We start from the raw sequence: 56,977 nt of genomic DNA, 5'->3' as shown, positions 1-56,977 counted from the left end.
TGTTCGGCGGGGTACTCGGCGTCGAGCGCGAAATGGGCAAGCACGCCGCCGGCCTGCGCACCCACATGTTGATTGCCGGTGCGGCCGCACTGATCGTCGGCCTCGGTGATTCGGTGGCCGAGCACTTCCAGCAGGAGCGCTACCGTGACCTGCTGCAGGTCGACCCGGTGCGCCTGATTGAAGCAGTGGTTGCCTGTGTGGGCTTCGTCGCCGCCGGCACCATCCTGCGCGGCTCACGCGAGGACCAGGTAAGCGGCCTGACCACTGCCAGCTCGCTGATCATGGCCGCGGCCATCGGGATTGCGGTGGGTATCGGCAAGTATGTGATTGCCATTGGAGTGAGCGTGCTGTGCGTGCTGGTGCTGGCGGTGATGCGGCGGCTGGAGAAGAAGATCTGACTGGCGAGGTGGTCTGGGGATGGACCAGAGCCCCTTCGGGGATCCGATCCCGGGTGCCTGGCAGGGTCGGATCCCCGAAGGGGCTCTGACCCTGATGTTGTGCGAATGGTAAGACCAATATGGCATCTAGCTCTATGGTCTAATAGGCGCTTCGCCGGAGTGGCGGTTAAATCCGCTCCACGTGGTTCGCTGATATGACTTATTGGTACGACCAATAAGTATCGGCCACGGCGACCCACCGCCTGCGGTGGAGCACATCCCGCCCCAGTCGAGAGCCTTCATGCAGCCCTGGCAACACCTGTACGACCCCGCCGGCAACCTGTGGTTGTCCAGCCTGATCGCGCTGCTGCCGATCGCGTTCTTCTTCATCGCCCTGGCGGTGCTGCGCATGAAGGGCTGGCTCGCCGGCACGATTACCGTGGCCATCGCGCTGGGTGTGGCCCTGCTGTTCTATCGCATGCCGGTGGCGCAGGCGCTGGGCGCGGCCGGCTTCGGCTTCGTCTACGGCCTGTGGCCGATCGCCTGGATCATCATCGGCGCGGTGTTCCTGTACAAGGTTTCGGTCAAGACCGGCCAGTTCGACATCATCCGTGCCTCGATCCTGTCGGTCACCGAGGACCAGCGATTGCAGATGCTGATGGTCGGCTTTGCCTTCGGCGCCTTCCTGGAAGGTGCAGCCGGGTTTGGTGCGCCGGTGGCAATCACCGCCGCGCTGCTGGTCGGGCTGGGCTTCAAGCCGCTGTATGCGGCCGGCCTGTGCCTGATCGTCAACACCGCGCCAGTGGCGTTCGGCGCAATGGGCATCCCGATCATCGTGGCAGGGCAGGTGACCGGCCTGGATGCCTTCGAGATCGGCCAGATGGCCGGCCGCCAGCTGCCGTTCCTGACTGTCATCGTGCTGTTCTGGATCATGGCGATCATGGACGGCTGGCGCGGCATCAAGGAAACCTGGCCGGCGGTGCTGGTGGCCGGCGGTTCGTTCGCCATCGCCCAGTACCTGACCTCCAACTTCATCGGCCCGGAGCTGCCGGACATCACCGCCTCGCTGGCGTCGCTGGTCTGCCTGACCCTGTTCCTGCGCCGCTGGAAGCCGGTACGGATCTTCCGCTTCGATACCGAAACCAGCGCTGAGGCGGCCGCACAGGCAATGGAGGCGCCGCGGCACAGCGTCGGCCAGATCGCCAAGGCATGGTCGCCGTTCCTGATCCTCACCGCGATGGTCACGCTGTGGAGCATCAAACCGTTCAAGTCGCTGTTCGCGGCGGGCGGCCCGCTGGAAAGCTGGGTGCTGAAGATCCCGGTGCCGGGCCTGGACCAGATGGTGCAGAAGATGCCGCCGATCGTGGATGCACCGCTCAGCTACGAGGCGGTGTACAAGTTTGATTGGTTCTCGGCCACCGGTACCTCGATCATCCTGGCCGCGGTGATCGCGATCATCGCGCTGCGCATGCCAGCCCGTTCGGCGCTGCAGACCTTCGGCGAAACCGTGCGTGAGCTGCGCATGCCGATCTACTCGATCGGCATGGTGCTGGCCTTTGCCTTCATCGCCAACTATTCGGGCCTGTCGGCAACGCTGGCGCTGGCATTGGCGCACACCGGCGACGCATTCCCGTTCTTCTCGCCGTTCCTGGGTTGGCTGGGCGTGTTCCTGACCGGTTCGGATACCTCGTCCAATGCGCTGTTCTCTGCACTGCAGGCCACCACCGCGCAGCAGATCGGCGTATCCGACGTGCTGCTGGTGGCCGCCAATACCACCGGCGGTGTCACCGGCAAGATGATCTCGCCGCAGTCGATCGCCATTGCCTGCGCGGCGGTCGGCCTGGCCGGCAAGGAATCGGACTTGTTCCGTTTCACGGTCAAGCACAGCCTGATCTTCACTACGATGGTTGGCCTGATCACCCTGGCCCAGGCCTACTGGCTGACCTGGATGATTCCCTGAGCCATGCCGCGTGGTCTGACCCTCTGTTACGCGCTTCGGGCCACAATGGCGCCATGAGCACGCAACGTATTTCGGACAAGGTGGCCGCGCAGCTGCGCGGCCTGGTGCAGGAACAACGGCTGCAACCGGGTGACCGGCTTCCGGCCGAGCGTACCCTGGCGGTGCAGCTGGGGGTCTCGCGCACGGCGTTGCGCGAGGCCATCGCGCAGCTGGCCAGCCAGGGCCTGCTGACCGCACGGGTTGGTGGCGGCACCTACGTGGCCGAACCCGCGGCACGCGCACGGCAGGCGCTGGATGAACCGCTGGCGCCCTATCTGCCGCTGTTCCAGGGCGACCCGGAATACCGTTTCGACGTGCTGGAGATCCGCCACGCGCTGGAAGGTGCCACCGCCTGGCATGCAGCGCTGCGTGCCACCGACGAGGACCGCACGCGTATCGCGCAGGCCTTCCAGACCATGATGGACGCGCACGGCAAGGACGACCCCACCGGTGAAGCGGAGGCTGACGCGGCCTTCCACCTGTCCATCGCTGAGGCCTCGCACAACCTGGTGCTGCTGCAGGTGATGCGCGGCCTGTTCGAGCTGCTGCAGACCAACATCTCGCAGAGCCGCGAAAAGCTCTACACCTCGGCGAGGACCTTCTCGCCGCTGTCCGACCAGCACCGCGAGATGATGGATGCGGTGCTGGCAGGTGATCCCGAACGCGCGCGCGCCGCGGCGCATGCCCACCTCGAGTTCGTGCACACCACGCTGCGCGCCCTCGATGACAACGAAGCCCGGCGTGCGCGGGCCTCGCGTCTACCTTCCCCACACGGTTGACCCCATGATCATCTCCGCCTCCACCGATTACCGTGCCGCAGCGCAACGCCGGCTGCCGCCGTTCCTGTTCCACTACATCGATGGCGGCGCGTATGCCGAGCACACGCTGAAGCGCAATGTTTCCGACCTGTCCGACATCGCGCTGCGCCAGCGCATCCTGCGCAACATGTCCGACCTGAGCCTGGAAACCGAGTTGTTCGGCGAAAAGCTGGCGATGCCGGTGGCGCTGGCGCCTGTCGGCCTGACCGGCATGTATGCCCGACGCGGTGAAGTACAGGCGGCGCGCGCGGCCGACAGCCGCGGCATCCCGTTCACCCTGTCCACCGTGTCGGTGTGCCCGATCGAGGAAGTGGCACCGGCGATCCAGCGACCGATGTGGTTCCAGCTGTATGTGCTGCGCGACCGTGGCTTCATGCGTAACGCGCTGGAGCGCGCGCAGGCCGCCGGCGTGACTACCCTGGTGTTCACTGTGGACATGCCGGTGCCGGGCGCGCGCTATCGTGACGCGCACTCGGGCATGAGCGGCCCGAACGCCTCGCTGCGCCGTATCGGCCAGGCCATCACCCACCCGCACTGGGCGTGGGACGTGGGCCTGTTCGGCCGCCCGCACGACCTGGGAAACATCTCCACCTACCGTGGCAACCCGACCGGGCTGGAGGACTATATCGGCTGGCTGGGCAGCAACTTCGATCCCTCGATTTCGTGGAAGGACCTGGAGTGGATCCGCGAGTTCTGGAAGGGCCCGATGGTGATCAAGGGCATCCTTGACCCGGATGACGCGCGTGATGCGGTCAAGTTCGGGGCCGATGGCATCGTGGTTTCCAACCACGGTGGCCGCCAGCTCGATGGCGTGCTGTCCACCGCACGCGCACTGCCGGCCATCGCCGATGCGGTGCAGGGCGACCTGAAGATCCTCGCCGATTCCGGCATCCGTACCGGCTTGGACGTGGTGCGCATGCTGGCGCTCGGTGCCGACACCGTGCTGCTGGGCCGTGCCTTCGTCTACGCTCTTGCCGCGCAGGGCGAGGCCGGCGTGGCCAACCTGCTGGACCTGATCGCCAAGGAAATGCGCGTGGCGATGACCCTGACGGGCGCGCGCCGCATCGCCGATATCGGCCGCGATTCGCTGGTCAGCCTGCCATGAGTGGTCACGATGCCATGCTGGCGCAGTTGCGCGACGCAGTCGGCAGCGGCCACGTACTGACCGGCGACAAGGCCACGCGCCGTTTCCGCCGTGGCTATCGTTTCGGTGATGGCCCGGTGCTGGCGGTGGTGCGCCCGGGCACGCTGCTGGAACTGTGGCGTGTGCTGCAGGCGGCGGTGCAGGGCGGAGCGGCGATCATCCTGCAGGCAGCCAACACCGGCCTGACGGGTGGCTCAACCCCGGATGGCAACGACTACGGGCGGCCGATCGTGCTGGTCAGCACGCTGCGCCTGACCGGCATCCAGCTGTTGAACGAAGGCCGGCAGGTGCTGTGCCTGCCCGGCGCCACGCTGGACCGGCTGGAGCAGACGCTGGCGCCACTGGGCCGCGAACCGCATTCGGTGATCGGTTCGTCCTGCATCGGCGCCTCGGTGCTGGGCGGCATCTGCAACAACTCCGGTGGCGCGCTGGTGCGCCGTGGCCCGGCCTACACCGAGCTGGCGCTGTATGCGCAGGTCGATGCGCAGGGCCAGTTGCAGCTGGTCAATCATCTGGGTATCGCGCTGGGTGATACACCCGAGCAGATCCTGCAGCGCCTGCAGGCCGGCGACTATGCTGCTGCCGACGTGGGTGACGGCGACGGCCGCGCCGCCTCCGATCCACGCTACGCCGACGAAGTGCGGCGGGTCGATGCCGATACCCCGGCGCGCTTCAACGCCGATCCCAGCCGCCACTTCGAAGCTGCCGGTTCGGCCGGCAAGCTTGCGGTGTTCGCGGTGCGCCTGGATACCTTCGAGAAGGAGTCCGCCGAGGTCTTCTATATCGGAAGTAACCGCACCGACAGCCTCACCGCGATCCGGCGCCAGCTGCTGACCGGGTTCGAACGCCTGCCGATTGCCGGCGAATACATCCACCGCGATGCCTATGACATCGGCGAGCGCTACGGCAAGGACAGTTTCCTGCTGATCGACAAGCTCGGTACCGCGCGCGTTCCGGCCGCATTCGCACTGAAGAGCCGGGTTGATGGCTGGTTCGAACGGCTGGGCCTGCGCGGTATCACCGACCGCATGATGCAATTGCTGACCGGTCTGTTGCCCTCGCACCTGCCCAAGCGCATGGGCGAGTTCCGCCAGCGTTACGAGCATCATCTGTTGCTGAAGGTTTCCGCGCAGGACGCAGCGGAAACCGAGGCCTGGCTGCGCGGCTTCTTCGCCGACCATGAGGGCGGTTACTTCCACTGCACGGCCGAAGAGGGACGCAAGGCGTTCCTGCATCGCTTCGCCGTGGCCGGTGCCGCGGTGCGCTACCGCGAAGTGCATCGCGATCAGGTGCAGGACATCGTGGCGCTGGATATTGCCCTGCGCCGGGATGATGCCGACTGGTTCGAGCAGTTGCCGGCCGATATAGACGGCCGCCTGCTGCACAAGCTGTATTACGGGCACTTCCTGTGCCACGTGTTCCACCAGGACTACATCGCGCGCAAGGGTGAAGATCCGATGGCCATCGAGCATGCGATGTGGGCGCTGCTGGACCAGCGCGGTGCGGAGTACCCGGCCGAGCACAACGTCGGCCACCTGTACCCGGCCAAGCCGGCGCTGGCGGGGTTCTACAAGCAGCTGGACCCGAGCAACACCTTCAATCCCGGCATCGGACAGACCTCGAAAGCGAAGGGCTGGGGTGGCTGCGACTGTAGTGGGCATTGACGGATACAACGTGGCTTTACTGTAGAGCCGAGCCTATGCTCGGCTGCTCTTCCCGACAGACAGCAGTCGAGCAAGCTCGACTCTACCGGAGCAGCGGTTACCATCTGGATTCCACGAGCAGGAATATCCTCCATGCCCACCATCGTTGCCCGCGCGACCCTGTGCGCCACACTGCTGGCTACTCCCGCGCTGGCGTTGGCGCAGGGCTCGATCCTGCCGCATCAGCGCGATGCCGTCGGCAATGTGATGGAGCCGCTGGGGCAGGTGCTGATCGCCAATGAGAAGGGACCGGCGGGGCTCTATGACTGCACGCGGGACGGCAGCTGGTGCGTGCGTGTGCAGCCGGTTGCCGAGGATGGTGATCGGCCGGCTGCGCTGGAAGTGCTTGAGAAGGTGCCGGGCCAGGGCACGCCGCACACCTACCACGTCAGCATCGACGTGCCGCAGGAAAGTGATCTGAAGCTGTGGCCTTGGATCGTGCGACTGGCTCCGGGTGTTGGCAGCGACGCGTCGGTGACCGATCCGCAGCAGCGCGACCGCCAGAACGTGCTGGTGGGCGGCATCGTCTCGTTCAGCAGCATGTATTCCGGCGGTGGTGCCGATGCATCTACGTTGCAGTTGGCACGCGTGCGCCACCTGCAGGACGACATCCAGGTGGACGACGACGTGCTGACCGTGCCATGGCTGGGCAACGCGATGATCCGCGCCTGTTTCAGCGAGCAGGACATCAAGCAGCGCGCAGGTGCCTGCCACGACGAATACGGCTTCTCGGCGAAGCTGGCGCTGGACACGGCTGCCGAGGGCATGCCGGTGCTGCGCTACCAGACCGTGGCGACACGGTTTCCTGCCGGTGTCTCACGCTTCGAGGATTCGCTGGCGAAGGGGCCGCTGAAGAAGAAGGATCTGCGCACCGAGCAGGATCCGGCGTGCAGCTACACGCGGCTGTTCCGCTTCGCGGAGGGGATGTTCCATCCTGACCAGGCGCTGCCGGACTGTGCCGGCTATACCGAACCCTGAACCCTGGACCCTGTAGAACCCAGCCTACGCTCGGCTGGCTTTCCGTGCGGCCTGACCGGAGAGCAGCCGAGCGTGGGCTCGGCTCTACAGAAACCTGCTGAGGCGCTTACTCGCAGCGCGTGGACGTGATGATGTTGTCCTTGTCCACGAACACGCGCAGGCGGTCCGGACGGATGTCCTTGGTGGTGATGGTGCTGGGGCCGATCGGGTTGACCAGACCGGCACCGCTCTCGCTGGACAGGCGGCGGATGTTGGGCTCATTGGCCGGTTGGCCGATCGCCCAGCCGAGCTGGCTGGCGTCGCAGCGGCCGCTGCCCTTGACTTCCGGGCCAGGCGTGCTGACACAGGCCGACAGCAGCAGGGCGGAGGCCGGCAGCAACAGGGACAGACGGAATGCAGACATGCGAGCGCTCCTGCGCAGGGGATGATGGCGGGAACGATAGCACCCGGCGTGCGAAAGACGTCAGCGTCCCGGTCATTGCCGGCACAGCGCGGCCATTGCATAGTGGGAGGGATGGCTGGCAGAACGCCGGCGGGCAGGCCGGGCCGTTCCGGTGCAGGTGCTGGACACGGTATGACGGCAGGCAGTTTCCGCGACAAGGGCAGAACGATGACGGCACTGGCGCTGTCCGTGCTGGGCGCAGCGTTTGCCGCCTCCGCCGCCGAACCGGTGCCAGAGGCGGCGGCCGAAGCACCGATGTTTGGTGCCTGGCGCAATCTGCAGACCGAATCCGGCTACGCGCCGGCCCAGCGCAACCTGGCCTTCGCCATGCTGCCGCAGGCCGCGACCCGCGGCGACCGTTTCGCCATCCTCGACCGCGAAGGCAGGCGCACAGTGTGCTGCCTGCAGGTGGCCAGTCCGTCGCTGGGCGTGGCCGCGCTGCGTGAGCAGTACCACCTGCCGCAGGCCTGGGTGACCGACCTGAGCAATGGTCGCAGCCCTGCACGGCCCTATGTGCCGCACGTCTATGCAATGCAGCGGGTGGACGAACTGGTCGACTACAGCTTTGCCGATGTGCCCGGTGCCTACAGCGACCTGGGCGGATTGTTGACCCCCGAAGGCGCCGCGCTGGAAGCCGATGGCAGCGCCGTGCGCCTGGGTGACAGCCGCTACCCGCTGCAGTTCCAGCGCCAGCCGCACGCCGATGACGATGGCGCGCTGGACCACTACACCCTGCAGGCGGGCGAGGGCGCGGCCCCATTCGTGGTTGAAGTGCCGTTCGGCACCTACTGATTACAGCATTGCACTGGCTAGAATGCAGCGCGGCGCCATCTGCCGCGCCTGTTTCGTGAGCCGTTGCCGTGTCCCTGCGCCCCTTGCTGCTGCCGTTCCTGCTGCTGTTGTCCGCCTGTGCCAGTGCGCCTCCGCCGCCACCGGCCCACTCCGATGCGCTGTGGCGGTTGATCGAGCGTGACTGCCGTGGCACCGAAGGGCCGCGTGGCGACTGCCTGCGGGTGGAAACGGCGGCGGACCGCCGCGATGTGCTGGTCAAGGACGCGCACGGCGACTATCAGTTCCTGCTGATGCCGCTGGACAAGGTCAGCGGTATCGAAAGCCGCAGCCTGTACCAGCGCGGCGCACCCAATTACTTCGGCGCGGCCTGGCTGGCCCGCACCCACACCGAACGGGCGCTGGGCCAACCGCTGCCACGCAACGTTGCCAGCCTGGCACTGAATTCACCGCATGGCCGCTCGCAGCATCAGCTGCATATCCATGTGGACTGCCTGCGTGCCGATGTACTGCAGGCACTGGATGCCCACGCCGGCGCGATGGGCAGCCGGTGGGCACCGCTGCCGGTGCCGCTGCGTGGCCATCAATACCAGGCACGCCTGCTGCCGGGTGCGGAACTGACCGCCAATCCGCTCAATCTGCTGGCCTACGACCTCGCAGGCGTGGACGACGTGGGCCAGTGGAGCCTGGTCGTGGTGGGCCGGGACGCAGTGCAGGGCGGCCCGGGCTTCATCCTGCTGGCCACCCGCGTGGACGCCGGCACCGGCAACGAGGCCAGCGGCGAAGAGTTGCAGGACCATGCCTGCTCGGTGCTGACCGGTGCCGGCAACGCGCTGGAGCGGGTGCGCTAGTCCAGCACCCTGTGCTGGCTCCGCCACATTGGCGCGGTCAGTGCCAGCAGCTGACGGTCCTGCCAGCCTTCCATATCCAGATGATGGTCGCGCAGCAGGCCTTCCTGCTCGAAGCCGAAGGCCCGCAGCGCGGTGGCGAACGGATCACTGCAGTCCGGTGGCAGCATCACGAACAGGCGATGCAGGCCGACGTCCTCGAACAGGAAAGGACACAGCGCCTGCAGTGCCGCGTCGGTATGCGGGTGCCAATGCTGCAGCGACAGCAGCTCGGCGCTGCGCGCGTGTAGTGATTGCAGGCGCACGTGAAGCTGGTCCAGCACGTTGCCGTGGTCGTCATCGAATACCCCCAGCAGCAGCTGGTCGTTGTCCTGTTCCAGGCGTGAGCGATGCATGTGGGCGAGGAAGCGCGCTTCCTCATCGATGACGGACGGATCGCGGCGGCCGCGCCGCCGGCGGTCATCGAACAGGCGCCAGCGTGGCAGATCGGTGCGTTGGAACGGGCGCAGGGTGACCGGGGCCACCTGCAGTTGCAGCAGATGGCGGCGCAGCACCGGGCGCAGCGGGGGGAGGGGGAAGGTCGGGTACGGGGTCATCATCCCAGCAACGATGGCCGTGCCTGCAGCCCTGCACCATTCAAAACATTGCAAAAGTGTGGTGGATGGCACTGCGGGTCTGATTCGGTTCAGGCATAAGGCCATCAGGCCTGGTCATTTCCGTTGAAACCGCCCATTCAGGACACTTTCGTTACGGGATCGTTATGCGTCGTACAGGCCGCTGCCCCCGTACCACCACCCGCCCAACTCCCCAGGAAGCCCATGTCCGCCTCCCACAAGGCGCTGCGCCCGCGTCCGCTGGTGCTCGCACTGTCGTCCCTGATGCTGGTCTCGCTGCCGGCCTTCGCGCAGGAAAGCGCACCCACCACACTGCAGGAAGTGAAGGTCACCGGCTCGCGCATTCCGCGCGCCAGCGTCGAGGGCCCGTCGCCGGTGACGGTGATCAGCCGCGAGCAGATCGATGCGCAGGGCTACCGCAATGCCTTCGATGCGTTGAGCGCGCTGACCGAAAACACCGGTAACGTGCAGGGCGAGGACTTCGGCAATACGTTCACGCCGGCCGCCAACACCATCAACCTGCGCGGGCTGGGTCCGAACCGCACGCTGGTGCTGGTCAACGGCCGCCGCCAGGCCGACTACCCGCTGGCCTACGAAGGGTCGGTGAACGTGGTCAACCTGGCCAACATTCCCAGCGCGCTGATCGAGCGTATCGAGGTGCTGGCCGCTGGCGCATCGGCGGTATACGGCTCCGACGCCATCGCCGGCGTGGTCAACATCATCCTCAAGGACCGCTTCCAGGGCGTGGACGTGAACGTGCGCGCCGGTGGCACCGAGCAGGGCGGTGGCGACAACCAGCGTGCGCAGGTGGTCGGCGGCAGTTCCGGCGAGCGTTGGGATGCGCTGTTCGGCTTCGAGTTCGATGTGCGCAAGGCGATCCACGCGCGCCAGCGCGACTTCATGGATTCGCTGGACGATGATCCGGCTGGCAAGGCACCGCAGGCGACCGCGATCGCCTATCGCCGCAATGCCGCCACCGGCCGCAACATCGACCCCGGCGTCAATGGCTGCGATGGGACGTCGGAGATCTACGGTGGCAGCGTGTTCCGTGCCAACAACCCGAGGCAGGGTTGGTACTGCGGCAGCAACGAGGCCGCCGCCAGCTACTGGACCGTGCAGACCCAGAAGCGCAACCTCAACGGTTATGGCCTGCTGACCTTCCACGTCAACGAGACCACCGATCTGTTTGCCGATCTGGCCGTAGGCAGTGCACGGATCTACAACAACACCCGCGCGCCCACCTGGACCTCGGCGCGTAATTACTTCTACAACCAGTCCACCGGCAACCTGGAGAGCTGGTACCGCCGGTTCGCGCCGGAAGAAATCGGTGGCCTGCCGCGCAACGCGAACCGCTTCCTGGAAAACTCATGGTCGTTCAACGTCGGCGCGCGTGGCCAGATCGGCGACAGTGGCTGGGACTATGAGGCGGTCTACAGCCGCTCGCGTTACGAGAACCGCACCCGCCGCCCGGTACTGCTGGCTGGCATCAACGAGTACCTGCTCGGCCCGAAGCTGGGCGTGCGCAATGGCGTGGAGGTCTATGCGCCGGATCCGGCGCGCCTGTTCCAGCCGTTGACCCCGAACGAATACGAGGGTCTGTCGGGCTACCAGGAAAGCCGCAATGCTGCGTGGCTGCAGACCTTCAGTGCCAGTGTCAACGGGCGCCTGTTCGCGCTGCCCGGTGGCGACGCTGCATTGGCGGCGGTGGTTGAAGCCGGCAGCCAGGGCTACCGCAATCGCCCGGACCCGCGGCTGGGCACCGGTGAATTCTGGAACACCAGCGCCGGCATCGGTGCCGGTGGAGAGCGTGACCGCTATGCGGCCGGCGTGGAACTGCAGCTGCCGTTGCTGCAGTCGCTGACCACCACCCTGGCCGGTCGCTATGACCAGTACCGTGCCGGTGGCGAGCACATCGGCAAGGCCACCTGGAGTTTCGGCGTCGAGTTCCGGCCGATCGAGAGCCTGCTGATCCGTGGTACGGCGGCGACCAGCTTCCGTGCGCCGGACATGAACTACGTGTTCGCCACCGAGACCCGCGGCTACAATCCGGGCATGACCGACTACTGGCGCTGCCGCACGGCGGGCCAGTCGTACGACAATTGCGACTACAACGGCCTGTCGATCGACTACAGCAACCGTGCCAACGCACAGTTGCAGCCGGAGTCTGCGAAGTCGTATGGCTTCGGCGTGGTCTGGTCGCCGCTGGCCGGGCTGGATTTCAGCGCGGACTACTACGACATCCGCATCGACAACGAAGTGACCAGCCTCGATACCAGCCGCATCCTGCGTGATGAGGCCGATTGCCGGCTGGGAAAGACGCTGGGCGGCGAGGCGCGTGATATCGGTTCACCGCTGTGCCAGGACGCGCTGTCGCGTGTGATCCGCAACCCGTCCAACGCCACCGTGCAACCGGACCAGGTGACACGTGTGCTGATCAATCCGATCAACGCGGCCTCTGAATCGGTGCGTGGCCTGGACCTGAAGGGCAACTGGCGCTTCGATGCCGGCCGCTACGGCCGCTTCACCACGCGCCTGGCCTACACCGTGGTGCTGGAGCACACGTACCGGCAGTTCTCCGACGATCCGGAGCGTGACATCCGCAATTCGCTGGATGACTACCAGTGGCGCAGCAAGGCCAACGGCAGCATCACCTGGAACCAGGGTGACTGGACCACCACGCTGTATGGCAACCGCTTCGGTTCGCTGCCGAAGACCGATGGCAGTGGCCGCATCGCGCCGTACATGACCTACAACGCCAGCGTGTTCCGCCAGTTCGGCGAGAACCTGTCGGTGGGCGTGATCGTCAACAACCTGCGTGACAGCCGCCCGCCGGCGGACAAGAACGGAGGCGGCTGGCCGTTCTACCCGGTCGGCAACTACGACCCGTACGGCCGCCAGTACTGGGTGCAGCTGGACTACCGGTTCCGCTGATCCGACGGATGAACGAAAGGCCCGGCACTGCCGGGCTTTTCTTTGTGCAGTGCACCCGTGTTGCCGCTGCGCGCGTGGCATGCTGTGGCGCTACATGGAGGGCGATGCGCATGGATGTCAGGGTGTGGAGCGTGATTGCAGTGGTGGCTATTGCGGGTTGCAGTGGCAGGCAGGCGTCCAGCGTGGAGGAAGCCGCGGAGGTGGCCAATGCCGCGCCTGCGCAGTCTCACGCGCAACCAGCGGAGCATGCTGGGCCATCGCGCGCGGCAACGGCATCGAGTGCCACGACGGCTGCCCCTGGGCTCGCGCAACCGGAGGGGCACTTCCTCGAGGGCGAGCGCATGCTGCTGAGCGAGGGGGCCGTGTCCGTGCAGAAGAGCGAGGCGCTGCTGGGTTCCGACAAGGCTTTCGCGCAGGCGATCAGCCAGTTCGAGCGGGATGCCGCCGGCCACCCGGAAGTGCAGGACCTGACCCGGCTCTACAGGACGGCCGCGACCCGGCTCATCGGCAGCGACGGTTCGCTGGTGTCGTTCGCCTGTGGCTACAGCCTGTGTGTCGGCGAGATCCGAAGCCGTACCGATGAGGATTTCAGTGCCTGGTCCGAGGCGATCGGCATGGACAAGGCGGCCCCGGTCTACAGTCTGACCACGGCGCCGATGACACGGGGCAGGGAGCAGCGTGGTGGGCGCTTCGTGTTCTCGGTGGATCCGGCCGCCAACGGCATCACGGGCCCGTAGCGCCGGCGGATGCCCGGCGCCCGGCGCGTTACGGAAGCGCCTGCTGCAGGTACGACTCGATGACGTAGCTGAAAGGCTGCTGCTGGCGGTCGCGCAGCAGGGCACGCACTTCCAGGATCACGCCGTGATCGCCTTCGCCCCGCGGCGGCCAGAAAGTCTGGTCAGCCAGGGTCTGGCGCTGGAAGCCGAGCGGGCCGACCACGCGACCGAACGGTTCGTCGGTGCTGTCCAGCACCTGGTTCATGGCCGGGCTGAGATGCTCCGGTAGATACCAGTTGTCGGCCTCGGACAGCACGCGGCTGCCGCAGACCAGCTGCACGCGGCGATAGCGCAGGTCGGTACCCGGCTTCACGCCCAGCGCCTGCAGCACGTCTGCGGGGGCAGGCTTGTCCTGGCCGTGCACGCGCGCCGCGCGGACCCGGGCTTGTTCGGCCAGCCCATGTTCGGCGCACCAGTGTTCCAGCGTGGCGGTGGCGCTCTGCCCGGACAGCACGCGCTGGTGCAGGCGCTCGACCAGTGCAGCCGGGGCGATCCGCTGCTGGCCCGGCGGCGAATGCAACGGCGCGGCGGCCGCAGCATCGGTGGCGGACAGGCTGGCGATCGGGGCGGCGGCAAGCAGGGACGCGGCCTGCCAGCGGCGGAGACGATCGTGGCGGTCGGACGGGCCCATGCGGCATCACAGCGGAAACAGGCGCCCATGTTACCCGTTCAGGGGTGTGCACGGCGTGGCTGCGACCCGTTGTCGCAGGGGGAATCATCGTTCTGGTGAATGCGTGCCATCCAGATATTTCGTTGGCCGATGGCTGTGTCGAGGCGCACGATGGCGCCAGTCTTGCCTTTCCGGGAGTTCCCGATGACCCTGCAGTTCATCCACGGCGGCGTCGACCGCAACGGTGCATCGCTGCACTTCCATATCCGTGATGGCCGTATCAGCGGGCTCAATGGCGATGCCAGGCCCGACGATGGGGCGGAATGCGTCGATCTGAAGGGCTTCGCGGTGCTGCCCGGGCTGGTCGACGGCCACATCCACCTGGACAAAAGCTTCGTCGGCGACCGTTGGCACCCGCATCAGCCGGTGAACAGCCTGCGTGAGCGGCTGGCGGTGGAAAAGGCGGCAGTGGCAGGTGCGGCGCCGATGGTCGATCGCGCGGAGGCGCTGATCCGCCAGTGCAGCGGCTTCGGCACAGTGGCGATGCGCTGTCATGTCGATATCGATGGCAGCACCGGCCTGGGCCACCTGGAAGCGGTGCGAGAGGCCGCGCTGCGCTGCGCCGACATCATGTGCATCCAGCTGGTGGCGTTCCCACAGGCGGGCGTGATGTCCTGCGCTGGTACCGCAGCGGTGCTTGAGCAGGCCCTTGCAGCGGGTGTGGACGTGCTGGGCGGCATCGATCCGACCACACTCGATGGCGATGCCGAAGGCCAGCTGGCGCTGCTGTTCGGCCTGGCCGAGCGCTACGGCGTGCAACTGGACATCCATCTGCATGAGCCCGGCGAAACCGGCCTGGCTCAGCTGCTGCGCATCGCTGCGCGGACCCGGGCCGCTGGCCTGCAGGGGCGTGTTGCGGTCAGCCATGCCTATTCGCTGGGTGAAGTGCCGCTGGCGCGCGCGCTGCAGGTGGGCGAAGCATTGGCCACGGCCGGCGTAGCGATCATGAGCAACGCGCCGGGTGATCATCCGTTCCCGCCGCTGCGCGCGCTGCATGACGCCGGCGTGCGCGTGTTCGCCGGCAACGACAACATTCGTGACTGCTGGTGGCCGTATGGCAATGGCGACCTGCTGCAACGCGCGATGCTGCTGGGCTATCGCTCCGGCTTCCATACCGATGCCGACCTGATGCTGGCGCTGGACATGGTCACCAGCCAGGCCGCGCAGGTGATCGGGCTGCCGCAGTACGGTCTTGCGGAAGGGCATCCGGCCACTTTCGTGGCGGTGCGTGCCGACCACGGCCCGGCCGCCGTGGCCGGGGTGCCGGTGGAGCGCCGCGTGGTGGTCGACGGCCGCTGGCTGTAGATCCACGCCGCGCGAACCCTTGTAGCGCCGAGCCATGCTCGGCAGTTTTTCAGACGTAATCGTCGGCGCGGGTGGCGACGAATTCCTCAAGCCACACCAGCAGATGGGCGATGTCGATGATCTCGCCCTGCTCGACGCGCTTGAGCAGCAGCGTGCTGGCGCCGATCTGCAGGCTGCTGTCGGCATAGCGCAGCACCGCGTCGATGCCCCACGCATCGGTGACCTGCATCCAGGCCAGGCCCGGCACGCGCTGTGCCAGGGTGTCACCGAACGCCACGCCCAGCGCTTCCCAGCCATCGCAGTCATCACGGTCGATCAGCTCGGCATCGACCACGCGCTGCAGCGTGGCGGCCGGCAGCGGCCATTGCACCGGCAGGGTGGGAAAGCCGGCGGCCACGCGCGCGGCGATCAGCGAGCGCTGGTGCTGCAGATGCGTCTGCAGTGCAGCGGGCAGGGGATCGAAGCGGGTGGGGATTTCGTCGGACATGGCAGAGCGCCGTGGGGCACGGAAACAGCGGTACTGTAACGGGAGGCCAATTGCCTTTGAGCGCTGGAATTGATCAGATTTCGATGATCAATGCGCGAGATCCACGCCGGACAATGTGGCTGTCGAGGTTGCCGGCCAGCGGCCGGCACTACCTCAGGTGCGGTGATCAATCCGGTTCGCGTTGCACCTGCCGCCACAGTTCGCTGGCCAGCGCGCGCACAGCATCATCTGCGTCGGCACGATGCAGCAGGCCGATCTCGTAATTGTCGATTACCGGCAGCTCGCGTTCGCCATCGATGATGCGGTGATCGCGGGTGACCGCGCGGCGTGGCAGCAGGCTGATGCCGATGCCGTCGGCCACCGCACCCTGGATGCCGCTGAGCGAGGAACTGGTGAAGGCGATGCGCCAGCGCAGGCCCAGCGCCTCCACGGCGTGGATCATCTCGTCGCGGTACAGCCCGCGCGGCGGGAAGGTCACCAGCGGCAGTGGGTCCTGCAGCAGGCAGCTGCTGCGCAGGCTGTCGATCCAGTGCATCGGCTCGCGTCGGCAGTGCACTGCCTGGCGGGTGTTGCGGCGTTGCTTGACCAGCACCAGGTCCAGTTCGCCGTGGTCGAAGCCGTGGGCCAGGTCGCGGCTGAGGCCGCTGCTGATCTCCAGTTTCACCTGTGGGTGGCGGCGGCTGAAGGCGGCCAGCATGCGCGTGGTCTGTGCGTTGACGAAGTCCTCGGGGACACCGATGCGCACCGCGGTTTCCACGGTAGCGCCGGCCAGCGCCTGTGCCATTTCTTCGTTCAGGTCGAGCATGCGCCGCGCGTAGCCAAGCAGGGTGTGACCGGCGCCGGTGGGGTGCACGTCGCGGTGGCCACGTTCGAGCAGGCGATGCCCGGCCAGTTCCTCCAGCCGGCGCACCTTCTGGCTGACCGTGGACTGCGTCGAATGCAGGCGTGTGGCCGCCGTGGTAAAGCTGCCGCAGTCGGCCACCATCACCAGCGCCCGCAGCAGGTCCAGTTCGAACAGCGTTCTATTCGATTTGGCACTGTCTTGCATTTGAACATTTCACTTCTGGATGCACGTGGCGACTTCTACCATGCAGGGGAGGGGGCAGCAAGCACCGCGCCCCGGTTGTACCGGCATCGCCCGCTGGGCTCGCCGCACAGGAGAACCGAAGATGCGAATCCATCGTTGCCATCGCTGGCCTGCTCCGGTGGGTCGCCTGTTGCTGCTGTGCCTGCTGGCGATGGTCATTCCAGCCTGTTCTGCCACCGTGGGCTCGGCCGATGCCCGCCTGCGCGATGCCGCCGCCCGCGGTGATGCCGAGGCAGTGCGTGGGGCGCTGGAAGACGGCGCCGATCTGGAGGCGCGTGATGACCAGGGCCGTACCCCGCTGCTGCTTGCCACGCATGGCAACAATGTAGACGCCGCGCGTGAACTGATCGAAGCCGGCGCCGACGTCAATGCCAAGGACGCCATGCAGGACAGCGCCTACCTGTACGCCGGCGCGCGTGGACTGGATGAGATCCTGGCGATGACCCTGGCGCATGGCGCCGATCTGGGCAGCACCAACCGCTATGGCGGCACCGCACTGATTCCTGCCGCCGAGCGCGGCCACGTGGCAACGGTGCGCACGCTGCTGCGCGCCGGTGTTGCGGTGGATCATGTCAACCGCCTGCACTGGACCGCGCTGCTGGAAGCGATCCTGCTAGGCGACGGTGGCGCGCGCCACGTGCAGATCGTGCAGCTGTTGCTGGATGCCGGCGCCGACCCCGAGCTGGCTGACGGCGACGGTGTGACGCCGCTGGCGCACGCGCGCAAGCGCGGCTACACCGAAATCGAGACCCAGCTGCGCCAGCATGGCGCGGCACGCTGAAGACCGTTCCCTTCCACTCCGCACGCTGCGCGTGCCCACCAGGATGCTGTCCATGTTCCGTTCCCGTCCGTTATCGCTTGCCATCCTCCTTGCGGCAGCACCTCTGTCGGCGTCTGCTGCCGAGCGCGCCGACCTGCTGATCCGCAATGCCACCGTGGTCGATGTCGAGAACGCCAGCACCCTGGCCGGGCAGAGCGTAGTGATCCGTGGCGATGACATCGTCGCAGTCGGCCCGGACGCCACGATGCGCAGCCAGTGGAGCGCGGCCCGCCAGATCGATGCCAAGGGCAAGTACCTTATCCCGGGCCTGTGGGACATGCATGTGCATTTCGGTGGTGGCCCGGCGCTGATCGAAGAGAACAAGGCGCTGCTGCCGCTGTATATCGCGCACGGCATCACCACCGTGCGCGACTGTTCCGGCGATCTGCCCGAGCAGGTGCTGCAGTGGCGCGGCGAGATCGCCAAGGGCACGCTGTTCGGTCCGCGTCTGCTCAGTTCGGGCGCGAAGATTGAAGGCATCAAGCCGGTCTGGAAGGGCACGATCGAAGTGGGCAGCGAGGCCGACGCCGACAAGGCGATCAGCCGCCTGCAGCACGACAAGGTTGATTTCGTGAAGATCACCGACAGCACGCTGAAGCCGGAACTGTTCCTGTACTCGGCCAGTGCTGCGCGCAAGGCCGGCTTCAAGGCCTCGGGCCACATTCCGATGGCGCTGACCGTGGAACAGGCGGTCGATGCCGGCCTCGCCTCGATCGAGCATCTGGACTATGCATTCAAGGCCGGCAGCAAGGACGAGGCGCAGATTGCCGCCGACTTCGGTGCCGGCCGCATCGACCGTGCCGAAGCCAATCGTCGCCTCGATGCGAGCTTCGACCGTGATACCGCGATGCACGCCTACCGCGATTTCGCCAGGCGTGGCGTGTTCGTGACCCCGACCCTCAATGGTGGCCGCATCCTCGATTTCCTTGACCAGGATGACCACGCCAACGATCCGTACCTGGCCTACATCGGCCCGGGCCTGCGTGCGACCTACCAGTGGCGCGTGGACCGCGCGGCGAAGGCCACGCCGGCGCAGATCGAAGCGCGCCACGCGCAGTACCACCAGGTGGCCGCAGTGCTGCCGATGCTGCAGGAGGCCGGCGTGACGATCATCGCCGGCACGGACGCAGGCTTCCTCAATTCGTTCAACTTCCCGGGCATCGCCCTGCACCAGGAGCTGCAGCTGTTCGTGAAGGAAGGCCTGAGTGCTCCGCAGGCGCTGTCTGCCGCGACCCGTTCCGGCCCGGCCTGGTTCGGCCAGATGGACCGCTACGGTGGTGTTGCGCAGGGCAAGGCTGCCGATCTGGTGCTGCTGACCGCCAATCCGCTGCAGGACATTGCGGCGACCGAGAAAATCGACAGCGTGATCCTGCGTGGCACCGTGTATGACCGTGCAGCGTTGGACAGGATGCTGGCCGATACCAAGGCCAAGGTCGCAGCGTGGAATGCCGAGGCCGCAAAGGCGCAATGATCGGCGGGGTCAGAACCCTTCCGACCGGGAAGGGCTCTGACCCCAGCGTCGAACGGAATCCAGGCACGACGCGGATCCATGGCGGCGGACAGCCCCTTGCTTCCGGCACGGGAATGATTCGGTGCGGGGACCTAGCATGGTGTCCGTTTCCCGTTCGAATCCGTGCATGCTTGTTTCGCCTGCCTTGCTGCTGCCAGCCCATGAGGCGCCGCTTCCGCTGCCACCCCCACACTGGGTGATGCTGGCCCTGTGGGGGTTGTTGATCGCCACCGCTGTGCCGGCCGTGCACCTGAGCCAAGAACCGGGTGGTCTGCTGCCGGCAGCGTTGTTCATCCTTGGCGCAGAGCTGCCCTGGATGCTGGCGACGCCATTGTTGTGGGCTGCGTGCCGGCGCTGGCCACTGTCTGGACGCCGGCATCTGGGCGGATGGTTGGCGCTGTGCCTGCTGCTGACTCCGCTGTTGACGGCATTGGGATGGACCCTGGGCCATATGCTGCTGCAGCTCTGGCAGGGGCAACCCTGGCCAGCACTGCCGCAGGTGCTGCGTGCGATTGGTATCACCGCGCTGTTTGCGTTGCCGACCTTCATTGCGGTGGCGGGCGTGGGCCATGGCCTGGCCGGACTGCAGCGGTTGAGGGCGCAGTCGGAGGTGCTGCAGCAGGCTCGTGAAACAGCCCTGCGCCAGCATCTGCAGCACCACTTCCTGTTCAATGCGCTCAACGCCATCGGCGGCTTGGCGCTGCAACGTCCACGTGCAGCGGACGCGGCACTGGCGCAGCTGTCCTCGCTGCTGCGCGATACCCTGCAATGCCCATCGCAGCGCTGCTTTGCCGATGAACTGGGCGCAGCACAGGACTATGTCGCGTTGCAGTCGCTGCTGCACGATCAGGAGGTGCATCTGCATCTGCAGGCCAGCGCGGATGCATTGGCCTGTACGGTCCCTGGCCTGTTGCTGCAGCCGTTGATCGAGAACGCGGTGTTGCACAGTGGCTGGCAGCCGGATGATGGGCCATTGCGGATCGAACTGCGCGCCGGTGTGGAAGACGGCATGCTTGACGTCGTGCTGTTCAACCCCTGCCTGCGTCCACGCACGAGCGATGGCCTCGGCACCGGCCACGCTGCGACTCAGCGGCGGTTGGCGATGAAGGGCGGCAGGTTGCAGGCCGGAAGCGAGGGTGATGGCTATCGTGCGCGGCTGATCCTGCCGGAGGTCGCGTGACGCGTCCTTTGAGCGTGCTGCTGGTGGACGATGTAGCACTGGCACGTGCCCGCCTGCGCCATCTGCTGGCGGACATTCCGCAGGTCAGGGTAGACGCGGAAGCCGCCACTCTCTCGCAGGCGCGCGATCTGATGCGAGGACGCCGTTTCGATCTGTTGCTGCTGGATCTGGTCCTGCCCGACGGCCGCGGTTGGGAGCTTCCCGAGAAGCAGTGGTCGCTGGCCGCGCACACCATCTTCGTGACCGCGCTGCCGCAGCACGCTCTGCGTGCCTTTGAGCTGGGCGTGGCCGACTATCTGCTCAAACCAGTGGCGGCGCCGCGCCTGCTGGAAGCGATCGAGCGCGTGCGCCGCTTGGCAGGCCTGGCACCGCGTACGGAGGACCGTGCGCAGACACTGGCAGTGCCTGGTAGCGGTGGTGTCCAGTATGTACCGCTGGCGGAGATCGACTACATCGACATGGCGGGCCACTACGCCTGCATACATGTGGGACGCCAGCTGCATCTGCTGCGTGAGCCGCTGGGGCTTCTGGCCGAACGGCTGGCAGATGGAGGACTGTTGCGCGTGCACCGTTCGGCGCTGGTCAACCCGCTGCGGGTGCGATCACTGATCGAGCGGCACAACGGCGATGCGCTGCTTGAACTGGCCGACAGCGTGCAGCTGCCAGTCAGCCGCAGCCACAGGCCGGCGCTGGAGGCGGCGCTGGCTGCACGTACCTGACACACAGCTGGTGCCAGTAGCGGCACGGGTGGTGCCATCTTCGCCCAAGCACGCAATCCACGCGTAGCGACCCATGCACCCTACCGCTTTCCAGATCGAGACGGAGCATACGGATGCGTTGGGGCTTGGGGATGTTGCTGGGCGTGCTGGCGCTGCCTGCGTTGGCCGGTGTGAGGGTCAATGTCGATGACCATCGGGGGCGCGCTGATCGCGTTCCAGCCATTACGGTCGAGGGACTGGCGGCGGCCGAAGTAGTCCAGCTGAGGTTGTCGATGCAGGATGGCCGGGGCCAGCGCTGGCAGTCACAGGCTGCACTGCGCGCGGACCTTCAGGGAACGGTCGACACCGCACGCAGCGGCTCGGAACAGGGCAGCTATCGGGGAATCGACGCCAGCGGTCTGATCTGGTCGATGCAACCACAGGAGGGGAGAGCCAGCGCACTTCCCGTGCAGTGGCAGCGCGCCGATGACGGCTTGGGGTTCCAGTCACAGGCCTTCGAGCTGGAGGTGGAGCGTGCAGGATCGGTGGTCGCACGGCGGACCTTGAAGCGCCATCTGATGCTGCCTGGGGTACGGGTGCAGCGGGTTGAGATCGACGGACGCGAAGCGCACCTGTACTTGCCAGCGGATCTGAAAAGCGACGCACTGGCACCTGCGTTGGTAGCACTGGGGGGAGCTGAAGGCGGGTTCGATGGTGGCGACCTCTATGCCGCGTGGCTGGCGAGCAACGGCTACATCGCGTTGTCGGTGGCGTGGTATCGCGGGCCGGGCGTGCCCAAGGACCTGATCGAGGTTCCGTTGGAAACCGTGCGCGACGCAGTGCACTGGCTGCAGCGCCATCCCCGGGTGGATCCACAGCGGGTAGGGCTGATGGGGGGATCCTGGGGTGGCATCGTGACCATGGCCACGGCGGTGCATCTGCCTGAGCTCCGCGTCGCCGTGTCCTGGGTAGGCAGTCCAGCCCCGTTTCGTGGCATCGCCCGTGACGTGGCCCCGGCCGACTTCCGCGCGGTGGACCGCTCGCCGTTGAGCTGGCAGGGCGAACCCCTGCCGTGGCTGCCGTATCGCGAGGAGGTTGACTGGGGCAGGCCGGGACCGTACTGGGAACCGGCATTGCGTGCCGCGATGCTGCCCATCGAGAACATTGCCGCACGAACGTTGTGGATCGGAGGTGGTGGAGATCGGCTGGGTGACTCAGGCGTGATGCTGGCCGTTGCGCAGCGTCGGCTTGCAGCGGCAGGGCGTGGTGACCGCGACCGGTTCCTGTACTACTCAGATGCAGGGCATCTGATCACAGCGCTCCTGCAGCCGACCACCCATCGGCATGATGTAGGCCCGTTCATTGAAGTGGGGGGCACGTCCGTAGGTCATGCCCGCGCGGACCGTGAGGTTGGACCGGCAGTGCTGGCGTTCCTCGCCGAGGCTCTATAGCTGAAAGCGCGGACGCCTGTTCATCAGTTGAACTTCCCGATGTTGGATTCCGATCTGATTGAGCTTCATCCATGCATGGCGTGGATCTACCGTGTCGACCAAGGTCGACACCTACCAACAGCCACCGGAATCTGTCAGAGGTGGGGCGGTGTCGGAGTGCGGGGTGTCAGCCGCATGGGCCCGAGGCATGCCTCGGGCGGGTTGGGCAGGACGCCCAACCCCGGTCTTGCCGAGTGCGCAGGACAGCGCACACGAGCATGCGGCTGCTAAGCCTTAAAGGACGTACTTGTGGCGTCCCCGCAGTCCGACACCGCCCCGCCATCTCACGGAAAGCCCGTTTTTGCATTTGCTGTTGAGGTTGCCGGCCAGCGGCCGGCACTACCGCAGGAGCGGCGGCGCCGTGGGGTGCCGCCGCGGGACATCATTAGCGGCCAGCCGTGGGCGAACACGAGCGGTTGGCCGCTGCCCCAGTCCTTGTAGAAGATACGGGTGCCATCGGCGACGGTGACGTAGTTGCTCATTGCAGGTTCCTTGGCGGAAGGGAGGGAAGGCAGCGGCAGTTGTGCCTGTGCCTTCGGCAGAACAGCGCAGCGCACGCTGGGCGGCTTGCACGGCTGTGCTGGATTGCCCGGCTCTGACGCATATCGCTCTGGCGCAACGTGGTCGGCATGTCGACGATGGCCGCAGCCTGGTCGAGGAGCCCGCGATGCCGAGAGTGCGATGCAGCCCCCTGTTGTGCCTGCTGTTGGCCGCAGTGGTGCATGCGCAGACCAATGTCTACAAGTGCGTGGATGGACCGCATCCGGTCTACCAGCAGACGCCGTGCCAGGGGCGTGCGGAATGGCGATGGGAGGTGCCGGCAGAGGCGTCGCTGTCGCGTGGTCCGTTGCCGAAGGCAGCCAAGGCGGCCAGTGCAGTCCCGGCCCGACCACGCAGCGTGCGGTCGGGCCGGGCGCACGCCGCGCTGATACCCATCAGCACCGATCCCACAGCCTGTGAGCGCGCGCGGCAACAACGCGGAAAGGCGCTGGCCAAGGCCGATCGCCTGGACTTCGTACAGCGGCGGCAGCTGGATGACGCGGTGCATGACGCGTGTCGTTGAATCCAGGAGTGCCAGAAACGACAACGGCGCCCGAAGGCGCCGTTGTCAGCAAATGCCAGGTGTCTGACCTCAGCGTCCGTCGCTGGCCGCCGGTGCCGGCGAGGACACGCTGTCCGGCTTGGGCAGGCTCAGTTCCGGGTTGCCCTGTTCGGCCTGCAGGATCTGGATGCGGCGTTGCAGTGCATCCAGCTGGCTGTTGGTGCTCTGCACGTCGGTACTCAGGCTGACCGCCTGCTGCTGGGCCTGCTGCAGGGCCGCGCTGACCTGGGCCGACTGGGCCTGCTGCTGCTCCATTTCCTGCTGCAGGGTGCGCAGGCGTTCCTCGTTGTAGGCCACCAGGCGCTCGGTATAGCGCTTGCCGGCTTCCAGGCGGGTAGTGTCGATATAGACCTGTGCCAGCTGCTCGGATTGCTGCGCGAAGGTTCGGTAAACACGCTCGGCGTTGTCGACGGCGTCGGTCTTGATCACCCGCCAGAAATTCTTTTCCTGGAACAGGGCGACGTAGTAGGTCAGGGTGTTGGCGTTGAACAGCAGGCTGGCGCCATAGTTGCCGTTGTAGGTGGTGCGCAGCTCGGTCAGCTGGCGCGCATCCATCAGCTGCTTGAGTTCGTCAACGGTGTTGCGTACCACCGGTGCAGTGCGCGCGGCCGGCTCTGCGGCAGCTTCGCGGTCGCCTCGTGCAGCCATCGCTGCCGGTGCCACCAGCATCATGGCCACGGCCAGCATTGCCGCGCTGCGCGCGTGCCGGGCGAAGACCGCGCCCCCTGAAGTTTCTCGCATGTCTAGACCATCCACGGATGAGTGTGGGTTGAGATGAAGGTGGTTCCCCGCCGGGAGTCTAGCATGGGCGCGGGCGCCGCCAAGGGCGCCCGTCACGGGTCAGTAGACCAGTTGTGCGGGCGTGCACTGGATGGACTGCACATGCACATCCGTACGGCCTAGTTCCAGGCCCAGCACCTGGGCCAGCAGCGAGCGCAGCAGCGAGCCGACACTGTTGAGCAGCGGCTTCAGGACATCCAGGGCGGGCTTCAGCAGCAAGCAGAGGAGGCCCGAACAACTGACCGGGCCATTGCCGGGGGCGGTAACGCCCTCGCCGGCGAACTGGTCCAGGAAGCCGTCTTGGGCGGTCTGCAGGTAGGACGCGAGGTTCTGCGTCATGCAGTTGTTGTAGGCCTGATCGCTCAAGGAAATCAGCAGGCTTGCGCACCGGTTGACGGTCAGTCCGCCGAGCAGGCTACCCAGCAGTGCCGGCAGCACGCCCAGCCCTTCGCCAGTCACGGCCGTGCGATAGCCCTTCCAGACGGAACCATCCTCCCAGCATGTGAGCAGGCCCACCAGGCAGGGTTTTGGAACACCTTTGGGTACAACCCACGCGCCCAAGGGTTTCAGCCCCCGTGTCTGGTCGCCAAGTTCAAGCAGCTTGATGGACGCATCGACGTCATAGCGATTGCGACCAACGTTGGCGGCTTTCAGGTAGCGATCGGCCAACTGCGCTGCGGTCGAGCCCTGGCTCATGCCGTCGTCGCGCGGATCGAGGACGCCGGAGAGTACGCGCAGCAGTTCGCTGACCAGGTCGGACACGGCGGTGCCCACCTCCAGCGAGTTGACCTGGGTTGAACCGGTCGCGCCGGCGGGGAGGGTGAGGCTTTGAGTGTCGGTCAGCGTATTGACCTTGATGCTGTCATTGATCAGCGGGGCGCCGAGCAGTGTCAGCATCTGTTCCTTCTGCAGGGTGTCGCCACAGACATTCTGCTTGGAGAACCGCTCGCTGTCGGCCACCTTGCCGACGCAGGCGCGCAGCACGGAGGACTCGACCTTGATCGTCGCCGTGGGAGGTGTGCTGCCACATTGGAGGCTGGTCAGGGTCGCCATTGCATTGGTCACGTCTGCATGGACCGGCAGCTTCAGGCGGATGCCCAACAGTGAAAGCACGCCGCCTGCAACGGGGATGTTGTTGGTATCGATGTCGAGGAAGACGCGGATCTGCGCGTTGTAGGCGCGCGAGCCAATGCCACCGATGGCGATTGACGGCGGCTCCACCACGGCGGCTTTCGCATTGACCAGGCCCAGCAGGTTGAGTTCATCGACCGAGACTGCACGGCCACCATTGGCGATGCTGATGCTGGTGCCGATCAGGTCCAGCACATTGACATCGGCCTGCAGCGCGCTGGAAATCGTTCCATCCGGCGCGACCACGCGTGCGAACAAGCCGCCGCCGCTGTCATCGGAACCGAGTTTCACCTCCAGCTGCTTGAGGTCGATGCCCTTCACGACCAGGGCATTCTCCAGTGCACTCAGGTCCACGTGGGCAACGCCCTGTTGGGTCAGCAGGTCAACGGTGGCCTGAAGGATCTTGCCCAGCTTGACCTTGCGGCCGGCCAGCAGGTTGTTGAACTCCGCCACGCCCATGTTGACGTCGATCGGAATGCCCAGTGCCTGGAGCAGTCCATTCGGGGTGATATGCGCCTGTGCAAGGCCGTCGTAACCGAGCAGGGTGGTCTTGTCGAGGTCGGCACCCACCAGTTTCAGGACATTTCCCAGTGGCGTGTTGCCGTTGATGCGCAGCAGTTGCGAGCCGACACTGAAAACCGCCGTAGGTTCTGCACGGCGCGCCACGGCCTGGGCGGTCACGGTCGGCAGGCTGCTGTTCTGCCCGAAGAAGGGAAGCACCGCGCGGCGGGTGATGACACGAACGGCGTTGCGCTGATTCGCCGCATCGACGACCGGGCTGAAGTGCCCCTCGGTGGCCCGGGTCACGTTCCAGTTCCCACAACGGATCTCCAGGCTCCCCGCAAACTTGTTCTGGGTCAGCGCACTCTGCCGCGCCGCACTGTTGTCGCTGTTGTCCGAGGTACACAGCTCCAGTCGTTGCGCGCCGGCCAGTGCGGCCAGGTCGGCGACCTTCTGCGCGTCACGCTTGGCCCAGAACAGATAGCCGATTTCGATCAGACCCAGCATCGCCAGCAATGCCAGCATGACCAGCATCATGGTGATCGACATGCCACCACGCGGGCGGCTGAAACTGAACTGGCGTGGGCGTTTCATGGCCTACCTCAGCGTCCGGATGAGGATGTTCCCTTGGACTTGGCGACATCGGTTTCAAAGAAGTCCGGGATCTCGTGTTCAAAGCTCTTGATGTAGCGGGCATAGCTCAGGGTGGCCTGGTCGCCGAGGATCGGTAGATGCTGCCCGGCCTGCTGTCCTGATGCCTGCAGGCGGAACAGGTTGCGTGCGGTATCACCGATCTGGCTGCGTACCGGGCGCGGTGCTGGAGCGATGCCGTCGGCGGCGACAACCGCCGTGGTAGCGGTTACCGGCATCGGTGTGGCGGGCGCTGCCAGGTCGACCGTAGGCAGTGGCTCGGACTGCAGTGGCTGCGCTGCCGGGGTGGACGGACTGCCACCGCCGAGCATCTGCCCGGTCAACGGCTGTTGCTGCGCTTGCGCGGCTCCCGCAACCAGCAGGCAGGTCAATACGGGCAGCAGGCGTCGGGACAGGGGCTTCGCGGTCATGGTGTGTTCCCGTTCGGGCGGTCGGAGGCGCTGAAGCGTTCCAGCATCGAAGGCGGCAGGCGCTGCGGATCGCGCGCATCACGGGCATCGCGGCGCGGTTCGGCTGCCAGTCGTGTGCTGCCTGTTGTTTTGCTGCTGGCCATCGCCGTCGCCGTCGCCGTCGCTGGGGCGGGTGGCGTGACCGTTGCCGCAGCAGCAGCAGCGGCAGCGGCAGCGGCAGCGGCAGCGGCAGCGGCAGCGGCGTGGCGTTGCTGCAGGCGGGCGCGGATCTGTGCGGCCTGCTGTTGGATGCTGTTGCGGGTTTCTTCGTTGAGGTTGGCCTGCTGGGCAAGACGCTCGGCGGTGGCGGTATCGCCACGAAGCACCGCCCACAGCGCCAGGTTGGCGGTGGCCTTGGCGTTGCCTGGTGACAACTCCAGCGCCTTGGCCAGCGGTTCGCGCGCCTGCTCGAAGCGGCCCGCGCGCAGCCGTGCATAGCCGAGGTCACCCAGGTAGCTGGTATTCAATGGCTGCAGCTGGGTGGCCTGCGCCAACGCCTGCTCGCTGCCGGCATCGTCATCGCGGCGCGCAGCGATCAGGCCGAGGCCATGTGCCGCCGCAGCCGCCTGCGGACCGCTGGACAGGTCGCGATACAGGGCGATCGCCGCGTCGGCCTGTCCAGTCTCGCGCAATGCATCGGCCTGCAGCAGGCGCAACGCCGGCGGGTCCCCGTAGCGCTGGCGGAAGGCATCGACATGCGCCAGCGAGGCATACCACGCCCCCTGCTGCTGCATGCGCTCGATCAGCTCCAGGTAGGCGTTGCGGCTGTCCTGCGGTGCCGGTTCGGGCGCGGCCAGGCTGGGCGCACGCAGATACTTCGGCGTGGTCGATGAGCAGCCGCCGGCGACGGCGACGAGAGCAAACAGCAGGCAGGTGTTGCGCAGGGCAGGCATCAGGGCGATCCCATCTTGGACATGGTTGTGGCCAGCGCGACCAGCGCGGGGCCGGCAAGGACCAGCATCAGCGCTGGCAGCAGGGTCAGCATCATCACCACGGTCATCTTGACCGAGAGCTTGCCGACCTTTTCCTTCAAGGTATTGCGGCGCTGTTCGCGCAGGCGGACGCTGAACTGCCGCAGCGGCTCCTGTACCGCACCGCCGTGCGCATGCACCTGCAGGATCAGCTGCATCAGGCTGCTCAGGTCGTCGTCGGCATAGACTTCGCTCAAGCGGCGCAGCGACTGCGCGCGGGTGCGGCCGTGGGTGTAGGCCACGTTGGCTTCCTGTAGTTCGCCACCGAGTACCGGCAGCGCGTCACGCAACTTGTCGCCCAGCGTCTGCAGGCTCTGGTCCATGCTGAATCCCACGCCCTGCAACAGCCGCAGCAGGTCGATCAGCAGAGGCAGCTCGTTGTCGACGGCCCGCCGCCGCCGTTTCACCCAGGAAGAGAGAACGAACTTTGGCAGCAGCAGGCCGGCGGCCAGCGCACCGATCACGACCATGATCCTGGCCAATCCCGTGGCATCACTGAAGGCCAGCGCCAATGCCAGCACGAGCAGCGCCAGAAGCAAGCGCAGGCCGAGATAGATTGCGGTGCCGCGACGCGTGTTCCAGCTGGCCAGGTCCAGCAGCAGGCGATCTTCATTGGCCAGCAGCGCAGCTTCCAGGCGACCGCCACTGAGCGCGCGGCCGAATCGCTCCAGCCAGCCCAGTGAATCGCGTTGTGTGGTCTCGTTGTCACGCGCCTCTTCGCGCGGTTGCAGGGCGGTCTTCAACGTGGCCGAGGTTCGGTGTTCGCGATGGCTGCGCACCCAGCCGGCAATGCCGAGCAGGGCGATGCCAGCCGCAAGCAGCAGCAGGGAGAGGGCGAACCAGGCGCTGGCGCTCATCGGGCATCTCCGGGGTGGCTGCGGCGGTTCATAGTGATTTGGCCAGGCGATACAGCAGGAATGCTCCGAACAGCTCCAGCCCCAGTGCGATCAGCAGGATCTTGTGACCGAGTGGATCGTGCAGGACCGGCTGGAAAAACTCGGGGCTGGAGATTGCCATCAGCACGGCGCTGGCCGGTGGCAGCAGGCCCAGCACCCACGCCGACATGCGCGTCTCGGAGGTGGTCGCGGCCAGTTCCTGCTGCGCCTGTTCCAGGTCGCGCATGAAATCACCCATGCGCTGCAGGATCTGGTCGGAGCGGCCACCAATGCGCACGCTGACCCCGACCACCACCGACAGAACCTTCAGCACATCCATGCGATACGGCTGCGCCGCCAGTGCGAGCGCGCGGTCCAGGTCCATGCCGCTGCGCGCATAGCGCACCGTGGTATCCAGCAGGCCACGCAGCGGTGCGCTGGTCTGCATCGATGCCACCTGGAACGCTGCCTGCAGGCTGTTGCCCAGCGCGGTCAGACGCACAAGGTTGTCGAGGAAATCCGGCAGCTGATGCAGCAGCTGCGCGCGCAGCTTCGATGTCCGCCGCATCACCCACAGCCAGCAACCCAGAAGGTACAGCAGCAGGGTCAGCGGAAACATCCATGCGGTGCCGAGCCGCAGCATCGCCACCACAGAAAGCACCAGCCCCGGCACCAGCAGCATGATGGGAAGCTTCCAGCCCGTCTGCAGGCCGGCGCGCTGCAGTAGGCCGTCCAATGGCAGCACGCGTCGCCCGCTGCTGGCCGGTCGCGGCGGATCGTTGGCCGCTGCAACGGAGGCGCCAGCGGGGGCGCCAGCACCGGCGCTGCCACGCGCAAGGCGCTGTTCGGCGTGCTGCATCGATGCCTGGCGCTGCTCGCGGCTGCTGGCTGTGCCCCACAGCCAGACCGCCAGAGCCAGCAGCACCGAGATGATGCTCAGTACGCCCAGCAGCAGCCCAGTGCCCATGCTCAGAAGTCCCCGTACAGGGATTCGCGCAGCTGCTGGCGGAATGGCTCCAGCTTGTGCGAATGCGGATGGAAGCCCAACCCGATCCAGCGATCGATTTCCCTGCCGTTGCCGTCGATCTGCAGCTCGTGGCGGAACATTTCCTGGGTGGTGATCAGGTTGTCGCTGACGCCGGTGATTTCTGTGATCGAGACCAGCACGCGGCGGCCACTGCCGAGGCGCGAGATCTGCACGATGAAGTCGATGGCGCTGGCGATCTGCCGCCGCAGGCTGTCCTCACTGCCCTGGAAGCCAGCGAAACCGGCAAGCATCTCGATGCGGTACAGGCAGTCACGCGGCGAGTTGGCGTGGATGGTGGCCATCGATCCGTCGTGGCCGGTATTCATCGCCTGCAACATTTCCAGTACCTCGGCGCCACGCACCTCGCCGACGACGATGCGATCGGGACGCATGCGCAGGCTGTTGCGCACCAGGTCGCGGATGCTGACCGCACCCTGGCCCTCGGCACCACCGATCCGGCTTTCCAGGCGTACGACGTGCGGATGGTTGAGTGATAGTTCGGCGGTGTCCTCAACTGTGATCACGCGTTCGTTGGCCGGCACGTAGCTGGCCAGTGCGTTCAGCAGCGAGGTCTTGCCGGAACTGGTGCCACCGGAGACCAGGATGTTGCAGCGGCCCAGCACCATCGCCTTCAGCAGCGCCTGCATGGGTGCATCGAAGGTGCCTTTGGCCAGCAGCTCATCGGGGGTGAACGGGTCCTTGCGGAACTTGCGGATGGACACCATCGGTCCGTCCACCGCCAGCGGCGAGATGATCGCGTTGAGGCGGCCGCCGTTGGGCAGTCGCGCATCGACCATCGGGTTGGAATCATCCAGGCGGCGCCCCAGCGGAGCGAGGATGCGGCGCAGGATTCGCAGCAGGTGGGTATCGTCGGTGAAGCGCTGGGTGGCGCGCTTGAGCTGGCCGCCCTGCGAGACGTGCACATCCTTGAAGCCGTTGATCAGGATGTCTTCGATGGATGGATCGTGCAGCAGGTCGTCCAGGGGGCCAAACCCGGTCAGCTCCTTGACCAGGCCTTCGGCAACCACCTGCATCTCTTCCTCGTTGATCGGGATGCGCCATTCCTGGATGAAGCCCACGGTCTGCACCTGCACCCAGCGGGCGATGGTGTCCGGGGCCCAGGAATCGATGTCGATGCGCTCGTCCTCGATGCTGTTGAGCAGGTGCTCGTGCGCAGCCGACAGCACCTTCTGGTACTGCTCGGTCTGTGCGAACGGCAGATGGCCGGCGGCGCTCTCGGGCAGCACCGGGCGGGCAGCGGCATGCGGGAACGGAGTTACCTTGTCTTCCATTGCGATCCACCCAGAGCAAGGGAGAGTCTTTCCCGCAGGCCCTGCGCCTGGACCGGGCACGCAGCCGGATCCAATCGCGGGACGAGCGGGGCGAGGGCACGCAGGTAGGGGTCGCGCGGCGCATCCTGCAGCAGCAGATGGCCCTGGCTGGCCGCCAGGCGTACGCGCGGTCGTTCGGGCAACGTTGCCAGCAGCGGCACCTCGAAGCGGCGCGCGATCTGCTCCGGGCTCATGCCGCTGCTGTCGTCGTGGCGGTTGATAACCAGCTGCAGGCGCTTCTCGCGTTCGCGCTGGCCAGCGAGGTGCTTCAGTGCCTGGTCCAGTGACACCAGCGTGGCGATCGAGGCGTCGGTGACCAGCCAGATCTCGTCGGCCTGGTCCAGCAGCAGCGGTGGCAACTGTCGCAGCGGGCAGCCGCCGGCATCGCACAGCACGCTGGCGAACACGCCGCGCAGCCGCTGCAGCAATGCGCCCGGGTCCGAGGGTGGCACCGCATCACTGCCACCTGCACGGTCCAGCAGCACCAGCCCGGACTCATGACGCGCCATCGCGGTGCGGGCAAGGGTAGCGTCGATGCGGCTGGCATTGCGCAGCGCATCCTCGTAGTGGAAGCGGCTGTCGAGATTGAGGTACAGCGCAAGGTCGCCCGAGGGCTGCGCCAGTTCCAGCAGCAGGCCGTCCTGCTGCAGCGCGTCGCCCTGGGCCAGCGCGCGGGTCTGCTGCGCCAGCACCGACAGATGCGCCGCAAGAGTGCTGGTGCCGACGCCGGCGCGCACCCCCAGCAGCACGATCAGGCGTGCCTTGTGTGCCAGCTGCGCCGAAGGAGCCGGTCGTGGCGACAGTGCGCGGCGCAGCGCTGCTTCGATGCCGATGTTGTCGCTGTCCAGGTCCAGCACGTCACGCAGGCCCACGCGCAGCGCCATCACCACACCTTCCACCTGGCCGGCACTGGTGGAACCGACCGCGACCAGCATCAGCTCCGGCTCGGTCTGCTGCAATTGCTGTGCAAGCACGCTGGAGGCGGCCGCGTGCTCGGGACGGAAATCGAGAAGCACCAGGCTTTCCGGTCCGCGTTGCAGGTCCTGCGCGGAAGTCGGCATGCTGCTGTCCTGCCAATGCAGGGTGGTGGCCGGCGGCAACTTGGCGGCCAGCCGGGGCAGCAGTTCGCGATCCATGCCGTACAGGACCAGGTTCATCGGTGGTCCTTGTGGATGCAGCGGCTGGGCGGTGGCGTAGGGCATGGTCGTGGTATCGCAGGCATCATGGAGTCAACGCGAGAAGCCGGGCACCGGGTCCTGGCTGATCGGGCCGAGCAGCCACGAACCCCATTCCGGAAGGTTCGGCTTGGCCTCGCGTTCGCCGGGCAGCGGTAGTTCGGTGTTGCGCGCCAGCGGCTTCACCAGCCGCGGCGTGACGATGATCACCAGTTCCTTGTCCTGTCGTTTGTAGTCGAAGTTGCGGAAGAACGAGCCGATGATCGGCAGGTCGCCCAGCAACGGGATCTTGCCGACGCTGGACACTACGTTGGAGCTGACCAGGCCGCCGATCACGAAGCTCTCGCCGTCGCCGAGCTCGACGGTAGTGTCTGCGCGCCGGGTAGTGATCGAAGGGATCTGCACACCGTTGAGGGCGATGGCGTTGCTGTAGTCCAGGTCGCTGGCTTCCGGAGCCACCTTCAGCGCGATGCGATTGGGTGCCAGCACCGTCGGGGTCACGGTCAGGCCGATGCCGAACGGCTTGTACGTGATGGTGGTGGTGCCCAGCCCCTGCGGTTCCAGGATCGGCAGTTCGCCACCTGCCAGGAAGCTGGCACTCTGACCGGACAGCGCGACCAGCGTCGGTTCGGCCAGGACACGCGCCATGCCGTTGCTCTGCAGCAGGTCGACATCGGCGTTCCACAGGCCCTTGGTCGAGCCGAACACCAGGCGGAATGCAGAGGAAATGGGCGACTCGGCTTCGTTGCCGGAGTTGCCTTCCTTCATCCCGGGCAGGATGCCGGTGTTGCCCGGCAGCTGGCCGCCTGGACGGGCGAAGCCGTAGGCGAAGTTGCCATTGCGGTTTTGGAAACTGATGCCGATCTGCTTCAGCGCCGTCTTGTTGAATTCGACGACCTTGACCTCGACCTGGACCACGCCGCCGCTGCTGACCGTCGATGTATCAGCAAGCGTGCCGTCCTTGCCCAGCGCCATCGCCGCGGTGCGCTGTTCCTGCATGTGCGAGAGCACGCTGTCGGTACTTCCCTGCAGCAGGCCCTGGTTGTCCTGCTGGGTGAACACCAGCCCGCCCGAGCCGGCGTCGGCCGCACCCTGCACGGCGCTCTGCACCCGCACCTGCAGGCGCTGCGGTTCGGCCTGCCTGCGGTGCCACAGCAGCAGGGTCGTGATGCCTGGTGCCTTGCCGACCAGCAGTGCCTGGCGCTGGCCGCGCAGCATCACGATATCGGCCACGCCGGGGTCGGCGATGGCGACCCGCTCCAGGTCGGCCGGCAGCGTCCACGGCCGTTGCTCACGTGCCTGCAGCACCAGATCGTCGGCCGCCACGCTTGTTGCCGGTGCCAGCAGCACCAGCAGCAGGGCCAGCCAGCGCTGGCGGGGGGAGAGGCGTGGACTGCGGCGACGTTCGGTCATGGATGCGCTCGATGCAGGTCAAAGGGAACCACGGGGAGCAGAGCTGTCCCCGCGGATGATTTCGATGCCAGGCGCGCGCTGGGTCCTGTGGCGCGTCGCAGGTGCGCGTGCCGGCGCCTGTGGATTGGCGCGCGCCGGAGCGGTGCCGCGGCCAGCCAGCGCATCGTCATCGATGCCGGCGAAGGCATGGTTCTCCGGTCGTTGCAGCGCAAGCTGCTGTTCCGCATCCAGGCCGCGCAACGGATCGATCACCCCGCGCGACTGCGGGAACAGGGCGAGGTCGGGCAGGCCGGTATCAGCCGGATTGCGCAGGGCCAGGAACAGCTTGCCCTGCTGCGCACCCAGCAGCAGGCGATTGGCATCGGCCACCGGGACTGCCAGCACCGCACTGCGTGCCGGTTGGGTGGCTTCGTTGCCCGTGGTGTGGCTGCTGCCGCTTCCGGTGATGTCGGCGGCACGCGGGTCGTTGCGGTTGTCGCCGTCGTTGCTGGCGACAGCATCGCTGGTGGCCGGGGCAATATCCTGCTGGCCATAGCTGAGTACGCGCAGGCGGGACAGCAGCAGGCGCGTCTGTGCAGCCTCGCCCGGGCCGCTGGCGTTGGGCTGGGCATTGCGCAGGTTGAGGAAGACGTCGACGAAGTCGCCGGGCAGGATGCGGTTGCCAGCGCCGACCAGTTCATCGACCGGCACCGCAAGGGCGCGCTCGCCCGGGCGCAGCTGCAGCGAGAATCCCTGCGCCAGTGCGCTGCTGCTGATGGCGGTGCCTTCGGCGATATCCTGCACCGGCACCTTGCCGACGACGGTAGCGATGCTGGTGGCGGCACCGGCGACCGGCGCGGTGCGCTGCGCAAGGCGCAGCCCGTTGGCGGTGATCGGTTCGCCGGCCGGCAGGCGCGCCACCGCTTCCACCACCGTGAACGTCTGGGCCTCGCTCTGCGCGACCGGAGCCGCTGAGGCCGGGGCGTCGGGCTTGCGCCCGATCATGAAGGCGACCAGGGCCAGCAGCACGGCCAGCCCGATCAGGGCAACGGCGGCGATGCGGGTCAACTTGAGCATGAAACCGTCTCCTGTACCGATCGTCAGTTACCGCTGCCGAGGTCGAGCTGTGCGACCGCGACGCTGCGGATGGGGGCCTGCATCACCCACTTGTAGAGCGTGGCGGTGCCGGGCAGGAAGGGATGGCTGGCGTAGTCGTAGCTGACGGTCACGGTCATGCACTGGGCCGTGGCCAAGCCCGCGCAGGGCGCCTGCGGCGACACCACCACGGCGTTGCTGCCGCCATTGCTGCAGTCGACGGTCTGCGCCGAGAACTTCAACAGCCATTGCATCGAGTTGCGCGCCGCGACACATGCTGCTGTACGGCGCTCATTGGCATTGCCATAGCGCAACGATGCGCGCGCACCCTCGGCCGAGGCGGTGGCCAGGGTCTGCTGCGCAGCCATGATCATCACGCCAGAAAAGGTGAACATCAGCAGCGGCAACAGTCCAAGCATCAGCATCAACGCGAACTCGATGCTGGCGACGCCACGCTGCCGGCGGGGGCTGCGGGAGTTCATGACACACCTCCGTAGGCGCTGATGAGGATCCAGCCGATGGCGGAAATCGCCAGGTAGGCTGCATAGGGAATGCCGTGGCGTCCCTGCCGGGCGCTCTGCATGTCACGGAGTGCAGGATGTGATTGCCAGTGCGAACTGGCGCGGTCTACCTGGGCCTGCAGCCCGAACGGCAACAATGAACTCAGTCGGCGCGACACCAGGACGATCGCCGCATGGGCACCGGCAGCGAGGCTGGCCGCGATCCAGATCGGCAGCAATGCCTGCCAGCCCAGCATCAGGCCCAGTACCGAGAAGAACTTGACGTCGCCCGCGCCCATCCAGCGCACTGCATGGAACGGCAGCAGCGCTACCAGGCCCAGCGCCGCGCCGGCGACGTGGGAACCCCACGGCAGGCGCGGCGCGTTGAACTGGCCGGCGATGATCAGGACAACCGTGATCGCGCACGCCGACAGCAGCCAGGTGTTGGGCACCCGGCGGGCATACAGGTCGCTGATCGCGATCCGCAGGCACACGCCGATGGCCAACAGTCCCAGCAGTGTCATCGCACACTCCATTGTCCGTCAGTGGACGGTAGGCAGTTGCTGTCCCTGGTCCAACCTGGAGCGCCGCTCAGGTTGCGGGCGTGGAGCCTGATGCCTTGGTAGCAAGATCAGAGAGATTCTTGAACAGCGTCTCGAAGAACCCCTTGATCTCCTTGTTGCCGACCGCGATCAGGATGCCGGCAATCACAGCGGCCAGCAGCCCGTACTCGAGTGCGGTAACGCCGTCTTCTTCCTTCAGGAACCTGCGGATCGATGCGTTCATGACGTTTGTCTCCCTCTACCTGTCTACAACAGGACACCTGCGTTGGGCGGTGGCCCGGCTCCGCCGGGATCGTCCGTGGACCTCCGCCGATCCTGGCGGAGGAGGCATAGCGGGACGGGCCCACTGTGCTCAAGCAGGGTGATCGTTTCCAGGGAGGGCGCCGACCGCGCGGCTACGACCGCACGGCGCCAGGCCGGTGGTCGAAGTATCGTGCGATGCGTGCATGTTCATGCGTTCCCCCTGGATGCGGCCTCTCTATGAAGGACCGGATCACCTTGATATCGACTTTGCCTGAATGGCGGCCCGCTGCAACCGGAACCTATATGCAAATTCGGCAGAAAACACTCGGACCTTAAACTTTCAGATTGTTTCTGTGACGAATATCCGTTCGCGGGCAAAACGGTTCATCCACGTGCAGATAATGTGATTCCTCGAATCTATCGCATGCGAAAACCGTGCCAAACACGACAACAAACCCTTCACTTGTGTATCGGTTTTCTTCAATCCATTCCGTGGGTTTACCCGCGAAGATTATCGGGCATACTCGCATTCAAGCTATGGAGTTTTTCCGGGTGGGCTGTGCGGCATTGGCCGTTCCTCTCCCGGCAACGGCAGCGGTTCCTGTAACGGTGTGCGCCCTGTCAGGCAGTGGGGGCCGCATCGCATGACGGATCAACGGGGGGACGACACTGTCATGGTCGATGGTGGGGTAGGAGACAGTGACGACAGCGGCCTGCGGTCGATCGACCTGGCGACGCTGAGCGGCGTGCTTCGTGTGTGTGATGTCGAATTGCTTCTGCTCGATGGCAACGGGCCACGGGCGGCCTTCGCTTCGCGCGTGCACGAGGAGGCCCTGTTCTGCAGCATCAGCTGTGGTTTCCATTGCCGTGGGCGCTTCATGCTGCCGCCGGACTGGGCGATGCTGGGGTATATCCACGCCACCGATGAAACGCTGAGCTGGTGCCACGGAGTGCCACTCACGCCGGGAATGGCGTTGACCGTGATGCCCGAGGGTATCAGTGAGTTCACGCTGAGCCCCGGCACCCATATGACCCTGATGCTGGTGCCGGTGGTACGCGTGCAGCGCAAGCTGACCGAGCTGAGCCTGCGCAGCACGCCGCCCGCAGGCCAGGCGCTGTCCTTGTTCAACCTGGCCAGTGATTCAGCGCCGCTGGCGGGGCATTACCAGCAACTGCACCAGCAGTTGGGGCAGGGCATTGCACTGCAGCCGGATGAAACCGAACGCCTTCTGCATGGGCACGTGCAGGCCCTGCTGGGCGCCGGTGCGGCAGACCGCCCGGGATGCAGCCGTGCGCGCCGGACGCACTATCTGATTGCGCAGCGTGCGGAGAACTTCATGCGGCTCAACCTGCGCCGCAATATCTACATGAATGAAATCTGTGATGCGGCCGGCGTCAGCGAGCGCGGCCTGCGCTATGCCTTCGAGGACCTGTTCGGTACCTCGCCCAATCGTTACCTGTCGATGCTGCGCTTGTGCGCGGCCTGCCGCAGCCTGTCGATGGCCGATTCCAGCCGTCGCTCGGTGAAGGCCATCGCGCTCAGCTGCGGCCTGTGGGACCTGTCGCGCTTCGCCGACAATTACCGCAAGGTCTTCGGCGAACTGCCGCGCGATACCTTGATGCGCGCACCGGCGCAGATCGGCCAGCCGGCCTGACCCTGACGGCACAAGGGTTTCCCCGTCGTTTCTGCCGGAATTGCATATCCGCTTGCCGATATGGTTGCCGCTTCTGCATAACCGGCTGCCGATTCCGACCGTGGATTTGCCGGAATGCGCGATTGCCGTGCCGGAATGAAGTGCGCAGCCACCGTTGCAAGCGCTGAAATGTCAGTCACCTGCCTAACGGCAAGTCCACTGACATTCCAGTTGTTCGCCTACGGGGGAAATGCTCATGAACCGCATCTACCGGCGTGTATGGAACCGCCAGCTCAATGCTCTGGTTGTGGCCTCGGAACTGGCCACCGGCGATAGCGGCGGCGGTGCCGCGCGCGATCCGCGCAGTGTCCTGCTGATGCCCTCTGTGCTAGCGCTGGCACTGCTGTGTGCGCTGGCCAGCGGCCACGCAGGAGCATCAGAAACCAATCAATCGCTGCGCGACCTGCAGGCATTGGCCGCGAAGTATGCGCAGCCGATGCCGGTGAAGGTCGATGCCGAAGTGGCATTGGCCGCCGCCTCGCGCCAGGCGCAGAGCAGCCCTGCGATCAGCGCCGATGCACGTGTCGGCCTGCAGCTGAGCACTGCCTCGCTGCCGGTGGTGCGCGATGTGTTGCCGGCCAGCGTGCAGGTGAATCTGGCGGCGAACACCACGCCGAAGCAGGTTGCTGTTCCGGCGCTGGCTGCCGATGTCCGCGCTAATATCGGGCTGGGTCATGCAACCTCCAATGCAGCGAAGGTTGATGCATCGTTGGCGGCACAGGTTGCGCCGTCCGCGCATGCGCCGCTCGGCGTGGCTGCGGATGCGCGGGCGAAAACCAACGTTGGCGTCGCCGGTGCGCAGGTGGCCTCGATCGATACCGGCGCCACGGCGGCGGCCGGCATCAGCAGTACCTCGGCGGGTTCGTTGCCTGGGCTGAAGACCTCGGTCGATGGCAAGGTCGATTCGCAGCTGAAGCTGGCTGGGCACCAGATCAATGGCCAAGGCCAGGTCAAAGCGACAGCAGCGGTCACGCTGCCGGCCAAGGAAGAGCTGCCGGGCGAAACCCATGACCGTGCGATTACTGCAGCCTTTGATACCGGCGTCGCCGGCAACGTGCGCCTGCAGGCGCCGGATGGGCAGGAAGTGGTGGCCGACCGCAATCTGAAGCTGGCCGGCCAGGCAACGGTCGCGGCACAGAACAGTGCGCTGGGTGTGGGTGGCCTGGTGGGCGGCGTGGTCGGCTCCGCGGGTAGTGCGGTGGGCGGCACGCTCAACGGCGCGGTCGGTACAGTCGGTGCAGTCGGTAGTGCCGTGGGTGGCGCACTGAACGGCACCGTTGGCACTGTCGGTGGCGCGGTGGGCGGCACGCTCAACGGCGCGGTCGGCACCGTCGGTGCAGTCGGTGGTGCCGTGGGCGGTGCACTGAACGGCACCGTTGGCACGGTCGGCAGCGCGGTGGGCGGCACGCTCAACGGCGCGGTCGGTACCGTCGGCGCAGTCGGTGGTGCCGTGGGCGGTGCGCTCAACGGCACCGTTGGCACTGTTGGCAGCGCGGTGGGCGGCACGCTCAACGGAGCGGTCGGTACCGTCGGCGCAGTCGGTAGTGCCGTGGGTGGCGCACTGAACGGCACCGTTGGCACTGTTGGCAGCGCGGTGGGTGGCACGCTCAACGGAGCGGTCGGTACCGTCGGCGCAGTCGGTAGTGCCGTGGGTGGCGCACTGAACGGCACGGTTGGCTCCGTTGGTGGAGCAGTCGGCGGTGCGCTCAACGGCACTGTTGGTTCTGTCGGCAGTACGGTGGGCGGCACGCTCAACGGTGCCGTCGGCGCGGTTGGTGGAACCGTCAACGGCGCCGCTGGCGCGGTGGGTGCGGTGGGCGGCGCAGTGGGCGGTACGCTCAACAACACGGTTGGCGCGGTGGGCAGTACCGTTGGCGGTGTGCTCAACGGCGCGACCGGCGGCAGCACCGGTGGCCTCGGCGGCCTGCTGGGCAACACGTTGGGCAACGTCGGCGGTGCCGTGGGCAACCTGCTCAACGGCAACCTCAATGGCACCATCGGCAATCTCGGCAGTGCCGTGGGTGGCCTGGTCGGTGGCACGCTGAGCGGCCTCGGCCTGACCAAGCCCTCGGCGATTCCGCCGGCCAGTCCGAAGGCGCCGGCACCGGCCGACCCGAATGCGGGTTTGATCATCGGCACCGGCGGCCTGGTTGGCAACGTCGGCCAGCTGATCGGCCCGACCACCACCAGCCTGTTCGGTGGCAACGGCTACCTGAGCAACGGCAACCTCAAGCTCAGCAACGCCAACGTGATGCAGACCTACTCGACGGTCAACGTGCTCGGCCTGCCGTTGGTCAACCTGTCGCCGGTCGGCAGCACCCTCAATGGCCTGGGTGGCGCCGTTACCGGCGGCAGCTCGCACCTGACCCTGATTGGTGGCGTCACCTCCGACAGCTACATCTACAACATCAACAACGGCAACCCCGGCGGCCTGCTTGGCCTGCTGCTGCCGAAGGATTCGCCGGCGTGGGCGGCCAAGTGCCTGGATATCGCCCTGGCCGACATCTCGTGCTGGGCAGTCAATGCGGCGCAGGACTACCAGGTGCTGATGGGCGACGGCGCCTTCGCCAACGGCTCGAAGGAGGTGGTGATCGGCGCCAATGCCCGCCACGAGCTGCCGAAGGTCGATGCCAACGTGGCCTTCCCGGGTGCCGGCACCAATGATCCGAGCAACCCGACCGGTGTGCCGACCGCTGACTACGCGGCACGCATGGGTCATTCGGTGATCGTCGGCGACAGTGCGGTGGGCACGGCCAACGGGCAGACCCTGATCGGTGCCGAGGCCACCTCGAACCAGGCGAACTCGGTCGCACTGGGCTACCGCTCGGCCGCGCTGCGCGGCGCCCAGGCCAGCTACAGCGCGTACGGGCTCACCGCTCCGCAGGTTTCGGCCGGTGAAGTGTCGGTGGGCACCGCCGGTGGCGGCGAACGGCAGATCACCAACGTCGCCGCCGGTAGCGTCAACACTGATGCGGTCAACGTGGCGCAGTTGAAGGGCGCGATCAGCCTGATCGATGATGTGGCGGCCGCTGCGGTGACCTACGACCTGGACGGTGCCGGCAATCCGAACTATCGCCGGGTCACGCTCGGTGCCGGCACCGGCACCACCACCATCGGCAACCTGGCCGCTGGTGCGGTCACTGCCGGCAGCCTGGAAGCGGTCAATGGCGGCCAGCTTGCGGCGACCAACGCCGCCATCGCCGGCTTCTTCGGTGGTCGCGCGGCCTTCGATCCGGCCAGTGGTGCCTTCACTGCACCACTGTTCGAGATCAGCACCATCTCCACCGGCGGCGCCATTGCCAAGGGCTTGTATGAGAACGCCACCGATGCATTCGCCGCGGTGGACGGCTCGCTGGTCAACCTCAACACGCAGATCACCGACATCCGCAACGGCGGCACCAAGTACCTGCGGGTGAACTCGACCGGCACCGAAGCCCTGGCCAGCGGCACCGACTCGATCGCCGTCGGCACCAATGCCCGCGCCACCGCCGCCAACAGCATCGCGGTGGGCGCCGGCAGCCTGGCCGACCGTGCCAACTCGGTGTCGATCGGCGCGGCCGGAGCCGAGCGCCAGGTCACCAACCTGGCCGCGGGTACAGCCGCCACCGATGCGGTGAACGTCGGCCAGCTGCAGGCATCGGAGCAGGGAGCCCTGCGCTATGACCTCAACGGCGACGGCAGCGTCAACTATGCCAGCGCCACGCTGGGCCAGGCCGGCACCGCCACCACGCTGCGCAACCTCGGGCCGGGCCAGGTCAGTGCCACCAGCAGCGAGGCCATCAACGGTGCCCAGCTGTTCGCTGCCAACCAGGCCGTGGCTACCCACCTCGGTGGTGGCGCAGCGGTCAACGCCAGCGGCGTGCTGACTGCACCGACCTACTCGATCAACAACGTCGCCGCCAACGGCACCGTGACCAAGGGCAGCTACAACGACGTCGGCACCGCCTTCGACGCGGTCAGCAACTCGCTGGCCAATGTTGCCGACCAGACCGATGAGATCGACAAGCTTGCCGTGAAGTACGACGTCGATGGCAGTGGCAACGTGCTCAACAGCGTGACGCTGACGGGTACCGGCACCGGCACGGTAAAGATCACCAACGTCGCCGCCGGCAGCATCCTGGCCGGCAGCAGTGATGCCATCACCGGCGACCAGCTGTTCAGCACGAACAGCACCGTCGCCAACTACTTCGGTGGCACCACCGCCTACAACGGCACCACCAACGTGTGGACCGCGCCGAAGTTCAGCATCTCCAGCATCGCCACCGACGGGACCTTCACCAGCGGCGACTACAACAATGTCACCGCCGCATTCACCGCAGTGGACGGCTCGCTGAAGGTCCTCAACCAGCGCATCACCAACGGCGGCGGCAGCGCCTACCTGGCGGTGAACTCGACCGCAGCGGCCGCTACGGCAGCAGGTGCGGAAGCGGTGGCAGTCGGCCCGCAGGCCAGTGCAGCGGGCGCCAACAGCGTAGCGGTCGGCAACGGTGCCAGCGCCAGTGCCGGCAACAGTGTCGCCCTGGGTGCCGGCTCGGTGGCCAGCGTCGGTGCACAGAGTGGCTACACCGGTGCCTACGGCCAGACGGGCGCCAGCAACTCGGCCGGTGAAGTGTCGGTCGGCAGCACCGGCAGCGAGCGCAAGATCACCCATGTCGCCGACGGTTCCGATACGTACGACGCAACCAATGTCGGCCAGCTGAAGAACGGCGTGAACTACGCCATCGACGAATCGAAGAAGTACACCGACCAGAAGATCCAGAACATCACCAACGTGGCCGGCAGCTTCCGCGCCAACAACACCAACAACCTGGCCGATCCGTCCGCCAGCGGTGCCAACTCGGCCGCAGGTGGCGCAGGCTCCACCGCTGCCGGTGCCAACTCCACCGCGCTCGGCAATGGTTCGCAGGCACAGGCCGACAACTCGGTGGCACTGGGTGCGGGTTCGGTGGCGAACCGGGCCAACACCGTTTCGGTGGGGGCCAGCGGTGCCGAACGCCAGGTGGTCAACGTGGCCGATGGCTCGCAGGCCACCGATGCGGTCAACGTGCGTCAGCTCCAGGCCTCGCAGCAGGGTACGATCCGCTACGACACCACGGTGAACGGCGCGACCAACTACAACAGCGTCACGCTGGGCAACACCAACAGCGGGCCGACCACGGTGCGCAACGTCGCCGCCGGCACCGCCGGTACCGACGCAGTCAATGTCGACCAGCTGAAGTCGGGCATGGCGCAGACCCTGGACTGGTCGAAGGCCTACACCGACGAGCGCATGGGCGGCTTCGAGCGTGACCTGCGCAAGACCGACAACCGCGCCTCGGCCGGTATCGCCTCGGCGATGGCCACCGCAGCACTGCCGCAGCCCAGTGAGGCGGGTCGCAGCATGGCCTCGGTCGCGGCCGGCAGCTACAACGGCGAATCCGGTGTTGCGGTCGGTATCTCCGGTGTCTCGGAAGGTGGTCGCTGGATCTACAAGTTCAGCGGTTCGACCAACAGCCGTGGCGAGGCCGGTGTGGCCGTCGGTGCCGGCATCCAGTGGTGATCCCCGCCGCCGGGCCGCAACCGCGGCCCGGCATCGCGGAAACGTCCATAGGGGGAATGACATGAAACAGCATCGCATCGCCCGCAGCGGCCAGCTGGCCGCCACGCTGGGCCTGATCCTGGGGATGGGCCTGCTGGCCGCCTGCCGCAGCCATGCGCCGGCCGCCGAGGGTCCTGCCGAAGCCACCGCCGTGCAATTCCCGGAGGCCTCGAAGGCCTCGCTGAAGGAAGGGATCTATCCCGACGTCGCCGACCTGCGCCGTTTCGCACCGGGCATGAGCAAGCGCCAGTTGTACACGTTGCTGGGTACGCCGCACTTCAACGAAGGCATGTGGGGCGTGCGCGAGTGGAACTACCTGTTCAACTTCCGCACTGCGCAGGGCGCGGAGTATTTCACCTGCCAGTTCCAGGTGCGATTCGACAACAAGGGCATCGCCCAGGGCGGCTACTGGAAACCTGAATCATGTGCGGCGGTGCTGGAGCCGCCGCGGCCGCCGGCCCCGCCCGCACCGGCGCCGTTGCCGGAGCAGCCGCTGCGCTTGTCCGCCGACGCGCTGTTCGGTTTCGACAGCGCGATGCTCAGCGCCGAGGGGCAGCAAGCAGTGCAGGGCGTGCTGGCACAGGTGCGCGAAGCCAGCCAGGTGCAGTCGATCCGGGTGACCGGCTACACCGATCGCATTGGCAGTGCCAGCTACAACCAGACGCTGTCGCAGCGACGTGCCGAAGCGGTGCGCATGGCGCTTGTGCAGGGTGGAGTGCCGGCTGCCAGCATCAGTGCCGAAGGACGTGGCGCGGCGGAGCCGGTCGTGCAGTGCGACCAGCGCAATCGTCGCGAGCTGATCGCGTGCCTGGCCCCGAACCGCCGCGTGCAGATCGCGGGTGTGGCACAGCCACGCTGAGAATCCTGCGCCGGGGCAGGGCCCCGGCATCCCGAGTCCCCCCTGACCGCCGGCAGGACGTGGCCACGTCTCCCCCGTTGTCCCCGCCTGCCGGCGGCTCAGGTTTGCATACGGTGCACGATGAACGCCCAATTCCTGCCTCTTTCCATGAAGACGGAAACCACACTCAGTGTGTATGGCCAGCTCGGCAACCATGCCGTGGTGCGCATTCCCGGGCGTCGCCTGCCGGGGTTGATCCTGCAGGCCGATACCGTGGCCGGCTTCCTCGCCCAGCTGCAGGAAGCCCAGGCCTGCCTGCGCAGTGGCCGCGCCCAACGCACCGACGCCGAGCTGGACATGCTCATCGACGTTCTGCAGCAGTGGTATTCCTTGATCGAATCACGCCTGGCCGACGCCGGCGAGGCGCTGTAGAAGGAAAAGGGGACGGAGGGGATTAAGTCGTTTCCGGCACCGCAGGGGCAAGAAGGACTTAATCCCCTCCGTCCCCTATCTCTAGGCGCGGGCGCGGACCAGCCAGAAGGCGGCATCTACGCGTACCCGGTCGCCTTCGATGAAGGGGGCGAACGCGGCCAGCGCCTTGCTTCGAAGTGCGTCGGCGCGGTCTTCCGGCATCGCACGCAGGGCCAGTCCCAGCGGGCCAAGTTGGCCGACATAGGTCGGCAGCTCGTCGCGGGCGATCGAACAGGGCAGGTCGACCGCAACCACTTCGACGTCCTTCCAGCCGGCCGCCTGCAGAAGCCGCTGTACCCGGTCACCATCGGCAAAGGCGAACTGGCCCGGCGAGCCAGGCGCACGGGGTGGCAGCTCGAGTTCATCACCAATGGCGCGTTCGGCCGTGGTCATGAACGGGTTCTCGTCGGCACTGCGCCAGGCGATGAAACGCAGGCCCGCGCCTGGCGTTGCGGCACGATGCAGGTTGGCGAAGGCGGCCTGGCTGTCCTCGAAGAACATCACGCCCAGCCGCGACTGGATCCAGTCGAAGTGCGCGGAGGGCAGCGGATGCCGCTGCGCGTCGGCGACGATGAAGTCCGCGTCCAGTCCCGCCGTTTCTGCGCGCTGCCGGGCCAGAGCCGCCATCGGCGCGGAGATGTCCAGGCCGGTGCTGCGCGCGGCAGGGCGAGCCGCTGCGGCGGCCAGCAGGCTGGCGCCGGTGCCACAGCCGATATCGAGCAGTTGCGTGACGGTTTCCGGAAGTTCGGCCACCAGCAGGTCGGCCATCGGCTGGAACAGGCCATCGAGGATGGCCTGCTGGGCGACCCAGATCTGGCCACCGGGGCCATTCCAGAGCGCATTCTGATCAACGGGGGATGTGCTGGCCATGGCCTTGTCCTGCCGGGAAGTTGCCCATAGGTTGATGCTTGAAGGCGACTTGAGGTCAAGCCCATGCGTGAACTGGATATCGGCGAAGTGGTCAAGCGCAGTGGCGTGCCGGCCTCGACCCTGCGTTACTACGAACAGCTCGGGCTGTTGCAGTCGCTGGGCCGCCGTGGCCTGCGCCGGCAGTACGACGAGCAGGTGCTGGAACGGCTGGCGCTGATCGGTCTCGGTCAGGCGGCCGGGCTGTCACTGCAGCAGATCGGGGTGTCGCTGCCACCTCAGCGTGGATGCATCACGCTGGATCGTGAGGCCCTGCTGGCGCAGGCCGAGGTACTGCAGCAGCAGATCAGCCAGCTGCAGCGGGTGCGTCGGCACCTGCAACGCGCTGCGGCCTGCCCGGAAGCGCAGGATGCACGCCAGTGCGGTTCATTCCGGAAGTTGTTGCGGGCCCAGCAGCGCCTGGCGGGTGGGTGAGTTGCCCGTGCCCGCTCAATCGCGGGTACTGACTTCCCAGGTGGCATGCAGCACGCCCGGTACCTGTTCCATCCGTGCCAGCACCACGTCCAGCTCATCGGCACTCACGGCGGTACTGACCAGCACCGCGATCACATCGGTGGGCGCATCGGCATGCTCGACCACCTGCACATCACCGACCGGATACTGCGCAGCTTCCAGCGCATCGACCAGGCGCTCGCGCACGCGCGGCACGGCTTCTGCATCCACGCTCAGGCGCACCTCATAGGTGGCCTCGGTGGCGGTCTCGTTGATCGGGATGCGGTTGATCGCATTGACCAGCGGCCGCAACAGGGTATTGCCGGCGATGATCAGCACGGTCAGCAGGACGCCCTCGGCCAACATGTCCGCACCGGTGCAGCTGCCGACCGCCGCCGAGCACCACAACGTGGCAGCGGTGTTCAGCCCGCGCACGTTCATGCCTTCCTTCATGATCACGCCGGCACCGAGGAAGCCGACCCCGGAGACCACGTAGGAGATCACCCGCACCGCCTCGGCACTGCCGGCGATGCGCATGCCCAGGTCGACGAAGGCAGCCGCGCCGACAGCTACCAGCACGTTGGTACGCAGGCCGGCCGTGCGTTGCCGGTACTGGCGCTCGGCGCCGATCAGCGTGCCGAGCACGAAGGCGGCCAGCAGGCTGACCACGGTGTCGGCGAAGGGACCGGCCTGGAAGGTTTCAATGAAGCGCATGGCCGCAGTCTACCCCGCCGAAGTGACAGTCTTTCCACGCCAACGCGTGGATATCCAGATGTGCCAGAAACGACTTGATCCCCTCCGTCCCTTTTTTGAAGATCAGTCGGTGTCCTCGACCCGCTCGCCCATCAGTTCGCGCTGGCGCTTGTCCAGTTCCTCGGCGTAGCGCTTGCGCACGAAGGCTTCGGAAACCACGCCCAGCACCTGGCCGTCGGCGCCGACCACGGCCAGCTCGTCGGCCTGGGTCTGGTCGAAGCGCTGCATCACGCTGACCACGTCTGCGGTCGGTGACAGTGACACGTCACGGTTCTCGGCCAGCTCGACGATTATGGTTTCCGGCTTCACGCCGTCGCCGTACACGCGCGGAATCTGCACGATGCCGGCGTAGTGGCCTTCGCTGTCGATCAGGATCACCCGGCTGCCCGAGCCCAGCGGGAAGCGCTGGCGGAAGGCGGCGGCGTCGAGGTCGGCTGGCGCGGTGGCCACGCCCTTGCGCATCAGCCGGCCGGCGTTGAGGTTCTGCACCCAGCCCACGTCGCGCGCGCTTTTGATGGTCTCGCCGCGCAGGTGCATGCGCCAGGTCGAGAACGAATATCCGAACCACTGCCGCACCAGCGTGCTGGAGACCAGCACCGCGCTCATCACCACGCTGGTCAGCAGGAAGTCGTGGGTGCCTTCCAGCACCAGCATGGCCATGGTCATCGGTGCGCCGACCACCGCAGCGGCCAGTGCGGCCATGCCGGCCAGCGCGGCCGAGGTGGCGTCGATCACCGGCACGCCGGTGGCCATGGCGAGCAGGCCGGCGAACAGGGCGCCGACCAGGGTGCCCATGAACAGCGAGGCGAAGAACAGGCCGCCGCGGAAGCCGAACCCGAGCGAGATGCCCGAGGCAAGGCACTTCAGCGTCAGCAGGCCGCCGATCCAGATCAGTGGCAGGTGCGTGGTCAGGTCCAGATGCAGCGCGCCATGGCCGGACGACAGCACCTGTGGGCTGGCCAGCGCCAGCGGGATCAGCAGCAGGCCACCGACCACCGGCCGGCCCCACAGCGGCAACGGACTGCGCTTGACCGTGCCTTCGATCGAAGCGATCAGCCGCATCACCGCGATGCCGACCATGGCGCAGCAGCAGCCGAGCAGGCCGTAGATGGCGTAGTCGGCGGCGCGGACATCAATCGTCGAGGCGGCAGGCAGCAGGTAGGCCTCGATGCCGGCCTGGTCGGCGACGAATGCGCCAGCCAATGCAGCGACCGCCACTGGGGCCAGCGCGGCCGGGGTGTAGGCGCCGATGACGATCTCGAAGGCATAGAACGCGCCGGCCAGCGGCGCACCAAAGGCGGCGGCGATGGCACCGGCGGCACCGGCCCCGACCAGGATGCGCACGTCGTTGCGGCGCAGGCGCATCACCCGGCCCAGCTGCGAGCCGCTGCCAGCGCCCATCTGCGTGTACGACGCTTCCAGTCCGACCGAGGCACCACAGCCGTTGGACAGCAGAGTCTGCGTCAGCACGATCAGGTTGTCGCGCATCGACATGCGGCCGCCATGCAGGGCGTTGGCTTCCACCGCATCAAGCAGGGGCCGCTTGAGCCGGGTCGCGGCCAGGCTGACCAGCCCCACCAGCAGGCCACCCAGCGGCAGTACCAGCAGCGCAGTCCAGGTCAGCGAGGGCAGGGAGCTCAGGCGCATGCCTTCGTCCAGCCCGTACAGGGTGCCCTGCAGCCAGCGCGCGATGCCGGACTGCAGCAGGGTCAGGTAGCCGGCGATCAGGCCGACCAGCAGGGCCAGCGCGATGAACCACAGGTCGCTGCCGCGCAGCCGCAGGCGCAGGCCCTGGAAGGCCAGATGCAGGCGCGATGGCAAAGCAGACGGTGACATGGTGGCGGCATGATACGCCGCCACCGTGATCGCCACCGTCACTGCATCGGGCGGTTACCGGCTCAGAAGCGGTAGCGGCCCTGCACGTAGAACGTGCGCGGCGCGGCCACCATGCGACCGGCGTTGCCATCGACGTTGCGGGTATACCAGCGCTTGTCGGCCAGGTTGTTCACGCCCAGCGCGATCTCGCTGTCACCCAGTCCCGGCACCTGCCAGGCCACCTGCGCGTTCCACAGGCGCACGCCCGGCACGCGGCCCACGCGCGCATCGGCGCTCTCGGCCCAGGTGTTGGCGGCGTCGGAGAACTGGCCGCTCTGGTGGGTGCTGGAGACATTGAAGGTCCAGCCGGCCAGCGCGTAACGGGCGCCGACGCTGTCGGTGTCGCGCGAGTAGAACGGCACGTCCAGGCCGCGGTTGTCACCGGACTGCTGGATCGCCTTGGTCCAGGTGTAGTTGGCATACAGCTCCAGCCCGGCCAGAGCGCTGTCCTCGGCGAAGCGGTACTCCAGCGCGCTCTCCACGCCCTTGTGGTCGGTGGCGCCGATGTTCTGGAACGTCGGCGGGGTGATCCCTGGTACCTGCAGGATCTGGTTGTCGAAGCGCATCTTGAACACGGTCACTTCCGCGCGCAGCGCACCGTCCTGCCAGCGCGCACCGAGTTCGGTGGTCCTGGCGATTTCCGGGTTCAGCGGGTTGCTGGCGGTCTGCGAATTGAGCTGGATGTTCTGCACCGGCCCGAACGAGGTGGTGTAGTTTCCGAACACGGTCAGCTGCGGGGTCAGCAGGTAGGCGATGTTGAGCGAAGGCAGGGCCTTGTCGTTGCGGCTGCTGAAGGTCGCCGCACCCCCGGCCTGGCGGCGGTCCATGTCGATCCACTCCATGCGCACGCCCGGGGTGATCCGCCACTGGCCGATCGCGATGCGGTCGTCGATGTAGAAGGCATGTGCGTCGGTGGCGTTGTCGAAACGGTTGGTGGCGCTGGCCACGCCGGTACGGCGGGTGACGGTGTAGCTGCGGTCGTTGCCGCGCTCACGCAGGAAGCGGTAGCCGGCGGTGATGTCGTGCACGCTGGCGCCCCAGTGCAGGCGCTGGGTATAGCGCGGCTCGATGCCGAGCACACGGTAATCGCGCGGCTGCACGGTCAGCTGGGTATTGGCGGCGTTGATCAGCGAGCTGGCGCGGGTGCTTTCGTTGTAATAGGCCAACACCTCGAACTCGCTGTTGGCCGACAGCGTGTTGGTGTAGCCCAGGTCGATGCCGGTGCGGTGGCCTTTCCAGAAATCGGTGGGGCGCGTGTTCTGGAACGGATCGGCTTCGTACTGCGCGCGGGTCAGGCCGCCCGGGGTGAGCGAGCGAACATCGTAGTAGGAGAGCTTGGCGCGCAGTTCCTGCTGTTCGTCGATGGCATAGGCGAACTTCAGCGCCAGGTCGTTGAAGCGGTCATCGCTGCCCCGGCGCCAGCCACGGCCGTCCTGGCCGGAGTACAGCAGGGCCGCGCCCAAGCCGTTGTCGCCGGTGCCGCCGAGGAAGGCGTTGTATTGGGTGCTGTCGCCGCCGCCGTGGTCGTAGGCGGTGTAGCGCATGCCGGCTTCGCCGTGCAGGCCGGCCTCGGTGGGAATGGCGCGGGTGCTGAAGTTGATGATGCCGCCCACGTTCTGCGGGCCATAGCGCACCGCGCCGCCACCGCGCACCACGTCGATCGATTCGATGTTGGACAGGCTGGTCGGTGCGAACGACAGCTGTGGCTGGCCATACGGCGCCACCGCCAGCGGCACGCCATCGAGCAGTACGGTCGAGCGCGGCGAGTAGCGGCCGGTCAGGCCACGCACGCCGATGTTCAGCGACACCGAGCTGCCGGCAGTGCCGGAGTTGTCGGTGACCTGCACGCCCGGGATGCGGCGCATGGCATCGCCGATGCTGGCCGCGCCACTGGCCTCGATGCGCTGGCGGTCGACCACCGTGCGTGCGCCGGCAAAGCTCTTGACGCTGTCATGCAGGCCGGTGCCCAGCCAGCTGCCGGAGACCTGGATGCTGTCCAGCGTGGTGGCGCCGTCCTGGGCGAAGGCGTGGGTGGCCGGGAGCAGGCACAGGGCGAGGGCTGCGGCCAGGGGCAGGCGGGCCGGTTGCAGGGCGTGGATGGGCATCGGTGCGGGCTGTGGAAGGTCGTAAATGAGAATTATTGCTGATTCCATTCGCTATTGGAATGCGTCTGCAGTTCATGCCGAGGCCCCGGTGATAGAGTGTCTGATTGCTTCCTGACTCGCTGAGATCCGCCATGTCCCAAGCCGCTTTCTATCCCGTCGGAACCCCTGGCCAGCCGTGGGGAGCGGCGGAACGGGAGCTGTGGCGTGGCCGCCAGCAGCGCCTGCGTCGCTATGACGAGGAGGTGCTGCCGCGCATCGAGGCGCTGGCCTCGCGCTTTGACAAGGTGGCCTATGGCCAGCTCGACTACGCTGGCGAGACCTACACCCTGTTCGCCCTGCGCAGCCGCGACTGGAACCCGGCGCTGCCGGCTGCCCTGGTCACCGGTGGCGTGCACGGCTACGAGACCAGCGGCGTGATGGGCGCGCTGGAATTCCTCGAAAAGCACGCCGCCGACTACGCCGGCAAGGCCAACCTGCTGGTGGCGCCGTGCGTGAATCCGTGGGGCTTCGAGCGCATCAACCGCTGGAACTTCGATGCGATCGATCCGAACCGCAACTTCCGTGTCGACGGCCCGGCCCGCGAGTCGACCGCGTTGATCGAGCTGATCGCACCGATCAAGGGTCAGTTCGTGCTGCACATCGACCTGCACGAGACCACCGACAGCGACGAAAGCGAGTTCCGCCCGGCGCTGGCCGCGCGTGACGGCAAGCCGTTCGAGCCGGGCTTGATTCCCGATGGCTTCTACCTGGTGGACGACAGCGAGAACCCGCAGGCGGCCTTCCAGCAGGCGGTGATCGCTGCGGTGGAGAAGGTCACCCACATCGCGCCGGCCGACGACAAGGGCGAGATCATCGGTTCAGCGGTGGTGGCGCACGGCGTGATCGAGTACCCGCTGGTGAAGCTGGCGTTGTGTGCAGGCATCACTGGCGCGAAGTACACCACCACCACCGAGGTCTACCCGGACAGCCCGCGGGCGACCCCGCAGCAGTGCAATGACGCGCAGGTGGCAGCGGTGTGCTCGGCGCTGGATTACGCGCTCGCCCATCGTTGATCGCTAGTGCCGGCCGCTGGCGAGCAACCACGGGACACTGGGATTGCCGGCCAGCGGCCGGCACTACCTCACCCCAATGCGTCGGCCCACCATAGTGCGGCCGGTCCCGGCGGCGTATCACGGCGCCACAGCAGGTCGCTGTGGATGCGCCGTGGCCAGCCGGGCAGCACCAGTTCCACCAGCCGGCCACGGTCATAGCGCTGCACCAGCGCCCGCGGCAGCTCGGCCCAGCCGAGGCCGTCCTCGGCCATCTCCATCACCATCAGGTAGTCGGTGGCGGTCCAGGCCAGGCCGGTGACCACGCGGGATTGGTCGACTTCCGCGCTCAGGCGCACCTGTCTATGCCGCGCCAGTTGTGCGGCGGTGCGACGGCCGGCGCTGGCCAGTGGGTGCTCGCGCGCTACGTACACTGACACCTCGCTGTGGTGCGCCAACGGTCGGGCCACCAGCCCATCGGGATAGCGTTCCTGCCTGGGCAGCAGGCCCAGCCCGGCGCGACCACTGCCGACCAGATCCAGCACATCCTCGCCCTCGGCATCCAGCCATTCCAGCTCGATCTCCGGGAAGGCTTCGGCGAAGCGCTGCAGGATCCGCTGCTCGGGATCGAGCTGGTAGACATCGGAGAACACCACGGTCAGGCGCGGCTCGACCGGCGCGGCCAGGCGCACGCTCAACTGTTGCAGGCGGGCATCGGCAGCCAGGATTTCCTGCGCGTGCCCAAGTACCTGGCGCCCGGCCTCGGTCAGCTGCGGGTAGCGCCCGCTGCGATCGAACAGGCTCACGCCCAGATCGGCCTCCAGGTGGGCGATGGCGGTGCTGACCGTTGACTGGGTCTTGCGCAGGCGTCGCGCCGCTGCCGAGAACGAGCCCAGGGCTGCGGCTTCCACGAAAGCCTGCAGGGATTCAGGGGAGTAGGGCATTGATCCATCGCTCCTGTCGATGGGATCTATTTTGATACCACCGTAAAAAGCGATGATACTGGCTTCCATCGCCCCCGTCTGCGGGGCGTTCCGGACCCTCCACGCACGGCGTGGATCTATTGAAAAGGCGGCGCGGTCCCCGCCCGCCAAGGAGTTTCACATGTCCCGTACTGTTCCCGCCCGTGGCGCGCTGGTCGCCTGGGCCTGCCTGACCGTGGCGATCATCGCCGAAGTGGTCGGCACCTCGTTCATGGCCCATGCCGCCCGCGATGGCGGCTGGACCGGTTATCTGATCATGGCCGGCGCGCTGGCGCTGTCCTACTTCTTCCTCGCGCAATCGGTGCGCCGCATCGCCGTGGGCGTGGCCTACGCAGTGTGGGAAGGCCTCGGCCTGACCCTGCTGACCGTGGTCGGCCTCACCGTCTTCGGTGAAAGCCTGTCGCTGCAGCAGCTGGCCGGCCTGGTGCTGGCAGTGGTCGGCATCGTCTGCGTCACCCTCGGGGAGGCGCACTGATGAACACCCTGGCCCTGTTTTTCGTGATCTGTTCTGCGCTGATCGACGTCGCCGCCAACATGATGGTCGCCAAGTCGGAAGGTTTCCGTCGTTGGCGCTGGGGCGTCGGTGCGATCGTCCTCGTCTGGATCGCCTTCGCCCTGCTCGGCCAGGCGGTGCGCTACATGGACCTGGCCACCGCCTATGCAATGTGGGGAGCGATCGGCGTGATCGGTACCGCCACCTGCGGCCGCCTGTTGTTCGGCAACCGCCTGCGTCCAATCGGTTGGGTCGGCATCGCATTGGTCACCGTCGCGGTGCTGCTGCTGAGTACCGCGAAGTAACGCGAAGTAACGCGTCGCTGTGCCAACCCAGGTTGGTACCTGCCAGAACGTGAGCCGCCGCAAGCAAGCGCCCCGGGGAGGATAGCTCCGGGGCGTTGCTGTTTCTGTAGCAGTTAAAAACGTGCGGTGAAGTTCAGCCGCGTGGTGCGGCCCGGGCCCGGCATCAGGCTCATCGCCAGCGTGTCCATGTAGTAGGTGTTACGCAGGTTGCTGACCACCAGCTCCACTTCGCTGCGCGGGGTGAACTGCCAGCGCGCATAGAAGTCATAGATCGCGGTCGGCAGGTAGATGTTCTGCAGGCCGGTCGAACCGGTGGTGTTCCAGGGCTTGTCCAGTTCATGGGTGGGGCCGCTGTTGTAGGTGCGGCGGATGCCGGTATCCAGGCGGCGGTCGAACAGGCGGAAGCCCAGCGTGCTGTGGATCGAGTATTTCGGCGGATTCTGCGCGTTGACGAACGAGGTGCCGAAGCCGCCGTCCACGCAGTCCGGGGTGGCGTCCAGCTTGCTCCACTTCGCATACGGACCTTCGCGCAGGCGCTTGGCGGTAGCCGCATCGCAGGTGCGCGCGCGCTGGTAGTAGCTGGCCGACAGGTCCAGGTAGGCGATGCCGGCGTCATAGCCGGACTGCAGCTCGTAACCGGACACTGTGTAGTTGTCGACGTTGTCGACGTAGAAGGCCCAGTCGCTGGAATCGAAGCGGCGGGTGATGGCGTTGTCGATATCGTTCTTGAACCACGCCACCTTGAACGCCAGGCGGTCACCGTCGCGCCACAGGTCCTGCTTGAGCAGGCTGAAGCCGATGTCCCACGAGCGGTTCTTCTCCGGCTTCAGGTCGGCCACCGGTGCCGAGGTGCTGTTGCCCAGCGTCGACTCGAACAGGCTGGGCATCTTCCAGCCCTGCGCGTACTTCACGTAGAAGAACATGTCCTGGTCGAGGTTGAAGCGCGCCTCTGCATACGGCGCGAAGCCGTGGCCGGAACGGCGGATCGCCGGCTTGTAGCCCCAGGCGGTGGGAATCTGCTTGGTATAGAAACCGTTGGCGCCGCGCGGATCAGGAATGAATCCGTCGAAATCGTAGGCCTGGCCCAGCGTGCTGTCGCCATAGGGCGTGGCGCGCAGCGAGTCATAGGTGTAGTTGCCCTGGGCATCCGGGTACCACTCCTTGTACCAGCCCGGCAGCAGCTGGCCGCCCTTGCTCAGGCGCGCGAAGGTGTAGCGCAGGTCACGCGATTCGCTGACGAAGGCGACGCGGTTGCGGTCGCGGGTGCGGTAGTCGGTGAAGCGGCCGCCGGCAGTCAGCGACAGCCAGTCCCACGGCTGCCACTGCAGCGAGGCGACGACGCTGGCTTCGCGGCGCGTGCCCGACCGCAGGTAGCGGTTGTTGTTGAAATCCACCGGCAGCACCGGCGAATTCGGCGCGGTGTCTTCATGCTGGAAGGCGGCGCCATAGCGCAGCGTCCAATCGCCCAGGCTGTTGCTGAAGCGAGTGGTGTTGCTGCTGTCCACGCCCCAACGCTGGGTCTTCACGTCCGACTGCAGGCCCGGGCCGTAGGTCTCGCCCAGCGTGTCGGGCATCTGGTCCGAGGGCACATCCTTGAACAGCGGCGTGTTGGCGATGTTGCTGTTGAACATGCGGCTGGTGGCGGTGGTGAGCCACAGCGTGCTGCTCAGGTCCAGCCACGGATGTGCCTCGGGCCGGTAGCGGTGGCGCAGCGAGGTGGCATTGACCCGCATTTTCCCCGGCTCGAACTGGAACATGGTGTTGGCCTTGTCCACGTAGGTCACCCATTCGTTGGACTCACCCACGCGTCCGATCGCCGACGGCATGATCTCGCCGAAACTCGAATTGAAGTAGCGGTGGCTCAGCTCCAGGCGCTGGTCGGGGTTGGGTGTCCAGGTGAATTTCAGCAACGCCGATTCGTTGTCGGTATGCGTGTTGAGCACTTCATCGCCCGGATGGAAGAGCTTGGACACCGCCTGGCTGGACATGCCGGTGCCGCCGCTGGACAGGTGCTGGTTGTCATAGCGATGCGCACCGTTGCTGCCGGCGAAGAAGTTGCCTTGGCGGCGCCGCGCATAGGCCACGACCAGCTGCCAGTCTTCGCCGCGCTGGGCGAACGCCGCGCTGCCATTCCAGTCGCGCGGGTCGCGCAGGCTGTTGCGGTTGTCGCTGCCACGCGCGATCTGCTTGAAGGTGCGGGTGCGGTCGATGCTGTTGTCGGCCACGCCGCCGCGCACGCGCAGGCCCCAGGTCTGGCCATCATCGAGGATGTCATCGACGTTTAATGTTTCCATGTAGACCACCCCGCCGATCGCGCTGGCGGCGTTGGCGGCCAGGCTTGGCCCCTTCTCGATGCTGATCGCGCTGATCAGGTCCGGGTCGAGGTAGCTGCGCTGCTGCACGCCGGCGTAGCCGCGATAAACATCGATGGCCTGCTGGCCGCCGTCGATGATCACCGGCACCCGGTTCTGGCCTTGCAGGCCACGGATGTTGACGTCCAGCGCACCGCCGTTGCGAATGTCAGCGGTGTGCACGCCCACCGCACCGGCAAGCACGTCGCCGATCGACTGGCCGCGGAAGCGTTCCAGCTGCTGGCGGTCCAGATGCACGCGCGAGCCGCTGTCGCGGTAGACCGCATCGGCATCGGCGAGCCCCCACGGCGAAGCGCCTTCGCTGGCCTGGCCGGCCACGCGCAGGGTGCCGATCTGGCGTACGCCGGCTTCAGCGGCAGGCGCCGCCTGCAGCACCACGCCGCTGGCATCACGCTGGAAGGCCAGGCCGGTGCCGGCCAGCATCTGCGCCAATGCGGCGTCCGTGCCGAGCGTGGTCTGCACGCCTTTGCTGTGGCGGCCGCGGGTCAGGCGCGAATCGGCAGCGATGGACAGGCCCGACTGCTGGCCGAATGCGGTCAGGGCCTGGTCGAGCGGGCCAGCCGGGATCTGCCAGCGAATGGCGGCTGCAGTGTCCTGTGCATGGGCGGCGGCCGGCAGCAGGCACGGGGAGGCCAGGGCCAGGCACAGCGCGATGGTCAGGGGGCGAGGGG

49 protein-coding genes and 1 pseudogene (1 of these 50 cut by a window edge) are annotated in these 56,977 nt (G+C 66.8%); 25 read left to right on the top strand and 25 right to left on the bottom strand.

Annotation, left to right across the window (positions count from 1 at the left end):
- The 6 genes from DI041_RS16225 to DI041_RS16200 form a co-directional block, all read left to right on the top strand.
- On the top strand, positions 1-398 hold the 3' portion of the coding sequence (locus DI041_RS16225) for an MgtC/SapB family protein (RefSeq protein ID WP_032129616.1). The gene continues 52 nt to the left of window position 1, outside the view; the window shows 398 of its 450 coding nt (coding positions 53-450); the start codon falls outside the window, past its left edge; its stop codon occupies positions 396-398.
- Between the two features lie 280 nt (positions 399-678).
- Positions 679-2,337: an L-lactate permease gene (lldP, locus tag DI041_RS16220; RefSeq protein WP_046986518.1), complete on the top strand. Its 1,659-nt coding sequence runs from the start codon at positions 679-681 to the stop codon at positions 2,335-2,337.
- Positions 2,338-2,390: 53 nt separating this feature from the next.
- Positions 2,391-3,155 (top strand): transcriptional regulator LldR, encoded by a 765-nt coding sequence (gene lldR / locus DI041_RS16215; RefSeq protein ID WP_136638109.1) that lies wholly within the window; start codon positions 2,391-2,393, stop codon positions 3,153-3,155.
- 4 nt (positions 3,156-3,159) lie between these two features.
- Complete coding sequence (gene lldD, locus DI041_RS16210; RefSeq protein WP_010485059.1) at positions 3,160-4,299, top strand: FMN-dependent L-lactate dehydrogenase LldD; 1,140 nt, start codon at positions 3,160-3,162, stop codon at positions 4,297-4,299.
- Positions 4,296-6,002, top strand: coding sequence for a D-lactate dehydrogenase (gene dld / locus DI041_RS16205; protein WP_136638108.1), 1,707 nt, complete (start codon positions 4,296-4,298; stop codon positions 6,000-6,002). Before lldD ends, dld begins: the two co-directional genes overlap by 4 nt.
- 132 nt (positions 6,003-6,134) lie before the next feature.
- The gene (locus tag DI041_RS16200) at positions 6,135-7,019 is read left to right on the top strand and encodes a hypothetical protein (protein ID WP_136638107.1); all 885 of its coding nucleotides are present in this window, start codon (positions 6,135-6,137) and stop codon (positions 7,017-7,019) included.
- 106 nt (positions 7,020-7,125) lie between these two features.
- Here the strand turns inward: DI041_RS16200 and DI041_RS16195 are convergent, their stop codons facing one another.
- The gene (locus tag DI041_RS16195) at positions 7,126-7,422 is read right to left on the bottom strand and encodes a hypothetical protein (RefSeq protein ID WP_046986524.1); all 297 of its coding nucleotides are present in this window, start codon (positions 7,420-7,422) and stop codon (positions 7,126-7,128) included.
- A 171-nt stretch (positions 7,423-7,593) separates the two neighbouring features.
- Here DI041_RS16195 and DI041_RS16190 point away from each other — a divergent pair, with 171 nt between their 5' ends.
- Positions 7,594-8,253 (top strand): decarboxylase, encoded by a 660-nt coding sequence (locus DI041_RS16190; protein ID WP_136638106.1) that lies wholly within the window; start codon positions 7,594-7,596, stop codon positions 8,251-8,253.
- 68 nt (positions 8,254-8,321) lie between these two features.
- Complete coding sequence (locus DI041_RS16185; protein WP_046986526.1) at positions 8,322-9,101, top strand: CDP-diacylglycerol diphosphatase; 780 nt, start codon at positions 8,322-8,324, stop codon at positions 9,099-9,101.
- Here DI041_RS16185 and DI041_RS16180 read toward each other — a convergent pair.
- Positions 9,098-9,697, bottom strand: a complete 600-nt coding sequence (locus DI041_RS16180; protein WP_136638105.1) for a GNAT family N-acetyltransferase — start codon at positions 9,695-9,697, stop codon at positions 9,098-9,100. The two genes, DI041_RS16185 and DI041_RS16180, sit on opposite strands and share 4 nt — an antisense overlap.
- Positions 9,698-9,916: 219 nt before the next feature.
- Here DI041_RS16180 and DI041_RS16175 point away from each other — a divergent pair, with 219 nt between their 5' ends.
- Together DI041_RS16175 and DI041_RS16170 are read left to right on the top strand one after the other, a co-directional pair.
- On the top strand, positions 9,917-12,643 hold the full coding sequence (locus tag DI041_RS16175) for a TonB-dependent receptor plug domain-containing protein (protein ID WP_136638104.1): 2,727 nt from the start codon (positions 9,917-9,919) through the stop codon (positions 12,641-12,643).
- 110 nt (positions 12,644-12,753) lie between these two features.
- Positions 12,754-13,380, top strand: coding sequence for a hypothetical protein (locus DI041_RS16170; RefSeq protein WP_136638103.1), 627 nt, complete (start codon positions 12,754-12,756; stop codon positions 13,378-13,380).
- 28 nt (positions 13,381-13,408) lie between these two features.
- Here DI041_RS16170 and DI041_RS16165 read toward each other — a convergent pair whose 3' ends face one another.
- Positions 13,409-14,050, bottom strand: a complete 642-nt coding sequence (locus tag DI041_RS16165; RefSeq protein WP_136638102.1) for a hypothetical protein — start codon at positions 14,048-14,050, stop codon at positions 13,409-13,411.
- 183 nt (positions 14,051-14,233) lie between these two features.
- Here DI041_RS16165 and DI041_RS16160 point away from each other — a divergent pair, with 183 nt between their 5' ends.
- On the top strand, positions 14,234-15,394 hold the full coding sequence (locus DI041_RS16160; RefSeq protein WP_136638101.1) for an amidohydrolase family protein: 1,161 nt from the start codon (positions 14,234-14,236) through the stop codon (positions 15,392-15,394).
- A gap of 49 nt (positions 15,395-15,443) precedes the next feature.
- Here DI041_RS16160 and DI041_RS16155 read toward each other — a convergent pair whose 3' ends face one another.
- A complete protein-coding gene (locus DI041_RS16155; protein ID WP_136638100.1) occupies positions 15,444-15,881 on the bottom strand; it encodes a DUF3806 domain-containing protein in 438 nt (145 codons plus the stop codon).
- Positions 15,882-16,047: 166 nt separating this feature from the next.
- Complete coding sequence (locus tag DI041_RS16150) at positions 16,048-16,929, bottom strand: LysR substrate-binding domain-containing protein (RefSeq protein ID WP_136638099.1); 882 nt, start codon at positions 16,927-16,929, stop codon at positions 16,048-16,050.
- Positions 16,930-17,050: 121 nt separating this feature from the next.
- Here DI041_RS16150 and DI041_RS16145 point away from each other — a divergent pair, with 121 nt between their 5' ends.
- The 5 genes from DI041_RS16145 (at position 17,051) to DI041_RS16125 (ending at position 22,627) form a co-directional block, all read left to right on the top strand.
- Positions 17,051-17,749, top strand: a complete 699-nt coding sequence (locus DI041_RS16145; RefSeq protein WP_136638098.1) for an ankyrin repeat domain-containing protein — start codon at positions 17,051-17,053, stop codon at positions 17,747-17,749.
- Positions 17,750-17,801: 52 nt separating this feature from the next.
- Positions 17,802-19,259, top strand: a complete 1,458-nt coding sequence (locus DI041_RS16140) for an amidohydrolase family protein (protein WP_136638097.1) — start codon at positions 17,802-17,804, stop codon at positions 19,257-19,259.
- A gap of 166 nt (positions 19,260-19,425) precedes the next feature.
- Positions 19,426-20,478 carry a sensor histidine kinase gene (locus DI041_RS16135; RefSeq protein WP_248298414.1) on the top strand — a complete coding sequence of 351 codons (1,053 nt, stop codon included), beginning with the start codon at positions 19,426-19,428 and terminating at the stop codon, positions 20,476-20,478.
- Complete coding sequence (locus tag DI041_RS16130; protein ID WP_136638095.1) at positions 20,475-21,197, top strand: LytR/AlgR family response regulator transcription factor; 723 nt, start codon at positions 20,475-20,477, stop codon at positions 21,195-21,197. The genes DI041_RS16135 and DI041_RS16130 overlap by 4 nt, the downstream gene beginning before the upstream one ends.
- 131 nt (positions 21,198-21,328) lie before the next feature.
- Positions 21,329-22,627, top strand: coding sequence for an acyl-CoA thioesterase/bile acid-CoA:amino acid N-acyltransferase family protein (locus tag DI041_RS16125; RefSeq protein WP_248298429.1), 1,299 nt, complete (start codon positions 21,329-21,331; stop codon positions 22,625-22,627).
- A gap of 425 nt (positions 22,628-23,052) precedes the next feature.
- Here the strand turns inward: DI041_RS16125 and DI041_RS16120 are convergent.
- Positions 23,053-23,148 (bottom strand): annotated as a pseudogene (locus DI041_RS16120) (alpha/beta fold hydrolase); the annotation flags it as partial.
- Between the two features lie 185 nt (positions 23,149-23,333).
- On the opposite strand from DI041_RS16120, the gene DI041_RS16115 reads away from it, so the two are divergent.
- Positions 23,334-23,729: a hypothetical protein gene (locus DI041_RS16115; RefSeq protein ID WP_136638093.1), complete on the top strand. Its 396-nt coding sequence runs from the start codon at positions 23,334-23,336 to the stop codon at positions 23,727-23,729.
- Between the two features lie 69 nt (positions 23,730-23,798).
- On the opposite strand, the gene DI041_RS16110 is transcribed toward DI041_RS16115, so the two are convergent.
- The 13 genes from DI041_RS16110 to DI041_RS16050 all read right to left on the bottom strand — a co-directional run bounded on the left by DI041_RS16110 (position 23,799) and on the right by DI041_RS16050 (position 36,432).
- Positions 23,799-24,509: a DUF2968 domain-containing protein gene (locus tag DI041_RS16110; RefSeq protein ID WP_136638092.1), complete on the bottom strand. Its 711-nt coding sequence runs from the start codon at positions 24,507-24,509 to the stop codon at positions 23,799-23,801.
- 99 nt (positions 24,510-24,608) lie between these two features.
- Positions 24,609-26,774, bottom strand: a complete 2,166-nt coding sequence (locus DI041_RS16105) for a TadG family pilus assembly protein (protein ID WP_136638091.1) — start codon at positions 26,772-26,774, stop codon at positions 24,609-24,611.
- An 8-nt stretch (positions 26,775-26,782) separates the two neighbouring features.
- Positions 26,783-27,241, bottom strand: coding sequence for a DUF3613 domain-containing protein (locus tag DI041_RS16100; RefSeq protein ID WP_136638090.1), 459 nt, complete (start codon positions 27,239-27,241; stop codon positions 26,783-26,785).
- Positions 27,238-28,173 (bottom strand): tetratricopeptide repeat protein, encoded by a 936-nt coding sequence (locus tag DI041_RS16095; protein WP_136638089.1) that lies wholly within the window; start codon positions 28,171-28,173, stop codon positions 27,238-27,240. The genes DI041_RS16100 and DI041_RS16095 overlap by 4 nt, the downstream gene beginning before the upstream one ends.
- Entirely contained in the window at positions 28,173-29,108 is a 936-nt protein-coding gene (locus DI041_RS16090) for a type II secretion system F family protein (RefSeq protein ID WP_136638088.1), read from the bottom strand. The genes DI041_RS16095 and DI041_RS16090 overlap by 1 nt, the downstream gene beginning before the upstream one ends.
- 28 nt (positions 29,109-29,136) lie before the next feature.
- Positions 29,137-30,093, bottom strand: coding sequence for a type II secretion system F family protein (locus DI041_RS16085; RefSeq protein WP_136638087.1), 957 nt, complete (start codon positions 30,091-30,093; stop codon positions 29,137-29,139).
- A gap of 2 nt (positions 30,094-30,095) precedes the next feature.
- Positions 30,096-31,445 carry a TadA family conjugal transfer-associated ATPase gene (locus DI041_RS16080; protein WP_136638086.1) on the bottom strand — a complete coding sequence of 450 codons (1,350 nt, stop codon included), beginning with the start codon at positions 31,443-31,445 and terminating at the stop codon, positions 30,096-30,098.
- Positions 31,430-32,686 (bottom strand): CpaE/TadZ family protein, encoded by a 1,257-nt coding sequence (locus DI041_RS16075; protein WP_136638085.1) that lies wholly within the window; start codon positions 32,684-32,686, stop codon positions 31,430-31,432. The genes DI041_RS16080 and DI041_RS16075 overlap by 16 nt, the downstream gene beginning before the upstream one ends.
- Positions 32,687-32,713: 27 nt before the next feature.
- On the bottom strand, positions 32,714-34,072 hold the full coding sequence (locus tag DI041_RS16070; protein ID WP_136638084.1) for a type II and III secretion system protein family protein: 1,359 nt from the start codon (positions 34,070-34,072) through the stop codon (positions 32,714-32,716).
- An 18-nt stretch (positions 34,073-34,090) separates the two neighbouring features.
- Positions 34,091-35,128: a Flp pilus assembly protein CpaB gene (gene cpaB, locus DI041_RS16065; protein WP_136638083.1), complete on the bottom strand. Its 1,038-nt coding sequence runs from the start codon at positions 35,126-35,128 to the stop codon at positions 34,091-34,093.
- 23 nt (positions 35,129-35,151) lie between these two features.
- The gene (locus tag DI041_RS16060; protein ID WP_136638082.1) at positions 35,152-35,628 is read right to left on the bottom strand and encodes a TadE/TadG family type IV pilus assembly protein; all 477 of its coding nucleotides are present in this window, start codon (positions 35,626-35,628) and stop codon (positions 35,152-35,154) included.
- Entirely contained in the window at positions 35,625-36,170 is a 546-nt protein-coding gene (locus DI041_RS16055; RefSeq protein ID WP_136638081.1) for an A24 family peptidase, read from the bottom strand. Before DI041_RS16055 ends, DI041_RS16060 begins: the two co-directional genes overlap by 4 nt.
- Positions 36,171-36,237: 67 nt before the next feature.
- Positions 36,238-36,432 (bottom strand): Flp family type IVb pilin, encoded by a 195-nt coding sequence (locus DI041_RS16050; protein ID WP_136638080.1) that lies wholly within the window; start codon positions 36,430-36,432, stop codon positions 36,238-36,240.
- 694 nt (positions 36,433-37,126) lie between these two features.
- Here DI041_RS16050 and DI041_RS16045 point away from each other — a divergent pair.
- The 4 genes from DI041_RS16045 to DI041_RS16030 all read left to right on the top strand — a co-directional run bounded on the left by DI041_RS16045 (position 37,127) and on the right by DI041_RS16030 (position 44,994).
- On the top strand, positions 37,127-38,107 hold the full coding sequence (locus tag DI041_RS16045) for an AraC family transcriptional regulator (protein ID WP_136638079.1): 981 nt from the start codon (positions 37,127-37,129) through the stop codon (positions 38,105-38,107).
- Between the two features lie 235 nt (positions 38,108-38,342).
- A complete protein-coding gene (locus DI041_RS16040; RefSeq protein WP_136638078.1) occupies positions 38,343-43,685 on the top strand; it encodes an ESPR-type extended signal peptide-containing protein in 5,343 nt (1,780 codons plus the stop codon).
- Positions 43,686-43,746: 61 nt separating this feature from the next.
- Complete coding sequence (locus DI041_RS16035) at positions 43,747-44,583, top strand: OmpA family protein (RefSeq protein ID WP_136638077.1); 837 nt, start codon at positions 43,747-43,749, stop codon at positions 44,581-44,583.
- A gap of 147 nt (positions 44,584-44,730) precedes the next feature.
- A complete protein-coding gene (locus tag DI041_RS16030; RefSeq protein WP_248298412.1) occupies positions 44,731-44,994 on the top strand; it encodes a DUF6959 family protein in 264 nt (87 codons plus the stop codon).
- Positions 44,995-45,075: 81 nt separating this feature from the next.
- On the opposite strand, the gene DI041_RS16025 is transcribed toward DI041_RS16030, so the two are convergent.
- A complete protein-coding gene (locus tag DI041_RS16025) occupies positions 45,076-45,903 on the bottom strand; it encodes a class I SAM-dependent methyltransferase (RefSeq protein WP_136638075.1) in 828 nt (275 codons plus the stop codon).
- Positions 45,904-45,966: 63 nt separating this feature from the next.
- On the opposite strand from DI041_RS16025, the gene DI041_RS16020 reads away from it, so the two are divergent.
- Complete coding sequence (locus DI041_RS16020; RefSeq protein WP_046986985.1) at positions 45,967-46,374, top strand: MerR family transcriptional regulator; 408 nt, start codon at positions 45,967-45,969, stop codon at positions 46,372-46,374.
- Between the two features lie 15 nt (positions 46,375-46,389).
- Here the strand turns inward: DI041_RS16020 and DI041_RS16015 are convergent, their stop codons facing one another.
- The 3 genes from DI041_RS16015 to DI041_RS16005 all read right to left on the bottom strand — a co-directional run bounded on the left by DI041_RS16015 (position 46,390) and on the right by DI041_RS16005 (position 51,125).
- Positions 46,390-47,106 (bottom strand): MgtC/SapB family protein, encoded by a 717-nt coding sequence (locus DI041_RS16015; protein ID WP_046986984.1) that lies wholly within the window; start codon positions 47,104-47,106, stop codon positions 46,390-46,392.
- Positions 47,107-47,208: 102 nt separating this feature from the next.
- Complete coding sequence (locus DI041_RS16010) at positions 47,209-48,981, bottom strand: chloride channel protein (protein ID WP_046986989.1); 1,773 nt, start codon at positions 48,979-48,981, stop codon at positions 47,209-47,211.
- Between the two features lie 62 nt (positions 48,982-49,043).
- Positions 49,044-51,125: a TonB-dependent receptor family protein gene (locus tag DI041_RS16005; protein ID WP_136638073.1), complete on the bottom strand. Its 2,082-nt coding sequence runs from the start codon at positions 51,123-51,125 to the stop codon at positions 49,044-49,046.
- A 131-nt stretch (positions 51,126-51,256) separates the two neighbouring features.
- On the opposite strand from DI041_RS16005, the gene DI041_RS16000 reads away from it, so the two are divergent.
- Entirely contained in the window at positions 51,257-52,177 is a 921-nt protein-coding gene (locus DI041_RS16000; protein ID WP_136638072.1) for a M14 family metallopeptidase, read from the top strand.
- A 68-nt stretch (positions 52,178-52,245) separates the two neighbouring features.
- Here DI041_RS16000 and DI041_RS15995 read toward each other — a convergent pair whose 3' ends face one another.
- Positions 52,246-53,097 carry a LysR family transcriptional regulator gene (locus tag DI041_RS15995; RefSeq protein ID WP_136638071.1) on the bottom strand — a complete coding sequence of 284 codons (852 nt, stop codon included), beginning with the start codon at positions 53,095-53,097 and terminating at the stop codon, positions 52,246-52,248.
- A 160-nt stretch (positions 53,098-53,257) separates the two neighbouring features.
- Between DI041_RS15995 and DI041_RS15990 the strand changes: the two genes are divergently transcribed.
- Together DI041_RS15990 and DI041_RS15985 are read left to right on the top strand one after the other, a co-directional pair.
- Complete coding sequence (locus tag DI041_RS15990) at positions 53,258-53,611, top strand: SMR family transporter (protein ID WP_136638070.1); 354 nt, start codon at positions 53,258-53,260, stop codon at positions 53,609-53,611.
- Entirely contained in the window at positions 53,611-53,934 is a 324-nt protein-coding gene (locus DI041_RS15985; RefSeq protein ID WP_136638069.1) for a DMT family transporter, read from the top strand. Before DI041_RS15990 ends, DI041_RS15985 begins: the two co-directional genes overlap by 1 nt.
- A 113-nt stretch (positions 53,935-54,047) precedes the next feature.
- Here DI041_RS15985 and DI041_RS15980 read toward each other — a convergent pair.
- Positions 54,048-56,977, bottom strand: a 2,930-nt coding sequence (locus tag DI041_RS15980) for a TonB-dependent receptor (protein ID WP_136638068.1), incomplete at its 5' end; no start/stop codon positions are given.

Origin of the sequence: Stenotrophomonas maltophilia, assembly GCF_004920835.1 — a bacterium.
GTDB classification, from domain to species: domain Bacteria; phylum Pseudomonadota; class Gammaproteobacteria; order Xanthomonadales; family Xanthomonadaceae; genus Stenotrophomonas; species Stenotrophomonas maltophilia_AQ.
Note: the sequence above shows the minus strand (reverse complement) of the source record. Positions and strands in the feature narration are given on the sequence as shown.

Bases quoted from the DNA above. Each gene is read 5' to 3' on its own strand.
- DI041_RS16040 (WP_136638078.1), top strand. From the start codon at position 38,343: ATGAACCGCATCTACCGGCGTGTATGGAACCGCCAGCTCAATGCTCTG.
- DI041_RS16035 (WP_136638077.1), top strand. From the start codon at position 43,747: ATGAAACAGCATCGCATCGCCCGCAGCGGCCAGCTGGCCGCCACGCTG.
- DI041_RS16060 (WP_136638082.1), bottom strand. From the start codon at position 35,628: ATGAACTCCCGCAGCCCCCGCCGGCAGCGTGGCGTCGCCAGCATCGAG.
- DI041_RS16005 (WP_136638073.1), bottom strand. From the start codon at position 51,125: ATGCCCATCCACGCCCTGCAACCGGCCCGCCTGCCCCTGGCCGCAGCC.
- lldR (WP_136638109.1), top strand. From the start codon at position 2,391: ATGAGCACGCAACGTATTTCGGACAAGGTGGCCGCGCAGCTGCGCGGC.
- DI041_RS16165 (WP_136638102.1), bottom strand. From the start codon at position 14,050: ATGGGCCCGTCCGACCGCCACGATCGTCTCCGCCGCTGGCAGGCCGCG.
- DI041_RS16140 (WP_136638097.1), top strand. From the start codon at position 17,802: ATGTTCCGTTCCCGTCCGTTATCGCTTGCCATCCTCCTTGCGGCAGCA.
- DI041_RS16105 (WP_136638091.1), bottom strand. From the start codon at position 26,774: ATGAAACGCCCACGCCAGTTCAGTTTCAGCCGCCCGCGTGGTGGCATG.
- dld (WP_136638108.1), top strand. From the start codon at position 4,296: ATGAGTGGTCACGATGCCATGCTGGCGCAGTTGCGCGACGCAGTCGGC.
- DI041_RS16020 (WP_046986985.1), top strand. From the start codon at position 45,967: ATGCGTGAACTGGATATCGGCGAAGTGGTCAAGCGCAGTGGCGTGCCG.
- DI041_RS16135 (WP_248298414.1), top strand. From the start codon at position 19,426: ATGCTTGTTTCGCCTGCCTTGCTGCTGCCAGCCCATGAGGCGCCGCTT.
- DI041_RS16075 (WP_136638085.1), bottom strand. From the start codon at position 32,686: ATGCCCTACGCCACCGCCCAGCCGCTGCATCCACAAGGACCACCGATG.
- lldD (WP_010485059.1), top strand. From the start codon at position 3,160: ATGATCATCTCCGCCTCCACCGATTACCGTGCCGCAGCGCAACGCCGG.
- lldP (WP_046986518.1), top strand. From the start codon at position 679: ATGCAGCCCTGGCAACACCTGTACGACCCCGCCGGCAACCTGTGGTTG.
- DI041_RS16000 (WP_136638072.1), top strand. From the start codon at position 51,257: ATGTCCCAAGCCGCTTTCTATCCCGTCGGAACCCCTGGCCAGCCGTGG.
- DI041_RS16030 (WP_248298412.1), top strand. From the start codon at position 44,731: ATGAAGACGGAAACCACACTCAGTGTGTATGGCCAGCTCGGCAACCAT.
- DI041_RS16025 (WP_136638075.1), bottom strand. From the start codon at position 45,903: ATGGCCAGCACATCCCCCGTTGATCAGAATGCGCTCTGGAATGGCCCC.
- DI041_RS16085 (WP_136638087.1), bottom strand. From the start codon at position 30,093: ATGGGCACTGGGCTGCTGCTGGGCGTACTGAGCATCATCTCGGTGCTG.
- DI041_RS16175 (WP_136638104.1), top strand. From the start codon at position 9,917: ATGTCCGCCTCCCACAAGGCGCTGCGCCCGCGTCCGCTGGTGCTCGCA.
- DI041_RS16115 (WP_136638093.1), top strand. From the start codon at position 23,334: ATGCCGAGAGTGCGATGCAGCCCCCTGTTGTGCCTGCTGTTGGCCGCA.
- DI041_RS16170 (WP_136638103.1), top strand. From the start codon at position 12,754: ATGGATGTCAGGGTGTGGAGCGTGATTGCAGTGGTGGCTATTGCGGGT.
- DI041_RS16055 (WP_136638081.1), bottom strand. From the start codon at position 36,170: ATGACACTGCTGGGACTGTTGGCCATCGGCGTGTGCCTGCGGATCGCG.
- DI041_RS16190 (WP_136638106.1), top strand. From the start codon at position 7,594: ATGACGGCAGGCAGTTTCCGCGACAAGGGCAGAACGATGACGGCACTG.
- DI041_RS16200 (WP_136638107.1), top strand. From the start codon at position 6,135: ATGCCCACCATCGTTGCCCGCGCGACCCTGTGCGCCACACTGCTGGCT.
- DI041_RS16145 (WP_136638098.1), top strand. From the start codon at position 17,051: ATGCGAATCCATCGTTGCCATCGCTGGCCTGCTCCGGTGGGTCGCCTG.
- DI041_RS16010 (WP_046986989.1), bottom strand. From the start codon at position 48,981: ATGTCACCGTCTGCTTTGCCATCGCGCCTGCATCTGGCCTTCCAGGGC.
- DI041_RS16080 (WP_136638086.1), bottom strand. From the start codon at position 31,445: ATGGAAGACAAGGTAACTCCGTTCCCGCATGCCGCTGCCCGCCCGGTG.
- cpaB (WP_136638083.1), bottom strand. From the start codon at position 35,128: ATGCTCAAGTTGACCCGCATCGCCGCCGTTGCCCTGATCGGGCTGGCC.
- DI041_RS16050 (WP_136638080.1), bottom strand. From the start codon at position 36,432: ATGAACGCATCGATCCGCAGGTTCCTGAAGGAAGAAGACGGCGTTACC.
- DI041_RS16110 (WP_136638092.1), bottom strand. From the start codon at position 24,509: ATGCGAGAAACTTCAGGGGGCGCGGTCTTCGCCCGGCACGCGCGCAGC.
- DI041_RS16180 (WP_136638105.1), bottom strand. From the start codon at position 9,697: ATGATGACCCCGTACCCGACCTTCCCCCTCCCCCCGCTGCGCCCGGTG.
- DI041_RS16090 (WP_136638088.1), bottom strand. From the start codon at position 29,108: ATGAGCGCCAGCGCCTGGTTCGCCCTCTCCCTGCTGCTGCTTGCGGCT.
- DI041_RS16015 (WP_046986984.1), bottom strand. From the start codon at position 47,106: ATGCGCTTCATTGAAACCTTCCAGGCCGGTCCCTTCGCCGACACCGTG.
- DI041_RS16045 (WP_136638079.1), top strand. From the start codon at position 37,127: ATGGTCGATGGTGGGGTAGGAGACAGTGACGACAGCGGCCTGCGGTCG.
- DI041_RS15995 (WP_136638071.1), bottom strand. From the start codon at position 53,097: ATGCCCTACTCCCCTGAATCCCTGCAGGCTTTCGTGGAAGCCGCAGCC.
- DI041_RS16155 (WP_136638100.1), bottom strand. From the start codon at position 15,881: ATGTCCGACGAAATCCCCACCCGCTTCGATCCCCTGCCCGCTGCACTG.
- DI041_RS15985 (WP_136638069.1), top strand. From the start codon at position 53,611: ATGAACACCCTGGCCCTGTTTTTCGTGATCTGTTCTGCGCTGATCGAC.
- DI041_RS15990 (WP_136638070.1), top strand. From the start codon at position 53,258: ATGTCCCGTACTGTTCCCGCCCGTGGCGCGCTGGTCGCCTGGGCCTGC.
- DI041_RS16125 (WP_248298429.1), top strand. From the start codon at position 21,329: ATGTTGCTGGGCGTGCTGGCGCTGCCTGCGTTGGCCGGTGTGAGGGTC.
- DI041_RS16095 (WP_136638089.1), bottom strand. From the start codon at position 28,173: ATGCCTGCCCTGCGCAACACCTGCCTGCTGTTTGCTCTCGTCGCCGTC.
- DI041_RS16150 (WP_136638099.1), bottom strand. From the start codon at position 16,929: ATGCAAGACAGTGCCAAATCGAATAGAACGCTGTTCGAACTGGACCTG.
- DI041_RS16195 (WP_046986524.1), bottom strand. From the start codon at position 7,422: ATGTCTGCATTCCGTCTGTCCCTGTTGCTGCCGGCCTCCGCCCTGCTG.
- DI041_RS16070 (WP_136638084.1), bottom strand. From the start codon at position 34,072: ATGACCGAACGTCGCCGCAGTCCACGCCTCTCCCCCCGCCAGCGCTGG.
- DI041_RS16100 (WP_136638090.1), bottom strand. From the start codon at position 27,241: ATGACCGCGAAGCCCCTGTCCCGACGCCTGCTGCCCGTATTGACCTGC.
- DI041_RS16160 (WP_136638101.1), top strand. From the start codon at position 14,234: ATGACCCTGCAGTTCATCCACGGCGGCGTCGACCGCAACGGTGCATCG.